58 protein-coding genes (2 of these 58 cut by a window edge) are annotated in these 56646 nt (G+C 69.3%); 12 read left to right on the top strand and 46 right to left on the bottom strand.

Annotated elements, in window-relative coordinates; all coding sequences use genetic code 11:
• On the top strand, positions 1-1818 hold the 3' portion of the coding sequence (locus RN607_RS06875) for a proline dehydrogenase family protein (RefSeq protein ID WP_313545253.1). The gene continues 1575 nt to the left of window position 1, outside the view; the window shows 1818 of its 3393 coding nt (coding positions 1576-3393); its start codon lies beyond the left edge, outside the window; the stop codon is at positions 1816-1818.
• 54 nt (positions 1819-1872) lie between these two features.
• Here RN607_RS06875 and RN607_RS06870 read toward each other — a convergent pair whose 3' ends face one another.
• The gene (locus RN607_RS06870) at positions 1873-2955 is read right to left on the bottom strand and encodes a flavin-containing monooxygenase (protein WP_313545251.1); all 1083 of its coding nucleotides are present in this window, start codon (positions 2953-2955) and stop codon (positions 1873-1875) included.
• 3 nt (positions 2956-2958) lie between these two features.
• The gene (locus tag RN607_RS06865) at positions 2959-3417 is read right to left on the bottom strand and encodes a MarR family winged helix-turn-helix transcriptional regulator (protein WP_313501356.1); all 459 of its coding nucleotides are present in this window, start codon (positions 3415-3417) and stop codon (positions 2959-2961) included.
• 65 nt (positions 3418-3482) lie between these two features.
• On the opposite strand from RN607_RS06865, the gene RN607_RS06860 reads away from it, so the two are divergent.
• The 9 genes from RN607_RS06860 (at position 3483) to RN607_RS06820 (ending at position 11600) form a co-directional block, all read left to right on the top strand.
• Positions 3483-4139, top strand: coding sequence for a class I SAM-dependent methyltransferase (locus RN607_RS06860; RefSeq protein WP_313545249.1), 657 nt, complete (start codon positions 3483-3485; stop codon positions 4137-4139).
• Between the two features lie 89 nt (positions 4140-4228).
• The gene (locus RN607_RS06855) at positions 4229-4378 is read left to right on the top strand and encodes a hypothetical protein (RefSeq protein ID WP_313501351.1); all 150 of its coding nucleotides are present in this window, start codon (positions 4229-4231) and stop codon (positions 4376-4378) included.
• A gap of 36 nt (positions 4379-4414) precedes the next feature.
• On the top strand, positions 4415-5002 hold the full coding sequence (locus tag RN607_RS06850; protein ID WP_313545247.1) for a CDP-alcohol phosphatidyltransferase family protein: 588 nt from the start codon (positions 4415-4417) through the stop codon (positions 5000-5002).
• A gap of 33 nt (positions 5003-5035) precedes the next feature.
• Complete coding sequence (locus RN607_RS06845; protein WP_376784251.1) at positions 5036-5461, top strand: FHA domain-containing protein; 426 nt, start codon at positions 5036-5038, stop codon at positions 5459-5461.
• A 7-nt stretch (positions 5462-5468) separates the two neighbouring features.
• A complete protein-coding gene (ftsR, locus tag RN607_RS06840) occupies positions 5469-6215 on the top strand; it encodes a transcriptional regulator FtsR (RefSeq protein WP_313545245.1) in 747 nt (248 codons plus the stop codon).
• A gap of 127 nt (positions 6216-6342) precedes the next feature.
• Entirely contained in the window at positions 6343-6921 is a 579-nt protein-coding gene (locus RN607_RS06835; protein WP_313501342.1) for a MerR family transcriptional regulator, read from the top strand.
• Positions 6922-7049: 128 nt separating this feature from the next.
• Complete coding sequence (locus RN607_RS06830; RefSeq protein ID WP_313545243.1) at positions 7050-10508, top strand: pyruvate carboxylase; 3459 nt, start codon at positions 7050-7052, stop codon at positions 10506-10508.
• 94 nt (positions 10509-10602) lie between these two features.
• A complete protein-coding gene (locus tag RN607_RS06825; protein ID WP_313501336.1) occupies positions 10603-11100 on the top strand; it encodes a flavodoxin domain-containing protein in 498 nt (165 codons plus the stop codon).
• Positions 11101-11228: 128 nt separating this feature from the next.
• On the top strand, positions 11229-11600 hold the full coding sequence (locus RN607_RS06820) for a hypothetical protein (protein ID WP_313545241.1): 372 nt from the start codon (positions 11229-11231) through the stop codon (positions 11598-11600).
• Positions 11601-11640: 40 nt separating this feature from the next.
• Here RN607_RS06820 and RN607_RS06815 read toward each other — a convergent pair whose 3' ends face one another.
• The gene (locus RN607_RS06815; protein ID WP_313545239.1) at positions 11641-12162 is read right to left on the bottom strand and encodes a MarR family winged helix-turn-helix transcriptional regulator; all 522 of its coding nucleotides are present in this window, start codon (positions 12160-12162) and stop codon (positions 11641-11643) included.
• Positions 12163-12248: 86 nt separating this feature from the next.
• Here RN607_RS06815 and RN607_RS06810 point away from each other — a divergent pair, with 86 nt between their 5' ends.
• Together RN607_RS06810 and RN607_RS06805 are read left to right on the top strand one after the other, a co-directional pair.
• Positions 12249-13283, top strand: coding sequence for an EamA family transporter (locus tag RN607_RS06810; protein ID WP_313545237.1), 1035 nt, complete (start codon positions 12249-12251; stop codon positions 13281-13283).
• 57 nt (positions 13284-13340) lie between these two features.
• Positions 13341-13676, top strand: a complete 336-nt coding sequence (locus RN607_RS06805; RefSeq protein ID WP_313501325.1) for an RNA polymerase-binding protein RbpA — start codon at positions 13341-13343, stop codon at positions 13674-13676.
• Between the two features lie 116 nt (positions 13677-13792).
• Here RN607_RS06805 and RN607_RS06800 read toward each other — a convergent pair whose 3' ends face one another.
• The 43 genes from RN607_RS06800 to RN607_RS06590 all read right to left on the bottom strand — a co-directional run.
• A complete protein-coding gene (locus tag RN607_RS06800; RefSeq protein WP_313545235.1) occupies positions 13793-14545 on the bottom strand; it encodes a polyprenol monophosphomannose synthase in 753 nt (250 codons plus the stop codon).
• A complete protein-coding gene (lnt, locus tag RN607_RS06795; protein WP_313545233.1) occupies positions 14539-16071 on the bottom strand; it encodes an apolipoprotein N-acyltransferase in 1533 nt (510 codons plus the stop codon). Before lnt ends, RN607_RS06800 begins: the two co-directional genes overlap by 7 nt.
• A 31-nt stretch (positions 16072-16102) precedes the next feature.
• The gene (locus RN607_RS06790; RefSeq protein WP_313545232.1) at positions 16103-18838 is read right to left on the bottom strand and encodes a DEAD/DEAH box helicase; all 2736 of its coding nucleotides are present in this window, start codon (positions 18836-18838) and stop codon (positions 16103-16105) included.
• Between the two features lie 9 nt (positions 18839-18847).
• Positions 18848-19783 (bottom strand): diacylglycerol/lipid kinase family protein, encoded by a 936-nt coding sequence (locus RN607_RS06785; RefSeq protein WP_313545230.1) that lies wholly within the window; start codon positions 19781-19783, stop codon positions 18848-18850.
• Positions 19780-20577, bottom strand: a complete 798-nt coding sequence (tatC, locus tag RN607_RS06780) for a twin-arginine translocase subunit TatC (RefSeq protein WP_313501315.1) — start codon at positions 20575-20577, stop codon at positions 19780-19782. Before tatC ends, RN607_RS06785 begins: the two co-directional genes overlap by 4 nt.
• Before the next feature lie 4 nt (positions 20578-20581).
• A complete protein-coding gene (tatA, locus tag RN607_RS06775; protein ID WP_313501313.1) occupies positions 20582-20794 on the bottom strand; it encodes a Sec-independent protein translocase subunit TatA in 213 nt (70 codons plus the stop codon).
• A gap of 42 nt (positions 20795-20836) precedes the next feature.
• The gene (locus tag RN607_RS06770) at positions 20837-21760 is read right to left on the bottom strand and encodes a helix-turn-helix transcriptional regulator (RefSeq protein WP_313545228.1); all 924 of its coding nucleotides are present in this window, start codon (positions 21758-21760) and stop codon (positions 20837-20839) included.
• Positions 21753-22718: a helix-turn-helix transcriptional regulator gene (locus RN607_RS06765; protein ID WP_313545226.1), complete on the bottom strand. Its 966-nt coding sequence runs from the start codon at positions 22716-22718 to the stop codon at positions 21753-21755. Before RN607_RS06765 ends, RN607_RS06770 begins: the two co-directional genes overlap by 8 nt.
• Positions 22719-23561: an ATP phosphoribosyltransferase gene (hisG, locus tag RN607_RS06760; RefSeq protein WP_313501304.1), complete on the bottom strand. Its 843-nt coding sequence runs from the start codon at positions 23559-23561 to the stop codon at positions 22719-22721. It abuts the gene before it with no gap.
• Between the two features lie 14 nt (positions 23562-23575).
• Positions 23576-23839 (bottom strand): phosphoribosyl-ATP diphosphatase, encoded by a 264-nt coding sequence (locus tag RN607_RS06755; protein ID WP_313501301.1) that lies wholly within the window; start codon positions 23837-23839, stop codon positions 23576-23578.
• Positions 23840-23917: 78 nt separating this feature from the next.
• On the bottom strand, positions 23918-24382 hold the full coding sequence (ribH, locus tag RN607_RS06750; RefSeq protein WP_313545224.1) for a 6,7-dimethyl-8-ribityllumazine synthase: 465 nt from the start codon (positions 24380-24382) through the stop codon (positions 23918-23920).
• The gene (ribB, locus tag RN607_RS06745) at positions 24379-25620 is read right to left on the bottom strand and encodes a 3,4-dihydroxy-2-butanone-4-phosphate synthase (protein ID WP_313501295.1); all 1242 of its coding nucleotides are present in this window, start codon (positions 25618-25620) and stop codon (positions 24379-24381) included. Before ribB ends, ribH begins: the two co-directional genes overlap by 4 nt.
• Positions 25617-26210 carry a riboflavin synthase gene (locus RN607_RS06740; RefSeq protein ID WP_313545222.1) on the bottom strand — a complete coding sequence of 198 codons (594 nt, stop codon included), beginning with the start codon at positions 26208-26210 and terminating at the stop codon, positions 25617-25619. Before RN607_RS06740 ends, ribB begins: the two co-directional genes overlap by 4 nt.
• Positions 26210-27232: a bifunctional diaminohydroxyphosphoribosylaminopyrimidine deaminase/5-amino-6-(5-phosphoribosylamino)uracil reductase RibD gene (ribD, locus tag RN607_RS06735; RefSeq protein ID WP_313501289.1), complete on the bottom strand. Its 1023-nt coding sequence runs from the start codon at positions 27230-27232 to the stop codon at positions 26210-26212. The genes RN607_RS06740 and ribD overlap by 1 nt, the downstream gene beginning before the upstream one ends.
• Positions 27229-27894 carry a ribulose-phosphate 3-epimerase gene (rpe, locus tag RN607_RS06730; RefSeq protein WP_313545220.1) on the bottom strand — a complete coding sequence of 222 codons (666 nt, stop codon included), beginning with the start codon at positions 27892-27894 and terminating at the stop codon, positions 27229-27231. Before rpe ends, ribD begins: the two co-directional genes overlap by 4 nt.
• A 30-nt stretch (positions 27895-27924) precedes the next feature.
• Positions 27925-29289: an RsmB/NOP family class I SAM-dependent RNA methyltransferase gene (locus RN607_RS06725; protein ID WP_313545218.1), complete on the bottom strand. Its 1365-nt coding sequence runs from the start codon at positions 29287-29289 to the stop codon at positions 27925-27927.
• Positions 29286-30221, bottom strand: a complete 936-nt coding sequence (gene fmt, locus RN607_RS06720; RefSeq protein WP_313545215.1) for a methionyl-tRNA formyltransferase — start codon at positions 30219-30221, stop codon at positions 29286-29288. Before fmt ends, RN607_RS06725 begins: the two co-directional genes overlap by 4 nt.
• 50 nt (positions 30222-30271) lie before the next feature.
• Entirely contained in the window at positions 30272-32269 is a 1998-nt protein-coding gene (locus tag RN607_RS06715; protein WP_313545213.1) for a primosomal protein N' family DNA-binding protein, read from the bottom strand.
• Positions 32270-32277: 8 nt separating this feature from the next.
• Positions 32278-33444 (bottom strand): methionine adenosyltransferase, encoded by a 1167-nt coding sequence (gene metK, locus RN607_RS06710; protein WP_313545211.1) that lies wholly within the window; start codon positions 33442-33444, stop codon positions 32278-32280.
• Between the two features lie 52 nt (positions 33445-33496).
• On the bottom strand, positions 33497-34732 hold the full coding sequence (gene coaBC, locus RN607_RS06705) for a bifunctional phosphopantothenoylcysteine decarboxylase/phosphopantothenate--cysteine ligase CoaBC (RefSeq protein WP_313545209.1): 1236 nt from the start codon (positions 34730-34732) through the stop codon (positions 33497-33499).
• A gap of 11 nt (positions 34733-34743) precedes the next feature.
• The gene (rpoZ, locus tag RN607_RS06700) at positions 34744-35010 is read right to left on the bottom strand and encodes a DNA-directed RNA polymerase subunit omega (RefSeq protein WP_313501269.1); all 267 of its coding nucleotides are present in this window, start codon (positions 35008-35010) and stop codon (positions 34744-34746) included.
• Positions 35011-35070: 60 nt separating this feature from the next.
• Entirely contained in the window at positions 35071-35625 is a 555-nt protein-coding gene (gene gmk, locus RN607_RS06695; RefSeq protein ID WP_313501266.1) for a guanylate kinase, read from the bottom strand.
• Positions 35622-35936, bottom strand: coding sequence for an integration host factor, actinobacterial type (gene mihF, locus RN607_RS06690; RefSeq protein WP_313501264.1), 315 nt, complete (start codon positions 35934-35936; stop codon positions 35622-35624). Before mihF ends, gmk begins: the two co-directional genes overlap by 4 nt.
• Before the next feature lie 19 nt (positions 35937-35955).
• Positions 35956-36813, bottom strand: a complete 858-nt coding sequence (gene pyrF, locus RN607_RS06685) for an orotidine-5'-phosphate decarboxylase (RefSeq protein WP_313501261.1) — start codon at positions 36811-36813, stop codon at positions 35956-35958.
• Positions 36814-36895: 82 nt separating this feature from the next.
• A complete protein-coding gene (carB, locus tag RN607_RS06680) occupies positions 36896-40189 on the bottom strand; it encodes a carbamoyl-phosphate synthase large subunit (RefSeq protein ID WP_313545207.1) in 3294 nt (1097 codons plus the stop codon).
• A gap of 2 nt (positions 40190-40191) precedes the next feature.
• Positions 40192-41313 (bottom strand): glutamine-hydrolyzing carbamoyl-phosphate synthase small subunit, encoded by a 1122-nt coding sequence (gene carA, locus RN607_RS06675; protein ID WP_313501255.1) that lies wholly within the window; start codon positions 41311-41313, stop codon positions 40192-40194.
• The gene (locus RN607_RS06670) at positions 41310-42653 is read right to left on the bottom strand and encodes a dihydroorotase (protein ID WP_376784250.1); all 1344 of its coding nucleotides are present in this window, start codon (positions 42651-42653) and stop codon (positions 41310-41312) included. Before RN607_RS06670 ends, carA begins: the two co-directional genes overlap by 4 nt.
• Positions 42650-43609: an aspartate carbamoyltransferase catalytic subunit gene (locus RN607_RS06665; protein ID WP_313545205.1), complete on the bottom strand. Its 960-nt coding sequence runs from the start codon at positions 43607-43609 to the stop codon at positions 42650-42652. Before RN607_RS06665 ends, RN607_RS06670 begins: the two co-directional genes overlap by 4 nt.
• The gene (pyrR, locus tag RN607_RS06660; RefSeq protein WP_313501250.1) at positions 43606-44163 is read right to left on the bottom strand and encodes a bifunctional pyr operon transcriptional regulator/uracil phosphoribosyltransferase PyrR; all 558 of its coding nucleotides are present in this window, start codon (positions 44161-44163) and stop codon (positions 43606-43608) included. Before pyrR ends, RN607_RS06665 begins: the two co-directional genes overlap by 4 nt.
• A 123-nt stretch (positions 44164-44286) precedes the next feature.
• Positions 44287-44754 (bottom strand): transcription antitermination factor NusB, encoded by a 468-nt coding sequence (gene nusB, locus RN607_RS06655; protein WP_313501247.1) that lies wholly within the window; start codon positions 44752-44754, stop codon positions 44287-44289.
• An 80-nt stretch (positions 44755-44834) separates the two neighbouring features.
• Entirely contained in the window at positions 44835-46487 is a 1653-nt protein-coding gene (locus tag RN607_RS06650; protein WP_313545203.1) for a glycosyltransferase family protein, read from the bottom strand.
• Between the two features lie 215 nt (positions 46488-46702).
• The gene (gene efp, locus RN607_RS06645; protein ID WP_313501241.1) at positions 46703-47266 is read right to left on the bottom strand and encodes an elongation factor P; all 564 of its coding nucleotides are present in this window, start codon (positions 47264-47266) and stop codon (positions 46703-46705) included.
• 66 nt (positions 47267-47332) lie between these two features.
• Positions 47333-47776, bottom strand: coding sequence for a type II 3-dehydroquinate dehydratase (locus tag RN607_RS06640; protein WP_313545202.1), 444 nt, complete (start codon positions 47774-47776; stop codon positions 47333-47335).
• 21 nt (positions 47777-47797) lie between these two features.
• Positions 47798-48886, bottom strand: a complete 1089-nt coding sequence (gene aroB, locus RN607_RS06635; protein WP_313545200.1) for a 3-dehydroquinate synthase — start codon at positions 48884-48886, stop codon at positions 47798-47800.
• Positions 48883-49407, bottom strand: a complete 525-nt coding sequence (locus RN607_RS06630) for a shikimate kinase (RefSeq protein ID WP_313545198.1) — start codon at positions 49405-49407, stop codon at positions 48883-48885. The genes aroB and RN607_RS06630 overlap by 4 nt, the downstream gene beginning before the upstream one ends.
• Entirely contained in the window at positions 49407-50591 is a 1185-nt protein-coding gene (aroC, locus tag RN607_RS06625; RefSeq protein ID WP_313545402.1) for a chorismate synthase, read from the bottom strand. The genes RN607_RS06630 and aroC overlap by 1 nt, the downstream gene beginning before the upstream one ends.
• A gap of 84 nt (positions 50592-50675) precedes the next feature.
• Positions 50676-51383 carry a hypothetical protein gene (locus tag RN607_RS06620; protein ID WP_313545196.1) on the bottom strand — a complete coding sequence of 236 codons (708 nt, stop codon included), beginning with the start codon at positions 51381-51383 and terminating at the stop codon, positions 50676-50678.
• 1 nt (position 51384) lies between these two features.
• A complete protein-coding gene (locus RN607_RS06615) occupies positions 51385-52143 on the bottom strand; it encodes a PilN family protein (protein WP_313545194.1) in 759 nt (252 codons plus the stop codon).
• Entirely contained in the window at positions 52140-53201 is a 1062-nt protein-coding gene (pilM, locus tag RN607_RS06610) for a type IV pilus assembly protein PilM (protein WP_313545192.1), read from the bottom strand. The genes RN607_RS06615 and pilM overlap by 4 nt, the downstream gene beginning before the upstream one ends.
• A gap of 112 nt (positions 53202-53313) precedes the next feature.
• A complete protein-coding gene (locus RN607_RS06605) occupies positions 53314-54081 on the bottom strand; it encodes a prepilin peptidase (RefSeq protein ID WP_313545400.1) in 768 nt (255 codons plus the stop codon).
• A gap of 9 nt (positions 54082-54090) precedes the next feature.
• Positions 54091-55728: a hypothetical protein gene (locus RN607_RS06600; RefSeq protein ID WP_313545190.1), complete on the bottom strand. Its 1638-nt coding sequence runs from the start codon at positions 55726-55728 to the stop codon at positions 54091-54093.
• Between the two features lie 22 nt (positions 55729-55750).
• Complete coding sequence (locus RN607_RS06595; RefSeq protein WP_313545188.1) at positions 55751-56395, bottom strand: PulJ/GspJ family protein; 645 nt, start codon at positions 56393-56395, stop codon at positions 55751-55753.
• 31 nt (positions 56396-56426) lie between these two features.
• Positions 56427-56646, bottom strand: partial view of a type IV pilus modification PilV family protein gene (locus tag RN607_RS06590; RefSeq protein WP_313545186.1) — the final stretch only. The gene runs 1739 nt beyond the window's last position; the window shows 220 of its 1959 coding nt (coding positions 1740-1959); the start codon falls outside the window, past its right edge; it ends in the stop codon at positions 56427-56429.

Genomic DNA, 56646 nt, shown 5'->3' with positions numbered 1-56646 from the left:
GCGCAGTCAGCCGCGACCGCCTGGGCGCAGATCGGCGCGCAGGCACGAGCAGCCGTGCTCGAGGCCGTGGCCGTCGAGCTCGAGGCACGGCGCGGCGACCTGGTCGAGGTCATGATGTCCGAGGCCGGGAAGACTGTCGACCAGGCGGACCCGGAGGTGTCGGAGGCGATCGACTTCGCACGGTACTACGCCGCGAGGGCCGTCGAGCTGGAGCAGTGGGAGGGCGCACGGCCCGTCCCGCGCAGTGTGACCGTCGTGACGCCGCCATGGAACTTCCCGGTCGCGATCCCCACGGGTTCGACGCTCGCCGCGCTCGCCACAGGAAGCGCGGCGATACTCAAGCCCGCCGAGCAGTCCCCGCGCTGCGGCGCGGTCATCGCGGAGATCCTCTGGGCCGCAGGCGTCCCGAAGGACGCCCTGCAGCTCATCGACATCGACCCGGAGGCGCTCGGCGAGCAGCTCGTCGGAGACCCGCGCGTCGACCAGGTGATCCTCACCGGTGGCTACGAGACCGCACGCCGCTTCCTGCAGATCCGCCCCGACCTCAAGCTGTTCGCCGAGACGAGCGGCAAGAACGCGATCGTCGTGACGCCATCCGCGGACCTCGACCTCGCGGTGAAGGACATCGTCGCATCCGCCTACGGTCACGCCGGCCAGAAGTGCTCTGCAGCGTCGCTCGTAATCGCCGTCGGCACGGTCGCCACCTCGCATCGGTTCCTCACCCAGCTCGAGGACGCGGTCCGGTCCCTCACCGCAGGGCCGGCCGACGAGCCCCGCACTCAGATGGGGCCGCTGATCGAGCCCGCCTCGGGCAAGCTGCGCCGCGCGCTCACGGCCCTCGAGCCGGGGGAGCGGTGGATCGTGGAGCCCACCCCCCTTGACGAGACGGGACGCGCCTGGACTCCGGCCCTGAAGGCAGGCACGCGGCCGGGCTCGTTCTTCCACATGACGGAGTGCTTCGGGCCCGTGCTCTCCGTGCTCGCGGTCGCCACGCTCGACGACGCGATCCATCTGCAGAACGCCGTGGACTACGGCCTCACCGCAGGCATCCACTCCCTGGACCCTGCAGAGGTGTCGCATTGGCTCGACCGCGTCGAGGCGGGCAACGCGTACGTGAACCGTGGCATCACCGGTGCGATCGTGCAGCGTCAGCCGTTCGGCGGCTGGAAGCGCTCCGTGGTCGGGCCGACGTTCAAGGCGGGCGGACCGCATTACCTGTCCGCGCTCGTCGACTGGGAGCGCACCGAGATCGAGGACGCCGAACCGACCTCGCCTCGACTCCGCGCCTTCCTCGACCGCGCGCAGGCGCCCGCGTGGGTGCGCAGCGCCGTCGCAGCGGACGAGCGTGCATGGGCTGAGCAGTACGGCACGGCGCTCGACCGTACCGCGCTCGCCTGCGAGATCGACGCGCTTCGGTACCGGCCTGCGGAGGTGGACATCCGGTGGGATGGGGAGGCATCGACCGACGAGCTCATCAGGGCGTGCGCCGCTCACTTCGTCACCGGCGGCGAGGGCGTGGTGTCGGCCCCGATCCCGTTGCCAGGGCCGCTCGCGCTCGCGCTCGACGAGCTCGACGTGGAGTTGAGGCTCGAGGACGACGCGATGTGCATCCTGCGGGCCTCGGCGCACCAGGGGACCCGTGTACGCGCGGTCGGTCGGCTCGTGGGGAACACCGTCGTCTCGGTGTTCGACCACACGGTGACGGCCTCGCCTCATCTGGAGCTCACCCCGTTCCTGCGCGAGCAGGCGGTGTCGATCACCGCTCACCGCTACGGCACGCACTTCGAGGCGGCGCGGCGGGTGGCCGACTCGCTCTGAACCGTGTCCCGCGCAGTGCCCGCACCTGCGCATGCCGTGCGACGACGAATCCTGTCAGACCGGCCAGTCGGTGGAACCCGCGAGGTAGGCACGTGCGAAGGCCGCCGTCGCTCGGGCAGCTCGTGATGCGGAGATGGTGGAGGCCTGTCCCGCGTAGCCGGCAAGCATGAGGCCCGGCATGCCCGCGACCCGGCCCTTGTCCACGCGGAGCCCACCCCCTGTGCCGGGTACGCCGAGCGGGCGCAGATGGTCCAGCGCGGGCTCGAACCCGATAGCCCAGATGATCGCGTCGGCCTCCCAGGTCGTGCCGTCGGCGCTGACGAGGCCGACGGGGGACAGGCGCACCGGCATCGGATGCGCATGCAGCAGACCTCGCGCGCGCAGCCTGCGTACGGGCGGGGTGAGAGGGATCCCCGTGGCGGACACGATCGACGGCAGGGGCAGGCCGGCCGACGCGGCGGCGTCCTGCGCTGCCACGGCGGCGCGCCCACGGGCGAGGCCCAGCTCCGACGAGGCGTCCTCGATGATCTGGGGCGGTCGACGCGTGTACCAGCGGATCTCGGACGCGGTACCTGCCAGCTCGTCCATGAACCCCAGCGCTGAGAGCCCACCACCGATGACGGCGACGCGCATCCCTGCGAACGCCCCAGCGCCGGGATACTCGGGGGTGGTGAGCTGTGAGCCCTGAAACATGTCGATGCCAGGGACGACAGGCTGACGAGGCCTGGTCCAGGTGCCTGTGGCGCTGACGACGACCCGTGACTCGAGCACCGGGACCTCACTGCCCGGCGCCGCCTCGAGCAAGAACACGCCCTGCGTCCTCGTCACCCGGGTGACGCGCACAGGTCTCGCGACGGGGAGCCCGTACGCACGCTCGTATTGCGCGAGCACCCCGGGGACGGCATCGCGAGCAGGGAGGCCGGAAGGCACGTCGTCGAACGAGAGGCCGAGCTCGCGCATCCCCGGCAGGTCTGCGAGCCGGTGGGTCCGTCCGAGCGTCAGGGACGGCCACCGATGCTGCCACGCACCGCCTGCCGTGGGGCCCGCGTCGAGCACGGCCAGCCGCGCGCCGAGGTCCCTCAGGTGGAAGGCGACTGCCAGCCCGGCCTGACCTGCGCCGATGACGGCGACGTCCACAGGTCAGGCGGTGGGATCGGTCGCCATGACGACCCGCATCATCGTCGCCGCGAACTGCGGCGCGATGTCAGGGGTCAGGCGCGAGGTGTAGGCCTCGCGCACCGCCCTCGCGAAGACGAGAAGGGCCGGCGCCAGCACCTCGGAGCCTTCCGAGGTGAGCCCCACCCACGTGCCGCGGAGGTCCTCCTCGCAGACCACGCGCTCGACCAGCCCCCGGCGCTCCATGCGGGAGACCTGATGCGAGATGCGGGACTTCTCCCACATGAGCATCTCGCCGAGCGCGCCTACGCGAACCCGATGCTGGTCCGCGGTCCAGAGCGCGTGAAGGATCTCGAAGTCGGCCGCCGAGATGCCCGCCTCCGCCTGCAGCCGCTGCTCGACACGGTTCCACAGTTGACGGGACATCAGGGCGAACGATCGCCACAGGGCCCATTCACGCTCGTCCAGCGGGTTCTCCGTCATGCGATAAGACTACCGAGCGGCACCCGGGACCGGGATTCGCGGCGCGCCGCGCCTATCCTGGGCCCGTGGAGCACGAATCGCCGTCGCACGCCTCGCCGCTGCCAGTCCCTCCAGACCTCGCGCGTCGCGCCTTCTGGCACGACCGCTACGCCGAAGGCAGCGCGTGGTCGGGGCACGTCAACCCGGCGCTCGCGGAGGTAGCGTCGACGCTCGAGCCCGGGACCGCGCTCGACCTCGGATGCGGTGAGGGCGGCGACGTGCTGTGGCTCGCCGAGCACGGATGGCATGCGACCGGTCTGGACGGTGCCGCACCGGCGCTCGACAGGGCCCGGCGCGAGGCGGGGCGGCGCGGCCTCACGGCAAGGTGCGACCTGATCGAGGCCGAGCTCGCGCGCTGGCAGCCCGACCGCGCCTGGGACCTGGTGGCGTGCCACTACCTGCACGAGGACGCGGTCCTGCGGGAACGAGTCCTGTCCGCGGCGATCGACGCGGTCGCGCCGGGAGGCACTCTGCTGTTCGTCGGCCATCACCCGGACGAGCCCGAGGAGCTGGCGGGTCCTCGGCGGCACACGAGGTTCCGCGCCGAGGAGCTCGCCGCCTCGTCCAGACTTGCTGAGGGGTGGCGCGTGCAGACTTCTACCAGGCCGCGCGTCTCCGTCAGGCAGGGCATCCCTGTCGACCGCCTCGACACCGTGCTGGTGGCCACGGCCCCGTCGCCGTGACGGAGACAGGTCGACGCACCCCCGCGCACCCTCGCGGCTAGGCTGGAGAGGCGGACGACGAGGTTCGCGCTCGACGAACGGAGACTCTCATGGACGGCAAGGCCACAGACACCCGTCGGTACACCTTCGAGCAGATCCGTGCCAAGGAGCTCGCGCGTGGCGCCACCGAGGACGAGGCCGCGCGGGTGGCTGCCGAGACGGTCGACAAGGTGATGGCCGAGAAGGGTCTCAAGGACTGACGTCGCTGGCAGCCATGCACGTCTAGACTCTGCGGGGTGGAGCCCTCGCGTGAAGTCTGGACGGTCCCGAACCTCATCAGCATGGTGCGGATCGGCCTGGTCTTCGCGTTCGGAGCGCTGCTCGTCACCCACCACGACGGCTGGGCGATCGCCGCGCTCGCAGCAGCAGGGGTGTCGGACTTCCTCGACGGATACCTGGCCCGCAGGTGGGGCCAGGTGACGGCGCTGGGCCGGATCCTCGATCCCACGGCCGACAGGCTGCTGACCATCGTCGTCGTCCTCGGCCTCGCGTTGCGCACGATCATCCCGTGGTGGCTGGTGGTGATACTCCTGCTCCGCGACGCCGCCGTCGGCGCGGCGCTGCTCGTCGGACGCTCGCGCGGGGTCGTCACACCTCAGGTCACGTTCATCGGGAAGGTCGCGACGGCGCTCCTCTACGTGTTCCTGCCGCTCGCCTATCTGGCTTTCGCGCGGTGGAACCCCGTGCACGCGCTTGCCGTCATCGGCGCGTGCGTCGCTGCGGTGCTGTACTGGTGGGCCGGGCTCGGATACGTGCGCGATGTGCTCGCCCGGGTCCGCGGAGCTGCGCGCGCCACCCCGGACCCTGACGAGCCCACTGCCTAGAATGATGATGTCCCCTCGACCGCTGGAGAGACCATGACCTACGACGAGAGCCCCGTGGAGCGCACCATGGCGCTCGGCGCGGGGATCCCCGCGACCGACGACACCGGCCCCTACCGTCTGTCCCCCCAGGACCAGGCCGCGGTCGACGCGCTCTCCGACGACCACGCCCTCCTGATCGTTCACCACGGCCCGAACGCGGGCGCGCGGTTCCTTCTCGACGTGGACGTGACGACCGCCGGCCGGTCGGTGTCCGGGGACATCTTCCTGGACGACGTGACCGTCAGCCGAGAGCACGCGCAGTTCGTTCGTGACGGAAGCACGTTCCTGGTACGGGACTCCGGCTCGCTGAACGGCACGTACGTGAACCGGGAGCTGGTGACCGAGGCACAGCTGCACGAGGGTGACGAGGTCCAGATCGGCAAGTACCGGCTGACCTTCTACCCCGGACGCCCGGCCTGATCTGCCGATGGCCCTTCCAGCCCGTTCCGCCGACGACGGCGTCCCGTCACCGAGCGCCGCCGTCCGCGGGAAGCCGGGAGAAGCGGGGCCCGCATGGCCGCATCAGCTGTCCCATGAGCCCCTGCTGCGCGTGTCGGATGTGCTGGCTCTCGTGCAGCCGGAGTTCCCCACGCTCACGCCGTCCAAGCTGAGGTTCCTCGACTCCCACGGACTGGTGTCCCCGGTCCGTACGAGCTCGGGCTACCGCCAATACTCGCCGGCGGACGTGGAGCGGGTCCGGTTCGTCCTGCGTCAACAGCGGGACCACTTCCGGCCCCTGGCGGTGATCGCCGACCGGCTCGCCGCACTCGATGCCGGCACCATGCATGAGGTCGTCACCCCGCGTGCCGCCGACGATGCCACGCCCGCGTACCTCGATCGTGCGCAGGTCGCCGACGCAGCCGGTGCCGAGCCGCAGCTCGTGGACGCATGCGTCGAGGCGGGCCTGCTGGGTGAGGAGACCACCGCTGGATTCGAGTCCGAGCGCGTCGAGGCCGTTGTCGCGGCGCGCGCCTATGTGGAGGCCGGCGGCGACGTGCGCACGCTGCGGGCGCTCACCCGCGCCGCAGACCGTGAGGGCGAGCTGGCTCGGTCGATCGCGGCACCCCGTCGCGCGCGAGGAGACGCGGACGGCGCGGACGCTGCGGCGACGGCGATGGCCGAGGCCGCGGTCGCATTCTTCGCGTCCTGCGTGCGCAGGGCTGCGCGAGGCTAGAGGCGAGGGTGCCGCGTGGCATCGACCGCGCCGGCGCGACACGCGGTACCGTGAAACGCGGATGTCGTTGGCTCTGGCAGCTGCAGGCCCTAACGTTGAAGTCAAGGTTGAAGCCGGGGGAGGAACGATGGCGAAGAACGACGAGCAGAGGTTTCCCGTCATCGTCGACCAGGGCGTGCTGTTCGCGGACGGCATCGCCGACCTCGACGAGAACGCCGGGTATCGCGGGCCCATAGCGTGCAAGGCGGCGGGCATCACCTACCGTCAGCTCGACTACTGGGCTCGCACTGGTCTGGTGGAGCCGACTGTCCGCACCGCGACCGGTTCGGGAACCCAGCGGCTGTACGGCTTCAGGGACATCCTCGTGCTCCGTGTGGTGAAGCGCCTTCTCGACTCCGGCGTCTCGCTGCAGCAGATTCGGCTCGCCGTGCAGCACCTGAGGGATCGTGGTGTCGAGGACCTCTCGCGCATCACCCTGATGTCGGATGGCGCCTCAGTCTACGAATGCACCTCCGATGACGAGGTGATCGACCTGGTGCAGGGCGGTCAAGGAGTGTTCGGCATCGCTCTCGGGAAGGTGTGGCGTGAGCTCGAGGGTTCGCTTTCCGCGCTTCCGACCGACCGAGGTGAGCCGGGCCCGCAGGCGGACCCTGACACGGTCGACGAGCTCGCTGCGAGGCGTGCGCGCCACACGCAGGTCGGTTGAACCTCTCGCGCCCGTCGCGACTCTTGCGGGGAGCACCTAGGCCCTGAGCCCCATGCGTTGACGACTTCGGTGTGCTTTGTCCTTCCCTGCAAACCTGGCAAGATAAAGACACCGTCGAAGGGAAGTCAATGTTCTCCAAGGTGCTCGTCGCCAACCGTGCCGAGATCGCAGTGCGGGCCTTCCGCGCCGCATATGAGCTCGGGGCCCAGTCCGTCGCCGTGTTCCCGCACGAGGACCGAATGTCGGAGCACCGGCTGAAGGCGGCGGAGGCCTACCAGATCGGTACGGTCGGGGAGCCGGTGAAGGCATATCTCGACATCGACGAGATGATCCGGGTCGCCAAGCACGCGGGCGCCGATGCGATCTACCCCGGCTACGGGTTCCTCTCGGAGAACGTCGAGTTCGCGCGCCGAGTCGCCGAGGCGGGCCTCATCTTCATCGGCCCACCGCCGGAGGTGTTGCAGCAGGCGGGTGACAAGGTCGCAGCGCTCAAGGCCGCACGTCAGGCGGGCGTGCCGGTGCTGCAGTCGTCGGAGCCTTCCAAGGACACCGAGTGGCTCATCGCCGAGGCGGACAAGATCGGCTTCCCCATCTTCGTGAAGGCGGTGGCGGGCGGCGGCGGACGCGGCATGCGTCGCGTGGAGTCCCGAGATCTGCTCCCCGAGGCCCTCGGCGCGGCGATGCGTGAGGCTCAGAACGCCTTCGGCGATCCGACTGTCTTCCTTGAGCAGGCGGTGCTCGGACCGCGCCACATCGAGGTGCAGATCCTCGCCGACGCCGAAGGCAACGTCGTCCACCTCTACGAGCGTGACTGCTCGGTTCAGCGACGTCACCAGAAGGTCGTCGAGATCGCCCCCGCGCCCAACCTCGACCCGGCGATCCGGGATGCGCTGTGCGCCGACGCCGTCAAGTTCGCGAAGTCGCTCGGGTATGTGAATGCCGGAACGGTCGAGTTCCTGGTCGCCACCGAAGGCGAGCGCGCCGGCCAGCACGTGTTCATCGAGATGAACCCACGCATCCAGGTGGAGCACACCATCACGGAGGAGGTCACCGACGTCGACCTCGTCGCGGCGCAGATGCGTATCGCCTCCGGGGAGACGCTCGAGGAGATCGGCATCCGACAGGAGGCGATCGAGGTCCGTGGCTTCGCCATCCAGACCAGGATCACCACCGAGGACCCCACCAACGGATTCCTGCCGGACACGGGGCGCATCATCGCATACCGCTCGCCAGGAGGTGCCGGCATCCGCCTCGACGGCGCGACCGGCCTCGCGGGCAACCGCATCCTCGGCCACTTCGACTCCATGCTCGTGAAGCTCATCTGCCGCGGGCACGACTTCGACACGGCGGCGCGCCGCGCCTCGCGCGCGCTCGCCGAGTTCCGCATCCGCGGCGTCACCAACAACATCCGTTTCCTGCGCGCCGTGCTCGAGGACCCCGACTTCCGCAAGGGCGGAGTCACCACCTCCTTCATCGACCAGCGGCCTTACCTGCTCGACGTGGGTGAGGACAAGGCGCGTTCCACCAAGGTCCTGCAATACCTGGGCCACGTGTCGGTCAACAGGCCGAACGGCGAGCACGGCGAGAAGGTGCTGCGGCCGGGGGAGAAGCTCCCTCCGGTCGACCTTGACGTTCCGGCGCCGGCGGGCACTCGTCAGCTCCTGCTGGAGAAGGGCCCCGAGGGCTTCGCGCGCCACCTGCGCGATCAGACTGCTCTGGCAGTGACCGAGACGACCATGCGCGATGCGCATCAGTCGCTGCTGGCCACACGGGTGCGCACCTTCGACCTGCTGGCGGCCGCAGGCCATACCGCGCGCCTCACGCCAGAGCTGTTCTCGGTCGAGTGCTGGGGTGGCGCGACCTACGACGTCGCGATGCGCTTCCTCTCGGAGGATCCGTGGCTGCGCCTGTCCCGTCTTCGCGAGGCGATGCCGAACATCGCGCTCCAGATGCTGCTGCGCGGTCGCAACACGGTCGGCTACACGCCTTACCCCGACGAGGTCGCGCACGCATTCGTCGAGGAGGCGACGGAGGTGGGCATCGACATCTTCCGCATCTTCGACGCCCTCAACGACGTCGACCAGATGCGTCCCGCCATCGAGGCGGTGCGTGGCACCGGTCAGGCGGTCGCCGAGGCGACTCTCTGCTACACGTCGAACATGATCGACCCCGGCGAGAAGCTGTACACGCTCGACTACTACCTCCGGCTGGCCGACCAGCTTGTCGAGGCAGGCGCGCACATCCTCGCGATCAAGGACATGGCAGGCCTGCTGCGCCCCGCAGCGGCATATACCCTGGTATCCGCCCTGAGGGAACGCTTCGACCTGCCTGTCCACCTTCATACTCACGACACGGCGGGCGGTCAGCTCGGCACGCTGCTCGCGGCGGCTGAGGCCGGCGTGGACGCTGTCGACGTCGCGAACGCCGCGATGGCGGGCACCACGTCGCAGCCTCCCATGTCGGCCTTGATCGCGGCGCTCGAGCACACGACTCGTGACACGGGGCTGTCGCTCGCGGCAGCGCAGGACCTGGAACCGTACTGGGAGGCCGTGCGCCACCTCTACGCTCCGTTCGAGTCGGGGCTGCCTGGACCGACCGGCCGTGTGTACCGTCATGAGATCCCGGGCGGGCAGCTGTCGAACCTGCGTCAGCAGGCGATCTCGCTCGGCCTCGCCGACCGGTTCGAGGCGATCGAGGACATGTACGCCGCGGCGGACCGGATCCTGGGACACCTCGTCAAGGTCACCCCGTCGTCGAAGGTCGTGGGGGATCTGGCGCTGCACCTCGTGGCCAACGATGCCGATCCCGCCGACTTCGCGGAGAACCCCGGCAAGTACGACGTTCCCGACTCGGTGATCGGCTTCCTGCGTGGCGATCTCGGTGACCCGCCCGGCGGATGGCCCGAGCCGTTCCGTACGAAGGCGCTCGAGGGCCGCAGCGAGGCGAAGCCCACGGCGGAGCTCACGGAGGACGACCGCACGATGCTGCGGTACTCCGGTGCGGACAGGCAGCGCAGGCTCAACCACCTGTTGTTCCCTGGGCCGGCGAAGGAGTTCGACGAGGCGATCGAGAAGTACGGAGACATCTCTGTCATCGACACCTACCACTACCTGTACGGGCTCACTGTGGGAAGCGGTGAGGAGGCGAATGTCGACGTGTCCGAGGGCGTGCGCATGATCGTCGCGCTCGAGGCGCTCGGCGAGCCTGACGAGCACGGTGAGCGCACTGCGATCTTCGCGTACAACGGGACGATGCGTCCGATCCAGATCCGCGACCTCGCCGTGAAGGTCGACGTCGTCTCCCGTGAGCGTGCCGACAAGAACAACCCCGGTCATGTGCCTGCGCCGTTCACCGGTGCCGTGACGGCCTCTGTCGAGGTGGGCGCGAAGGTCAAGGCCGGTCAGACCGTCGCCGTGATCGAGGCGATGAAGATGGAGTCCTCGATCACGACCTCGGTCGCGGGCACCGTCAGCCGCATCGCCATCGGCGGGACCGAGCAGCTGTCGGGCGGCGATCTGGTGGTCGTCGTCGAGCCTGGTGCGGGGCCCGAACCGGCGGACGAGGAGCCCACGGCGACGGGGGAGTAGGGGACTGGTCCTCGATCCTCCGGGACCCTCGTCCCGCGCGTTCGAAGGCCCTGCGGTGGACCATTGACCTACACCCCGGTAGAAGGAGGAGACGATGAAGATCCTGGTTGCGGTCGGTTCCAAGTACGGCGCCACTCGCGAGGTCGCGAAGCACATCGCCGACCAGATCGCGGAGCGCGGCTTCGACGTGGACTTCGCGGACGCCTGCGACGTGCAGGGCCTTCACTTCTATGACGCTGTCGTGCTCGGGTCGGCGGTGTATGGCGGCCTCTGGCGCCGGGACGCGTCGAACCTGCTGCGGCAGAACACCGAGGAGCTTCAGAAGAAGGACGTCTGGCTGTTCTCGGTCGGCATGGAGACCGTCATCAAGCCTGGCCAGCCCCTCGACGAGTCCGATGGCTTCAAGGAGCTCGTCGGGGCCCACGACCATGCACGGTTCCCCGGCGCGCTCGACTACGACCGGCTGAACGTGGGGGAGAAGGCGCTGATCACCGCGCTGAACCCGCCGCGCGGCGACTTCCGCGACTTCGAGGCAGTGCGCGACTGGACCTCCGAGATCGTGCAGCGGCTCGAGGAGCTCTCCTTCGCCTGACCGTGGCGGCGTAGCCCACATGAGTGCGATTGGCCACACGGTCGGGTGGTCCGTTGCGCGGAATCTGTCGATTCGCCGGTTTGCGACGCTATGCTCGGATCCTCCACTAGTGAGGGGATGTACCAGCCATGGTGATGACTGACGCGTCGTGGCGGCGGCTTGGTGGCCTGGTGGTGATCGGTGCCATCGCGGGTGCCGTGTGGTACTTCCTGCCTCGCGCTGACAGCACCACGGAGGTGCCGCTCACGACGGTGCACGGCAAGTCCTCGTCGAACGTCCTTCAGGTCAGCTTCGGCGACTGCAGCCGCGAAGCCGACGTTCATGTCGATGAGAGCGCCACGACGGTCACCGTCACCGTCCGTCTGGACTGGACCACGAAGCTTGACTGTCCTACCAACGAGGCGGTCGACAATCTGACGCTCGACCAGAACCTTGGTGACCGCTCAGTGATCGACGGCAGCACGGGTACAGCGGTCGAGGTGCTCGCTCCGGAGGAGTGATGCGGAACGCCCGCCTCAAGCCCATTTGTCATAATGTGCATTATCGGCGTAACACGGGTGTGCGTGGGAGCGCTGGTGCGTCCCTGAGCGCTGCGGCCAGGGCCACCAATCCTCGGGTCAGCGCGGCGACGTCTTCCGCGTCCATCGACGCGAGAATCCGGCGCTCGTTCTCCAGGTGCACCGGATATGCCTCGAGGCAAGCCTGACGACCGGCGTCGGTGAGCGTCACCCACACGACGCGCCGATCGTCATCGTCCTTGCGGCGCTCGACGAATCCGCGTTGCTCAAGGCGCCCGATCCGATGCGTGGTCGTTCCTGACGTGATCATCATCTGACGCTCCAGATCGCCGGCGGTCATCGCGTACGGCGCACCTTGGCGCGTCAGCGTCGCAAGCACGTCGAACTCCCATGACTGGAGCCCGAGCTCGTCGAACACTGCATCGATACGCGTCTGGACCAGGCCCGACAGCCGGTTCAGGCGGCCGATCGTCGCCATGGGCGTCACGTCGATCGATGGCGCCTCGGTCCGCCATTGCGTCAGGAAGTGCTCGACCGCGTCCATCAGTGCCTCGCTTTCAGCGCCGTAGAATTATCTTGACATCAAGGTATCACCCTATTTATCTTGACATCAAGACACTAGGGAGACCGATGAACCGCACCCGCATGCTCGTCGTCACAGCGATCGCGCCGGCACTCTGGGGCACCACCTACCTCGCCACCGCGACACTGCTGCCCGCCGACCGCCCGCTCACCGCCGCGGCCGTTCGAGCCCTGCCTGCAGGCGTGGCCCTGCTCGCCCTCTCCCCTGCCCTTCCGCACGGTCGTTGGTGGTGGCGCTCCGCCGTGCTCGGCGCGGCCAACATCGGGTTGTTCTTCGGGCTGCTCTTCGTGTCCGCCTACCGCCTGCCAGGCGGGGTGGCCTCGACCCTGAGCGCGACCCACCCCATCTCCGTAGCCGTCCTCGCGGCCGTGGTACTGCATGAGGCGTGGAGCCGACGACGCTTGTGGGGTGCGTTCCTCGGACTGGGCGGCGTGGCATTGCTCGTGCTCGGCCCTGACGCTCAGCTCGATCCCTGGGGAGCGCTGGCGGCGGTCGGCGCGGGCGCATCGAGTGCTGCCGGGGTCGTGCTGATCAAACGCTGGGGACGCCCCGTCGGGCTGCTCCCGTTCACCGCATGGCAGCTCATCTGGGGCGGCGTGATGCTCGCGCCGTGGGCGCTGGCCATCGAAGGTGCGCCCGCCGGCCTCACCGGGGCGAACCTGGCGGGCTACGCGTGGATCGGACTTGCAGGCACCGTCGTCGCGCAGCTGCTGTGGTTCCGCGGCATCCAGTCTCTGCCCGCCGGAGAGGTGAGCATCCTCGTCTTTTTGACCCCCCTCACCGCCGTGATGCTCGGCTGGGCGGTGCTCGGCGAGCGCCTCACGTGGGTGCAGCTCGTAGGCGCGGCCGTGATCGCGGGCTCCGTGACGCTGTCCTTCAGGGCGCGCGTGGGCGCGCGTCCAGCATCTTCGGACTCGGCACCCGGGCCAAGTGGACCCCTGACCCGCGCCATCTCCGGCGGCACAGCCGCAACGGCCGACGAGCACGGCTCGAGCCGCCCGGTCGCCGCGCCTCGGACCCCCGCTTCTGCCACCATGGGAGTGTGCCGAGCACCCGCGCGCAGATTGGAACAAAGGCCCTGACACGGACGTTGATGGGGTGAGCAGGCACCACCCCGCCTGCTGGAGAGGGAGGCTGACATGGCCGATCGAGCACTACGCGGCATGCGACTGGGAACCCAGTCGCTGGAGTCAATCGAGCATGCGGAGCTCGCGGCTCGTCGTGACGTCCACTACGACTGCCCCAACGGGCACATCCTGACGTTCCCCTTCTCCGTCGAGGCTGATGTGCCGCTCTCGTGGGAGTGCCATTGCGGCGCTCTCGCACTCCTCAGGGACGGCGATCAGCCCGAGGCCAAGGAGGAGAAGGCGGCGCGGACGCACTGGGACATGCTGCTCGAGCGTCGCACCATCCCTGAGCTCGAGGAGCTCCTGGAGGAGCGCCTGGAGTACCTGCGCAGCATGCGCGCGAGCTGACACCCGCGTCAAGGACGAGCGGCGTCGCCCCACGGGCGGTGCCGCTCGTCTCGTTTCACGGGTGACGCGTCTGCACGTCCGTGAGGCTCCTCATCTCTCGCGACTGTCGCGCCGGGTCACGCGCCCGACTGGCGCTCCCGTCGCTCCGCGCCGGTCACCTGGCGCCAGCGCCGCGTCACGCCCCACACGGTGGTCTTGAGCAGCGCCTCGCGGATGATGGCGCCACTCATCTTGGAGGCGCCTTGCACGCGCTCGACGAACTCGATCGGCACCTCCACCACCGTGCCGCCCGCGCGCAGCACGTGCCAGCACATGTCGATCTGGAAGCAGTATCCCTGGGACTCGACGGAGTCGAGATCCAAGGCGCGCAGCATGTCTGCCGTGTAGGCTCGGAAGCCCGCGGTCGCGTCCTTCACGTGGATTCCGAGCGCCAGGCGAACATAGGTGTTGGCGCCCGTGGACAGCAGCTTGCGATGGCGCGGCCAGTTCTTCACAGATCCGCCCGGCACCCAGCGCGAGCCGATCACCAGGTCGCCGTCACCTGCGCTCGCGAGCAGCCGCGGGAGGTCACGCGGCTGATGAGAACCATCGGCGTCCATCTCGACCAGGACCTCGTAGCCATGCTTCAGGCCCCAGGCGAAGCCCGCACGGTAGGCCACTCCCAGGCCTTGCTTGCCAGGACGATGCAGCACGTTGACGTGCGGGTCGGCGAGGGCTGCCTCGTCCGCCCACTCCCCCGTGCCATCCGGGGACGAGTCGTCCACGACGAGGATGTCGACGTCGGGCGCGTACGCGCGGACGCCGGAGATCTGCACCGGCAACGACTCACGCTCGTTGTAGGTGGGGATGATCACCAGCGTGCTCACCATTCGTACCTCTCCCTCAGTCGTCGTCCTACCGCGCTCACGGCGAGGACGCCCGTGCCGATCAGGACGCCCCATGCTATCCATCCGCCGAACCTGACGGCGGGCGTGAGATCGGTGCGCAGGCCCACGTCGGCGAGCATGTGGGCGGCGGTGAACAGCTCCGTCTCCTGCAGCACGCGCCCGTCGGGCGCGACGATCGCGGACACGCCGACGGTCGAGTCCTGGATCGCATAGCGCCCGGTCTCGATGGCCTTGATCCTCGTCATCTGCAGCTGTTGCGTGCTCTCGGCGGTGTGACCGAACGTCGCATTGTTCGTCTGCACGACCAGCAGCTCACCGCCGAGCGCGACGGCCTCGCGCACGATGTCGTCGACCGCCACCTCGAAGCAGATGACCGTCGCAAGCGTGACCGCCCGTTCCTGCGAGTCGATCGCAACCTGCATGACCGCCGGCTCGGTGCCGGCGAGCATGTCCACGCTCACCCGGTCCACGTCGGGCGAGAAGTGGCGTGCGAAGGTGCGCATGGGGATGTACTCGGCGAACGGCACGGGGCGCTGCTTGCTGTACGTGTCGAGCACCACACCTTCAGGCGACCACAGGAGCGATGTGTTGTAGCGCCCATTGACAGGCGTGTAGTCGACGGTGCCCAGCAGGAGGGGGGCGTCCGCCTCCTGGGCCGCGGTCGTGACCAGCTGATATGCCTGGTCGTCGACTCGGGGGTCCACGTCCGCGGCGTTCTCCGGCCAGATCATGAGGTCGATGGCACGGCCCTGCGCCTGTGCGTCGGACACGGCCACCGAGGACTCGGCGGCGTGGTTGCGCAGCACCTCGCGCGCCTGCGAGAACGAGTCCAGGCCACGGTCGGGCACGTTGCCCTGGATCACGGCGACGGAGAGCTCGCCATCGGTCGCCCGGGAGTCGAGCGGCACGAGCGCGCCTGAGAAGACGATCACCAGCGCGAGCGCCGGTGCCGCCGCGGCCTGCACGGGTCGACGCTGCACGCCTCGCTCGAACGCGAGTCCCAGGAAGGCTCCTGCGGTCGCGACCGCGAAACCGAGGAACGGTACTCCCCCCACCCAGGCAAGACCGGCGATCGGCGAGTCCGCCATCGCGAACGCCAGCCGACCCCACGGGAACCCCTCGAACGGCATGATCGACCGTAGCTGCTCCACACCGGCCCAGAGCAGGCCGAACGCCACCGGACCTGCGAGCAGTCCCTCACCCAGCATGCCCGAACGCCGCACGTGCGCCCAGATCACCCCGAGGAGGCCCCAGGCGAGTCCCTCGGCGACCGACAAGGCGGCCCATGGCGTGATCTCGGTCGCGACGTAGGCCCACCACACGTGAGGTGCGAAGAATGCGACGCCGTAGAGCCAGCCGAGCAGAAGACCGCCCCAGGCGCCGACGTCACGGAGCGCCCACCACAGTCCGGCGAGAGATACGAAGGCGAACGGCCACCAGCCGACGTCGGGGAACGCTGCCGCAAGCAGCAGCCCGGACGCGACGGCGACGAGGATGTTCCACTGCATTCTCACAAGCGCACAGCCTACGTAGGCCTGATCAGTACGCGACCACGCCTCGCCGCATCGCGGCGATGGCAGTGCGAGCCCTGGCTCTCAGCGTCTCGTTCGGCGCGACATCTGCGATCTGGTCCAACGCGTCGATCACCTGCTTGCTCCAGCGGACCATGTCGCCGGGCGCGATCTCGGACCCCGTGAGCACTGCGTCGAGGCTGCGGCCCTGCGCCCACCCGTGGATGGGGCCCACGATCCCCCACTCCGGAGCCGGAAGCTCACCGAGGCGGTGCTCCTCCTGCAGCTCGGATACGCGCGACCATGTGCGCACCGTCTCCTGCAGGGCGCGTCCGAGAGCGCCGTGAGGCCCGCCCGGCACCTGGGGCGAACGCAGCTCGTCATCCCGACGGCCGTTGTACACGAGGCTCGAGACGGCAGCAGCGAGCGCGGGCGCCTGCAGCTCGCTCCACACGCCCGTGCGGAGGCACTCCGCGATCACCAGGTCGTTCTCGCTGTACAGGGTGCGCATCATCTCGCCGGTCGGCGAGACCTCCCATTCGTCCCCTTCGCGGACCAGGTAGCCCAGCTCGCCGAGCACGTCGCAGCGATGGTCGAAGACGCGTGCGATGGAGCCGGTCGCACGCTGGATCTCGCCGACGACGCGGTCCTTGTCTCGCAGCGTGCGGAAGTAGCGCTCGGCCCAGCGGGCGTGGTCCTCTCGCTCGGGGCAGGCATGGCACGGGTGGCCCTGCATCCGCTGGCGCAGACGGGTGATCTCCGCGTCGGGTGTGTGCGGCGCTGCGCCGTGCCGACGCCGGCTGGGCGCCTCGAAGGAAGGCTTCGCGTCCTCGATCACCTGCGCGAGCTCGCGCCGCTGACGCGGGTTGCGGTGGTCGAAACGCTTGGGCACACGTATGGCGCCGACGACGTCGACGCCGTGCTGCAGCTCCGCGATCGCGAGCCGGAACTCGCGTCCCTCATCGGTGACCACCACCGGGCGCGGCGCATCGGCCCTGTCATCGGGAACCACGACCGCAGCGATGCCCGCGCGCCTGCCACCGCCGATGCGGACCACGTCGCCGCGCCGCAAGCCTGACAGGGTCTCGGTGGTCGCCTCGCGGCGTTGACGGCTCGCAGCCTTCGACTGGCCCTTCTGGAGACGATTGAGATCGTGTCGCATGCGCGCGTAGTCCATGAAGTCTCCGCGATCGCAGGCGACGGCCTCGCGATAGCCCTCGAGCGTCCGCTCCAGCTCCTGCGCGCGCCGTGCCTTGCCCACCACCGACTGATCGGCCTGGAACTGCGCGAAGGACATCTCGAGCACCTCACGAGCGCGGGCCACGCCCACGGTGTGCACGAGGTTCACCGCCATGTTGTACGAGGGCTGGAACGAGCTGATGAGCGGATAGGTGCGGCGGGATGCGAGGCGACCCAGCTGGCCGACGTCCAGGCCCGGATGCTCGACCACGACCGCATGGCCCTCGACGTCGATGCCACGCCTGCCTGCCCGTCCGGTGAGCTGCGTGTACTCGCCGGCGGTCAGGTCCTTGTGACCCTGACCGTCCCACTTCACGAGCTTCTCGAGGACCACCGAGCGTGCCGGCATGTTGATGCCGAGCGCGAGCGTCTCGGTCGCGTACACGACCTTGATCAGCCCACGCCGGAACAGCTCCTCCACGACCTCCTTGAACAGGGGGATCATGCCCGCGTGGTGAGCGGCGATCCCCGCCTCGAGATGGTCGCGCCAATGCAGATATCCGAGCGCGCCGAGATCCTCGGACGGCACTCCCGCGCAGCGCTCCTCGATCAGCGCGGCGATCTGGGTCCGTTCCTCGTCCGTCGTGAGGACCAGTCCCGAGGCGCGCACCTGATCCACCGCGTCCTCGCACCCCGCGCGGGAGAAGACGAACACGATCGCGGGCAGCAGGCCCTGCCGGTCCAGCACGTCGACCACGGCGAAGCGCGGAGGGCTGCGCCGTGCGCGCGGGCGGCGGCCGCCTGCGACGCGATGCCCCCTCCCCTGTGAGTCCACCTGCGCGTGCCGCTTCAGGATGGCCTCGACCTCCGGGTTGAGGCGCGGATTGGGCCCAGGCTCCTGAGCATTGACACCGGGCGCGTACAGATCGAACATGCCCTCACGGATCAGCACGTGCGGCCACAGCGGGACAGGACGATGCTCGCTCACCACCACCCGCGTGTCGCCTCGCACCTCGGAGAGCCATGCGCCGAACTCCTCCGCGTTCGACACCGTGGCCGACAGCGCGACGATCGAGGTCATCTGATCCAGATGGATGATGACCTCCTCCCAGACCGACCCGCGGAACCGGTCGGCCAGGTAGTGCACCTCATCGAGCACCACGACGCCCAGCCGTTCCAGCGTGGTGGATCCCGAGTAGATCATGTTCCGAACGACCTCGGTGGTCATCACGACGATGTCCGCGTTCGGGTTGACGGAGGTGTCACCCGTGAGCAGCCCCACGGCGGAGTCGCCGTAGACGGCGCGAAGGTCCTGGTACTTCTGGTTCGACAGCGCCTTGATCGGAGTCGTGTAGAACGCTTTGAGGCCCTGATTGTGGGCATGGCGGATCGCGTACTCGCCGACGACGGTCTTGCCTGCTCCGGTGGGGGCCGCGACCAGGACAGAGCGACCTTCCGCGACCGCCTCGCACGCCTCGCGCTGGAACTGGTCCAACGGGAACGACAGGGACTCCTCGAACTCGACGAGGTCGCCGTGACGATTCCTGCGTCGCGAGGCGGCATAGCGTTCCGCCGGTGTGCTCATACTCTCAGGCTACCGAGGCGAGGCACCGAGAACGCGCAGACCGCGCGGCACCACCGAGACAGTGAGGGGGCCCGCGCCGACCAGCTCACCGTCTGCGAATGCGGGTGGTAGCGGCCGGCCGACCGAGGGGTCGTGCCGCACCGACACCTCGCGCACCTGCATGACGCGCACGCGCGGGTCCTCGAGGTGTCTGCCCTTCGTGAGGGCGGCGAACAGCGGGACGATCTGAGTCGGCGCGAGCCCGTCGGCGAGGACCAACTCGAGAAGTCCGTCTGTCAACGACGAGTGGGGTGACAGGGGCAGTCCCCCGCCGATCAGTGGGCCGTTCGCCACTGCGACCAGGGTGCACGTCTGCGACACGCTTTCGCCGTCGATCTCGACCGTGACGCCGTAGGGAGTGAACCGAGGCAGCTCCTGCGCGATCGCCAGCCTGTACTTGAGCGGTCCGCGTGGCCGTCGCATCGTCCTGGCGCGCGCGGACACCGCGGCATCGATGCCGGCGGAGACGATCGCCAGCGCATACCGGGGCTGGGCGGGATGCTCCACCGCGGGCCCGACCACCGCAGCGACGTCGACCTCCGCAGAGCTGTCGGTGCGCAGCGCCAGGTCGATCCGAGCGACAGCAGCGTCGACGTCCCGCACCGGCAGGTCCAGCGCCGTGGCGCTGTCGTTCCCGGAGCCTGCAGCGACGATGCCGAGCGGAAGGCGATGCGCGGCGCACGCCTGCACGCCCAGGTGGACCATGCCGTCGCCGCCGACCACCACGAGCGCGTCGAGGTCGTCACGATGCGCGATGGCTGACTCGAGAGATGCGGCCCAGGATCCCGCCGACAGGTCACGCAGCCGGTGCCCGCGCGCGGCGAGCGCGGCCAGTGCCTCAGCTCCCCACCGGGCTCCTCTGCCCGACCCTGAGGTGGGGTTCGTCACGACCCCGAGCGTGCTCACGCCTCCGCCTCGAGCCCTTCCTCCGCGTCCGCGGGATCCTGGGGTCTGCGCGACACGGCGCGCTCCCGGAGCACCGCCACGCCGATCGCCGCGAAGTACAGCACCGTCATCGGCGTCTGCAGTATCAGCATGGTGATGGCGTCCGGCGTCGGGGTGAGCACAGCGGCGGCGACCGCGATGATGACCACCGCCCACCGCCATCCGCGAAGCCAGACGCGCGCGGGCACGATCCTGGCCCATGACAGGGCCACCATCAGCACGGGGAACACGAAGGCCAGGCCGAACGCGAGCAGCAGCCGCATCGCGAAGGTGAGGTACATCTGGGCATCGAGCACGTTCGCGGCGCCGTCCGGCGTGAATCCGACCAGGATTCCCACGGCCTGCGGCAGGATCCACCACGCGAAGGCGATCCCGGCGAAGAACAACGGGATGGCTGCCGACATGAAGCCGATCGTGTAGCGGCGCTCGACCTTGCGCATGCCGGGCGCGACGAACGCCCACAGCTGGTAGAGCCACCACGGTGAGGACAGGATGACGCCGAGGATCGCTGCGACCTTCAACTGGAGGTCGAGCGCGGTGGCGAGGCCGCTGAAGTTGACCGTGACGAGCGCGTCGTCACGCGCGGCGAGGTCGAGCACCGGCCTCTGTACGGCCTCGTACACGGGCGTGTACAGGAACCAGCCGACGACCATCGCGAGGACGATTCCGATGGCAGAGAGGAACAGACGCTTGCGCAGCTCCACCAGGTGGGCGCGCACAGGCATGCGCGCGTCGGGATTGGACTTCCGGCGCACGCGCCTACTTGTCACTGGCCTCGCCGTCGCCGGCTTCGGTGCCCTTGCTCGACTTGCCCTCGGACGAGTCGTCCGAGGTGAGCGACTTGGTCTCCTCCTTGAGGATGCGCATCGACTTTCCCAGCGAGCGCGCGAACTCAGGAAGCTTCGGAGCCCCGAACAGGATCAGGACGATCACCGCGATGATGATCCACTCTCTCGCACCGAAACTGCCCATGAGATCTCCCTTGTCTTGTGCCGCTCAAGTGTAGCCGCCCGATCAGGCGGCACCGTCCTGTGCTTCGAGCACGCGCAGGGCGCGTCGTGCCACCGCGTCGGCGAGGAGCGCCGGGCCGATCGTTCGGAGCGCCGGACCGACTGCGAGCAGCCTGCCAGCCGCCCACTCCACGTCCGCGACGGGGAAGGTCGCCGTGACCGCGTCGCCCTCGTCGGAGATGACGACGTCCTGCATCGACTCGAGCAGCCACCGCGCGCTCACGTGGGCCGTGACCTGGGCCGCGAACCTGGGCTCGAGACTGAACCCGCGTTGCTCCATCGGGGCTGTCGTGACCGGGGAGTCCGTGGGCGTCGCGCTGACGATGCGGTCGAGCCTGAGCGTCCGATAGTCCTGAGCCCTGCGGCACCAGCACTCGACATACCCGATTCCGTCGATCGCCACCAGCCGATGCGGCTCCACCACCCGGACCGTGCGTCTATCCGAGGCGTCGACGTAGGTGAGCTCCACGGCGAGCCCCCGTGCGAGGCCGTCGGTCAGAGGGGACATCCGTGCGCGGTCCACCGCCTCGTCGGCGACGACCTCGATCGGATTCGAATCGATCGCCGCTCGGAGCTTCGCGAGGGCCGTCTCCGCGGCCTGAGGCGCGACTCCGGCAGCCACGAGGGTCCCGAGCGAGCCGATCAGCGCCACCGCCTCGCGCGCGCTGAGCTTCACCTGGGTGAGGCCCTGTGCGTCGCGCAGCCGCGCGATGCCCTCGTCGAGCGCATCCGGGTCGAAGTCCACGTAGTCGTCCGGCATCCCGCCCGGCTTGCCTGTCGTGAACAGCAGGAACACGTCCTGCTCGATCTGACGTGCGCTGACGCCGAAGCGTTCTCCGAGCTCGGCGAACGTCGCCTCCTCCTGATGCTGCAGCACCGACAGGATGCTGAGCAGCCGCGTGACACGTGCGAGCGCCTTCTCAGCCACCGGCGACCTCCAGCGCGTTGCGGGCATAGTCGCTGACCTGCGTGGCGATCTCCATCGGCTCGACGACCCGTGCGGCGCCGCCGAGCGCGAGCACCTCGTCGCGCAGCGCATCGGCGTGGCGGAAGTCGACCCTCACGAGGTCCCAGCCCTCGCGATGTGCGATGGTCTCACCCCGAGAACGCAGCGAGTGCCCCGCCTCAGGCCGCACTGCCACGACCGCGATGCCCCCCTGCGAGGGCGAGAACGCGGGCGGCAGGTCGTGGGGGATGTCGTACGCGCCGGGTTCCCCCGTGGCGCCGACGCGGCCCTGGATCCGTGACAGTCGGAAGGTGCGGGCGGCAGCGCGGTCGACGTCGAACGCCTGCAGGTACAGCGCGCCGCCGCGGGTAAGCAGGCGCCACGGCTGCACGGAACGTCGCTGCACGCCCGAGTTGGACGACGAGTAGTCGAACCGCACCGCGCGGCGCTCCTGGCGCGCCTCGAGCAGCGCGGACACGGTGCCTTCCGCAGTCTGCGACCGCCCACCGGCAAGCACCGCCTCGGCGGGTCGCTCAGACGTGGACGCCGCGACCTTGGTCAACGCCTGGCGCGCATCCGCCTCGAGCGTCGCATCGCTCCAGTACGCTCCCGCGACGGAGAGCGCGGCGAGCTCGGCCGAGGTGAGGTCGAGCACGGGGAGCGCCGCGCGAGCGCTGTCGATCCGATAGCCGATGTCGTCACCGTGGACAGCGTCCTGAATGGTCTGCAAGGGAATCCCGAGCCGCCGCAGGTCGTCCTTGTCGCGCTCGAACATGCGCTCGAACGCGACGTCCGACCTCTTGAGCTCGGAGGGCGACGCGCCTGTCGGCACGGGTTCGTAGCCCTCGACGGTGGCGCGGATCGTCTCACGCGTCATCCGTCGCCGGGTGTCGGAGAGCGCGACGATGAGGTTCAGCAGCCGCGCCGTCGCGTCGGCCATCTAGACGCGCACCGCCAGCAGCTCCGTGGTGAGGATCGCACGAGCGCCCACCGCATACAGCTGATCCATGATGTGGTTCATCTCGATGCGCGGCACCATGACGCGCACCGCCGACCAGCTGGAGCCGTGCAGCGGTGCGACGGTGGGACCTTCGAAGCCCGGGGTGACGGCCAGCGCCTCCTCGAGCTTGTCGGCCGGGACGTCGTAGTCCACCAGCACGTACTGGCGCGCCATGAGCACGCCACGCAGGCGGCCCACGAGCACGGCGATCTCGTCGTCCGTGGTGTCCGGGCCCTTGATGAGGATCGCCTCGGACTTGAGGATCGGCTCTCCGAAGATCTCCAGGCCGGCCGCCTTGAGCGTGGTGCCTGTGGAGACCACGTCCGCCACCACGTCGGCGACTCCCAGGCGGACCGACGACTCCACCGCGCCGTCGAGCCTCACCACGTCGGCCTCCACACCGAAGGACTTCAGGTGGTGCTTGACGAGGCGCGGGTACGAGGTCGCGACGCGCTTGCCGTGCACGTCCTCCACCGCGGAGGCCACGCCGGGGGCGGCCGCGTAGCGGAAGGTGGAGCCACCGAAGCCGAGCTCCAGGTGCTCCGTCGCGGGCGCGCCCGAGTCGAGCAGCAGGTCCCGGCCGGTGATGCCGGCCTGCACCGTGCCTGAGCCTACGTAGACAGCCACATCGCGCGGCCGCAGGAAGAAGAACTCGACGTCGTTGCGCGTGTCGACGAGCACCAGCTCACGAGGGTCGTGGCGCTGCTTGTAGCCGGCCTCCCTCAGGAGCTGCGTGGCGGGCTCGGACAGGGAGCCCTTGTTGGGAACTGCGATGCGAAGCACTGTGCCTCCGTGGCTTACAGGTAGCGGTACACGTCCTGGAGCGTCAGCCCCTTGGCGATCATCATCACCTGCGCGTGATAGAGCAGCTGCGAGATCTCCTCGGCGGCCTCGTCGTCCGACTGGAACTCGGCCGCCATCCAAGACTCGGCGGCCTCCTCGACGAGCTTCTTGCCGATGGCATGGACGCCCTTGTCCAGCAAGGCGACGGTTCCCGACCCCTCCGGACGCTCGGCGGCACGGGCGCTCAGCTCAGCGAAAAGCTCTTCGAAAGTCTTCACGCGACCACCCTAGCGGGGCCGTGCCTGCACCTGCGACACCGCGTGCGGTGTTCGCGCCGTGCGCGCGGCTCCCCGATCTCAGAGCGACCGGAGCGTCAGCGCGGTCTGAAGCGCCGCCTCGACAGCCTCAGCGCCCTTGTCCTCGTCCGAGCCCGGCAGGCCGGCCCGGTTGAGCGCCTGCTCCTCGGTGTCGACGGTGAGCACTCCGAAGCCCACGGGCACGCAGTGCTCCCGGGAGACGTCGGTGAGTCCCTGGGTGACGGACTGGCACACGTACTCGAAATGGGGCGTACCGCCTCGGATGACAACGCCCAGGCATGCGATCGCGTCGGCGCCGCGGCGGGCGAGCGCCTCCGCGACGACCGTGAGCTCGACCGCACCAGCGACGCGGGTGACCCGGTGCTGGGCGCCCGCGGCCTCGGCGGCACGGATCGCTCCTGCTACCAGGCCGTCCATGACCTCGGTGTGCCACGACGAGGCGACGATCTCCACGGTCAGGCCGGCGGCCTCGACGGTGATCTGGGGTGCTCCCGCTCCGCTCATGATTCCTCTCCCAGCAGGTGGCCCATGCGCTCCACCTTGGTAAGGCGATAGAACTCGTTCTCCGGATGCGCGCCGACGTGATGCGGCACGCGCTCCACACAGGTGATGCCCGAAGCGCGCAGACCCTCGACCTTGGCCGGGTTGTTCGTCAGCAGCCGCACCTCGGTCAGGCCCAGGTCGGCAAGGATCGCCGCGGCCGCACCGTACTCGCGGCGGTCGACGGGCAGACCGAGCTCGGTGTTCGCGTCCACGGTGTCGAGCCCCTGATCCTGCAGCCCGTAGGCCTTGATCTTGGCGAGGATCCCGATCCCGCGACCCTCGTGACCCGTGAGATAGATGACTGCGCCGCCCTCCTCGACCACTCGCGAGATCGCCGCGTCGAGCTGGGGTCCGCAGTCGCACCGCAGCGACCCGAACGCGTCGCCCGTCAGGCACTCCGAATGCACGCGCACGATCGGGACGATGCCCTCCTTGGGCGGCACCGTCAGCGCGACGTGCTCGTCGCCGGTGCGTGCGTCACGGTAGCCGCGCACGGTGACCTCGCCGTGCACGGTGGGAAGCCGTGCCTCGCCCTCGAACAGCACCCGATGCGGCTGCGGCGTGGCGGGCTCAGGAAGGTCGTCGATCAGCCTGCGGTACGCGATCAGGTCGGCGATCGTGAGGAAGACCAGCCCGTCCTTGTCCGCCAGCGCCGACGAGTCGCCCTGACGCATCATCGTGCCGTCGTCGTTGACCAGCTCGGCGATGACAGCCACCGCCGAGACTCCCGCCAGACGGCACAGGTCCACCGCGGCCTCGGTGTGACCTGCGCGGTGCAGGACACCACCGGCGACCGCACGCAGCGGCAGCACGTGACCGGGCCGGATGAACGCCTCCGCTCCCGCGGTCGGATCCGCGAGCAGCTGGAGCGTGTGATGACGGTCAGCGGCGGAGATCCCCGTGCTGACGCCCGAGGCCGCGTCCACCGACACGGTGTAGGCCGTGCGGCGCGGGTCCTGGCTCGCGGGCACCATGAGCGGCAGGTTCAGCGCGTCGGCACGGTCCCCGGTCATCGGCGCGCAGAGGTAGCCGGACGAGTGCCGGATGCCCCACGCGACCCACTCGACGGTCGCCCGCTCGGCGGACATGATGAAGTCCGCCTCGTCCTCGCGGTCATGCGAGTCGGCCACCAGCACCGGCTTGCCCGCGCGGATGTCGTCCAACGCGCGCTCCACCAGGGCCACCAGATCGGCGCTCACGAGCGGGCCTCCAGCATCTTCTCGACGTACTTTCCGATCACGTCGACCTCCACATTGGCACGAGCCCCCACCGCCATCTCGCCGAATCCGGTCTCGGTCAGGGTCGTCGGGATCAGCGACACCGTCGCGAGGTCGCCCTCGAGCGCCGCGACCGTGAGCGACACGCCGTTCAGCGCGATGGATCCCTTCACCACCACGTACCGCTCCAGGTCGGCCGGGATCCGGAACGTCAGGTCCGTCCAGTCTGGCTGCGAGTCACGGGACACGAGCTCGGCCACGCCGTCCACGTGCCCCTGCATCATGTGACCGCCCAGGCGGCCGTCCGGGCGCATCGCGCGCTCCAGGTTGACGCGCTGACCGACGTGCAGGTCCGCGAGCGTGGTGGTCTCGCGGGTGACGCGCATGACGTCCGCGATCCAGGTGTCGCCCGAGTGCTTCGCGACCGTGAGGCAGACGCCGTCCACGGCGATCGACTCACCGTGGACGAAGTCGTCGCCGAACCCCGGAGAGGAGATCGCGATCTGAGACTGGGCGCCGCTGTCGGTGACGGCCGTGATCGTGCCGACCGACTCGACGATGCCGGTGAACATCAAGGTCCTTTCGTGAACGCTGCTGTGACCAGGGTATCGGCGCCGAGCTGCGTCGTGGTCACGTCCGAGCCTCTCAACACGTCGGTCATGGTGTGGATTCCCAGGTCGGAGACGACGGTGGTGCCTGCACCCAGCAACGCCGGAGCGATGTAGGCGTGCACCTCGTCGACGAGCCCGCTCCGGAAGAAGGCCGACGTGACGACGGAACCGCCCTCCACGACCAGCGTGCGCACGTCCCGCCGCCACAGCATGTCGAGCACCTCGCGTGGATCGTGCGTCCTGATCGCCACGGCGTTGCCGTCGCGCCAGACGCGCGCGCCGCTCGTGTCGCCCATGCCCATCACGACGCGCAGAGGCTGGTGGGGGTCGGCGACGTGCGGTGGGCGGGCGCTGAGGGAGGGATCGTCGGCGCGCACGGTCCCGGTGCCCACCAGGATCGCGTCGACCTCCGCGCGGGTGCCGTGGGTGTGGGCTCGCGCCTCCTCACCGGTGATCCAGAAGCTCGTGCCGTCCGCCGCCGCGGTGCGGCCGTCCAACGTCTGCGCCCACTTGGCGATCACGTACGGCCTGCCGAGCTCCATGGCCCGCAGCCAGCGGGAGTTGAGGGCCCGAGCTGCTGCGTCGGGCACGAACTCGGCCTCGATCCCTCGCCCTCTGAGCACCTCTCCCCCGCCGGCTGCCTGCGGGTTGGGATCCTCGACTGCGTAGATCACTCGGCCGATGCCGGCGACAGTGAGCGCATCCGCGCACGGACCGGTGCGTCCTGTGTGGGTACAGGGCTCGAGCGTGACATACGCCGTCGCGCCCGCCACGTCGACGCCTGCTTCCGCGGCCGTGGCGAGCGCGTGCGCCTCGGCATGAGCGGTTCCTGCACCACGGTGCCAGCCCTCCACCAGCACCTCGCCGGTCGGTGCGGTGATGACGCAGCCGACGCGAGGATTGGGCCCCCACGCGGGCCCCCGCGCCGCCAGGGACACGGCTCGCGCCATGGCCTCGGGCGCGCCCAGGACCTCGCCGGTCATCCGACAGCCGCCTGACTGGCGATGCGGCGCAGCTCGGCTATCGCCGCAGCCCTGTCGTCAGCGCTGTAGATCGCGGAGCCCGCGACGAGCATGTCCGCTCCGGCCTGCACGACGGCCTGCACCGTGTCGCGGGCTATGCCGCCGTCTACCTCGATGCGCAGCGGGTGACCTGCAGCCCGGGCGGCGTCCCGCAGCGCGCGCACCTTCGGCATCGTCTCCGGCATGAAGGCCTGGCCGCCGAAGCCAGGCTCGACGGTCATCACGAGCACCATGTCGAACTCGACGAGCACGTCGATCACGTGCTCCACCGGGGTGCCGGGCTTGAGAGCGACGGACGAGCGCGCTCCCAGGGCGCGCAGATCGCGCGCGATGCGCACGGGGTCCGCGGCGGCCTCGAGATGGAAGGTCACCGACGTCGCGCCCGCCTCCGCGTACCGTGGCGCCCAACGGTCGGGGTCCTCGATCATCAGGTGGGCGTCGACAGGGAGCGGCGACACCTCGGCCAGCCGTTCGAGCACGGGCAGCCCGAGCGTCAGGTTCGGGACGAAGTGGCCGTCCATCACGTCGACGTGCAGCCAGTCCGCGTCCGACACGGCGACGATGTCCCGCTCGAGGTTGGCGAAGTCGGCTGACAGGATGGACGGGGCGATCTGGATACCCATGGGATCAACCTAACGCCCTCGTGGAGGCGGTCAGGTCCCATCCCGACGCAGCAGCGCGAGGAACATGCTGTCGGTGCCGTGCGCGTGCGTCCACAGCTGCACATGCGGGCCTCGCCCCCACCCGTCGACGTCGGTGCCGGTGACCGTCGCGACCGCCTCGCGCGCGTCGAGGACGGTGGCGCCGCGAGCCGTGGAGACGATGTCCCGCGTCTCGCCGAGCAGCGGCGAGCACGTGATGTAGGCGACCAGACCTCCCGGCCGCACGAGCGCGAGAGCCCGATCGAGGAGCTGCGCCTGCAGCTGCTGCAGGGCGGGCACGTCGCTCGGGTCCTTGCGCCACCGTGCCTCGGGACGGCGGCGCAGAGCACCCAGGCCCGTGCACGGCGCGTCGAGCAGCACCCGATCGTAGGAGCCGGGTTCGCCCCATACGGTGCCGTCACCCACCGACACGGAGACCGTGCCCTGCGGGATCGCCTTGACGGAGTCCTCCACCAGGCGTGCACGATGCGGATGAAGCTCGAGCGCATCGACAGTGGCGCCTCCGAGGGCGGCGTGGGCGCCCAGCAGCGCGGCCTTGCCGCCCGGACCGGCGCACAGATCGATCCAACGCTCGCCTGAGGCCATCGGGGCGGCGGCGACGAGCGCAGCCGCCACCACCTGGCTCCCCTCGTCCTGCACCGCGGCGCGGCGGTCCCGCACCTCTGCGAGCGATCCCGGATCGCCTCCTTCAGCGAGGACGACGGCGGTCGGCGCCAGGGTGCCAGGGACCGCCCCAGGCGCCGATGCGACGAGGGCCTCACGATCGACGAGACCAGGGCGCGCCACGAGCGCGACGCGTGCGGGCTCGTTGTCGGATACGAGGAGCGATTCCAGCTGACCGGCGCGTCCGTCGGCGGACAGCGCACGGTCCAGCTCCGCGGCGACCCACGCAGGATGCGACTGCTGCAGCGCCACAGCGTCGCGGCCCGAACCCGGAGCGACCCTCGCGATCCACGCGTCACGAGACACCTCTGAGACGCGCCTGAGGACGGCGTTGACGAACTTCGACGGCCCGACCCCGACGCGTGCGCGCGCCAGCGACACCGTCTCGCTGACGGCCGCGTGGGTCGCGACCCGCATCCCGAGCAGCTGGTGCACGCCGAGCCACAGGACGCGCCGCACCTCGGGATCGACCTTGCCTATCGGACGGCCTGCGGCCGAGCCGATCACCGCGTCGTACAGGCCATGCATGCGAAGAGCCCCGTACGCCAGCTCGGTGGCGAAGGCCGCATCGCGCCCGGAGAGGCGGTGCGCCGCCAGGATCCGAGGCATCACCAGGTTCGCGTAGCCGCCCTCGGCGTCGACTGCATCGATGCACTCGAGCGCGGCCTCACGCGCGGGGTCGCGGCGGCTCATGCCTCTCCCAACGCCGAGCCCTCAGGAAGGCGCGCACCCCGCCACCAGTCCACGGCAGACATCGACCTGCGCCCGGCGGGTGCGATCCAGGTCAGGGCCACCGGGTGCGTCCCCGTGCCCACCAGCACCTCGCCGTCCTCGCCGCGCAACTGTCCCGGCACGGTTCCCGCAGCATGGGGACGCGGCGACACGGGACCGAGCTTCGCCACCTGACCGTCGGGGAGCGTGGTCCATGCACCCGGTGAGGGCGTGCACCCACGGATCTGCCGATCCACCGTGTGCGCCGGAAGCTCCCACCGCACGTAGGCGTCCTCTCGTGTGAGCTTGGGCGCGTACGAGACGCCCTCCGTGCTCTGCGGCTCCGGCACGAGCGCACCCGCCTCCATCGCCGTGAGGGTCTGCACCAGCAGGGGCGCACCTGCATGCGCGAGCCGGTCCAGCAGGTCGCCCGCCGTGTCGTTCGGCCGGATCGTCTCGGTGAGCACGCCGAGCACGGGACCGGTGTCCATCCCCTTGTCCAGCAGGAAGGTGGTGGCGCCGGTCACGTCGTCACCGCCCATCAGCGCGCGCTGCACCGGCGCGGCGCCGCGCCAGGCGGGCAGCACCGAGAAGTGCAGGTTCACCCAGCCGAGCCTCGTGGCTGCGAGCAGTCGGGGTCGAAGGATCTGCCCGTAGGCCACGACAGCGGCGGCATCGGCCTCGCACGCCTCGATCTGCGCGATGAAGTTGGGCGCGGAGGCGCGCTCGGGCGTCAGGACGTCCAGGCCGCGGGCCAGCGCGAACTCCTTCACCGGGGACGGATGGAGCGTGCGACCGCGGCGACCGCGCGCGTCGGGCTGGGTGATCACGGCGACCACCTCGTGGTCGGAGGCGAGCAACGCCTCAAGGCTCGGGACGGCCACCTCGGGGGTGCCGGCGAAGAGGAGACGCATGCCCCCATCGTAGGTGGACTGCTCGCGCCGCCGTGGCGATCGCTCGCCCGTCAGGCCAGGCGCAGCGGCCCATCCACACGGACCCGGATGGGAGCGGCCCCGGCCTTCGACTGCTCGCTGCAGACCTCGCGCAACGCGTCCACGCAGGCCTGTGCGGAGGCGCGCGTCAGCAGGAGCGACGCGCCCTGGTGGTCGGGCGCCACGACTGCACCGCCGCGGTCGGCTCCGACGCGTACGAGCGCGGCGTGCACCGGCTGTGGCTCACCGTCGATCCGAATGTGCCTGGTCGCCGGCGGAAGCCCCAGCGCGAGCCGCTCCTCGTATGCCTCCTGTGCCGCATCGGCGGCCCGCCACGAGCTGAGCGCGCGGGCGGTCAAGGCGGGCAGCTCACCCACCACCGAGACACCTCCGTGAGCTGCGCGCGACCTCGCGTGCGCCGCGGCGACGAGCCAGTGCCTGAGCGCGACGATCTCTCCGCCGAGGCCGCCCGCGGGCGCTGCGGCGTCGAGCACCACCACGTGGGCATAGCCGCCCTCGATGGCCGGTATCGCGCCAGGGGTGGCGACGACGATGCCTGACGCAGCCGCGCCGTCGTCGAGCACGCCGGTCGCGCCTGACGAGACAGCCACGGCCGTTCCTGACGCCATCGCCTCGAGCTGCTCCGCGACCCGCTGCACGCCCTGTCGTCGGTGTGCGAGCCGACGGCTGTGACAGTCAGGACAATGCCAATCGACCTGCACCGTTCCGCAGGCCACGCACGACGGGTCCCCCTGCCGTCCGGGGAGGCTCAGGGAGCCGCCGCACTCTCGGCACTGCGCCCACGTGTCGCAACCCGCGCAGGCGGTAGCCGCCACGTATCCGGCACGTGGCACCACGACGGCGACCGGTCCATGCTCGAGCGCGGCGCGGACCCTCCTCCACACCCCCGGCGGCATCCAATGACGGCCCGCCGGGCCCTCGGCTGCACGCCGGGAGTCGTCCCAGAGGTCGATCACCGGCGTGGCGGCGCGGATCTGTGCCACCGAGGGACGCTCGAGCGTGCACCACCCATGTTGGGCGAGCGCGACCGCCTCGATCGAGGGGGCGTACGCCGCCATGATCAGATCGCAGTCCTCACGTTCCGCGCGGACGCTCGCGACTGTTCGCGCGTGCAGATACGGCGCGTGGGGGTCCTCGTAGGCGGAATGCCCGTCGTCCCACAGGAGCAGCAGCCCGAGTCGGGGCACGGGTTGCAGCGCCGCGGGTCTGGTGCCGACGACGAGGCGCACCTCGCCTCGCAGCGCCGCCAGGTACTGGCCGTACCGCACGTTCGGCCCGTCGTCTGCGTCGAGGGCGACGAAGTCTCCGCCCCCACGCGGCGTCCACCGCTCCAACCCGGCCGCGCGCCAGGCGCGCGCGACCGCCGCTGCGGCCCTGGCGTCCGGCACGACGACGATCACCGAGCCGCGGCCCTCACCCGCAGCCTCGGCGGCCTCCTTCGCGAGCGACCGGGCCGGTGTCGCGCTGGGGCTGTCGTCGTCGGGAAGCATCTGTCTCACGGTGCGCATCGGCCTCCGTTGACCCGCCGCGAGCGTGGTCCGTGCCTGAGCCACGGCGCCGCTGCTTGCTCCGGTCGCGTGCGTGCCGCGGGCGTCGCCAAGGGCGCGCGCGGCGTCGACAAGGCGTCGCAGGTCGACCTCGCCCTCGGGCGGGCGCTTCTCGACAGCGGCGACACGAGGCGGCGCCATGAGTCGCAGCACGTCCCACGTCGATCCGCACGCACGCCGCGCAAGCGCGTGCGCCAGCGCCAGGGACTCGGGCGTGTACGAGGCAGCATGCGCCGCGGACCGCACCTCACGCAGACTTCCGGAGAACTCGCTCTGCCGGACGACGTCCATCACGACGCCGCTTACGAGCCGCCCGGCGAACGGCACCCGCACCCTGTACCCGGACTCGACCCGCGCGAGCCGCTCCGGCAGCAGGTAGTCGAAGGGACGATCGAGGTGCGGCAGCGGCGAGTCGATGACGACGCGCGCCACGCGATTCGCGGGCTTGTCGCTCTCAGGCACCGTGGCTGTCAGATCGCGGCGCGCAGATCGCCGACGCGGTCCGTCCGCTCCCACGTGAAGTCGGGAAGCTCCCGGCCGAAGTGACCGTAGGCGGCCGTCTGCCGGTAGATCGGCCGGCGCAGATCGAGCGCCTCGATGATCGCTGCCGGACGCAGATCGAACACCTCGCGGACCGCGGCGGCGATCCGCTCTGGCGCCACCTGCTCGGTGCCGAACGTCTCCACGTACAGTCCGACGGGATGCGCCGTGCCGATCGCGTAGGCCACCTGAACCTCGCAGCGGTCGGCGAGCTCGGCAGCGACCACGTTCTTGGCCACCCATCGCATCGCGTACGCCGCCGAGCGATCCACCTTGGACGGGTCCTTGCCAGAGAAGGCTCCGCCGCCGTGCCGTGCCATGCCGCCGTACGTGTCGACGATGATCTTGCGACCCGTGAGCCCGGCATCGCCCTTGGGCCCGCCGATCTCGAACCTGCCGGTCGGATTGATCAGGCTGCGATGCCCCGAGTAGTCGAGCGCGAACTCCTCGAGCACGGGCTCGATCACCGCTGACTCGAGCGCCTCCCGAAGCTCGGCCATGTCGATGCCCTCGTCGTGCTGGCTTGACATGACGACCGTGTCGACCGTCTTTGCGGCCTCGCCCTCGTAGCCGATGGTGACCTGGCTCTTGCCGTCAGGCCTGAGGCCCGCGACCGCACCGGAGCGACGCACCGCCGCGAGCTGCTGGGTCATGCGGTGCGCGATGGCGATGGGCAACGGCATCAGCGACTCGGTGTCGTTGCACGCGTAGCCGAACATCAGGCCCTGGTCCCCCGCACCGAGGTCCTCGCCGTCGACGTCCGTCGCGTGTCCGACGCCCATCCAGATGTCGGCGCTCTGCTCGCCGATCGAGACCGACACGCCGCACGAGTCGCCGTCGAACCCGATCTTGGAGGAGGTGTAGCCGATCGACTTGACCACCTCGCGGATGACGCCTGGGATGTCCACATAGGCCTCGGTCGTGACCTCGCCCGCCACGTGCACCAGGCCGGTCGTGACCATCGTCTCGACGGCGACGCGCGAGGAGGGATCCTGCCGGAGCATCTCGTCCAGGATGGCGTCGGACACCTGGTCGCACACCTTGTCGGGGTGGCCCTCGGTCACGGACTCGGACGTGAACAGCCTCAGGTCGGTCATGGCGACCATCGTACGACCCGCGACTGACGTGGCCTTCACGGAGCGGCGAGCGTCACACCTGGTGCCTCAGCCGCACGACCTGGTCGAGGATGCGGTGCGCGACCTCGATCTTGGAACCCGCAGCATGCGCGACCTCGGCACCGTCGGAGGCGAGCATCCGTACCTCGTTCGGACGATCGCCGAACCCTCTGTCGACGCCCACCTCGTTGACGCACAGGAGGTCCGCACCCTTGCGGCGTGCCTTGGCGGCCCCGTGCTCGAGGACTGTCGCACCCGAGTCGCCGGTCTCGGCTGCGAAGCCGATGACGGTCTGGCCTGGCCTGCGCGAACGCACCAGGCCGGCGAGGACATCCTCCGTGGGCAACAACGTCAGCGTCAGCGTGCCGTCGCCGTCCTTCTTGATCTTGTGGTCCGCGACCTTCGCCGGGCGGAAGTCCGCGACCGCTGCGGCCATGATGACGACGTCCGCGGTCTCGGCGGCCGCTCGCATGGCCACGCCCAGCGACTCGGTGGACGACACCTCGACGCGCCGTATCCCCTCGCCGAGCGGAAGCGCCACGTGCGCCGCCACGACCGTCACCTGGGCACCCCGTTCTCGGGCCGCCTCGGCGATCGCGAAGCCCTGGCGCCCAGATGATCGGTTGCCGAGGAACCTGACCGAGTCGAGCGGCTCGCGCGTGCCTCCGGCGCTGACCACGACGTTCAACCCCTCAAGATCCCCCCACGCGTCGGCGTCCGCGTTCGGTGCCGTGGTGAGCCCGGTCCCACGCACGACGCCGTAGAGCGCGTCGACGATCTGGGCGGGATCCGGCAGCCGTCCGGGCCCCGAGTCGGGTCCGGTGAGTCGGCCGATGGCGGGCTCGATGACGTGGACGCCCCGGTCGCGAAGCGTCTGCACGTTGGCGCGGGTGGCGGGGTTCTGCCACATCTCCGTGTGCATCGCGGGTGCGACCACCACAGGCGCGGCGGTTGCGAGCAGCGCGTTGCCCAGGAGGTCACGGGCCTCTCCGCGCGCCATGGAGGCGAGGAAGTCGGCGGTGGCGGGGGCCACCAGCACCACGTCCGCCCGCTGACCGAGCCGTACATGCTGCACCGACGGCACGTCCTCGAACGTATCCGTCGGCGCAGGGTGTCCGGACAGCGCCTCCCAGGTGGCGCGTCCCACGAACTGGAGCGATGCCGCCGTGGGGATCACCCTGACGGAGTGGCCGTCCTCGGTGAGCCGACGCAGCACGAGTGCGACCTTGTATGCGGCGATGCCGCCGGTCACCCCCAGGAGGACGCGCATGCGTCGCGGGACTACTCGGCGGAGTCGCCGAGCTCCAGCAGGCCGCCCGCGTTGATCTCGCGCAGGGCCACGGACAGCGGCTTGTCGGTCTGGTCGGCCTCGACGAGCGGGCCCACGTTGTCGAAGTGACCCTCGCCGAGCACCTCGTAGTACGAGTTGATCTGGCGTGCACGCTTCGAGCTGTAGATCACCAGCGCGTACTTCGAGTCCACCTTCTCCAGCAGCTCGTCGATGGGCGGGTTGGTGATGCCCTGGGGATCGGCCACAGTTCCAGCCACGTCATGCTCCTTGCTTAGCGTTTCCATGCGGGGGCGCTCGCCCCGCAAACCCGCATCAGTCTACCGTGCGGCGTCGACCAGGGCTGCGAGGCCCGCCACGGTGGTCTCCAGATCGTCATTGACGAGCTCCTCGTCGAACTCCGAGACGGCTGCAAGCTCATCGCGGGCCGTCTGCAGGCGACGCTCCCGCTCCTCCTCCGACTCGGTGCCGCGACCCACGAGCCGACGCACCAGCTCGTCCCACGAGGGTGGAGCGAGGAAGACGAACAGCGCCTCCGGCATCGTCGCGCGCACCTGGCGCGCGCCCTGAAGGTCGATCTCGAGCACGCAGGGCACGTCGTCCGCCAGACGCTCCTCGACCGGCCGACGCGGCGTGCCGTACCGGTGCGCGCCGTGGACCACAGCCCATTCGAGCAGCTCGCCGTCGGCGATCATCCGGTCGAACTCCTCGTCCGACACGAAGAAGTAGTGGACGCCGTCGATCTCGCCCGGACGCGGCGTGCGCGTCGTCGCCGAGACCGACACCCAGATCTCTGGGCGCGCCTCGCTCAACGCGCGCACGACCGTGCCCTTGCCGACGGCCGTAGGGCCCGCCAGCACGACGAGTCGACTCACTGGCGCTCGCGCGCGAGCAGCGCCTCCACCTGATGGGTGCCGAGTCCGCGGATGCGTCGCGCATGCGAGATGCCGATGTCGTCCATCACGACGATCGCCCGCTTGGGACCGATGCCCGGCAGGCACTGCAGAAGATCCTTGACTCGGATCCCGGCGAGCGCCTCGTCCGCCTTGGCCTGCGCGATCGCCTTCTCAAGCGTCATGCCGCCGCGTGCAAGATCCTCCTTGAACACGCGTCGGGCCGAACGGACGGCGGTGGCCTTCACCAGCGCCTCGGCACGCTGCTCCTGGGACAGCTCCGGAGTGGCCATGGACCTTCCCTCCTCGTCGCTAGTCCTGCACGTCGAACGACTGCAGGGTGTACTGCGCCGCGCCGGCCGCAGCCTGGATCGCGCCGCGCAGCTTCTCCACGAAGGGGCCCGCGTTGAGCACCCCTCGCGACTGGTTGACAAGCACACGCCCGCGGGCGTTGCCGAATACCTGCAGCAGCTGCTGAGGTCCCGCACCCTGCGCGCCCACTCCGGGCGCGAGGATCGGTCCGTTGAACGACCCGAGATCGATCCCCAGGTCCTTGACGGCGTCGCCCACGGTCGCGCCGACCACCAGGCCGACGTCACCCATGCGCTCCGCGCCTTCGTTGAGGGCGTTGGCCTGGCGCACGATCGCGCCAGCCACGGACTCGCCGTCGGGGGTGCGCGCGTGCTGCACCTCCGCACCCTCGGGATTCGAGGTGAGCGCGAGCACGAAGACACCCTTGCCGGTGTGCTTCGCAAGGTCGAAGGCCGGCTGAAGCGAGCCGAAGCCGAGGTACGGGGACACGGTGATCGCGTCGGCCTCGAGGGGCACGCCCTCCGACAGGTACGCGTCCGCGTAGCCCTCCATGGTGGAGCCGATGTCACCGCGCTTCGCGTCCAGGATGGTCAGGATCTCCAGCTCGCGGGCCCTGCCGAGGATGTGCTCGAGCGCGGCCACGCCCCGTGCGCCGTGACGCTCGAAGAACGCTGCGTTCGGCTTCACGGCCGCCGCGGAACGCACACAGGCCTCGAGCACCGTCTCACCGAAGGCCGCGAGGCTCTCCGCCGAATCGTTCAGCCCCCAGCGCGCCAGAAGCTCAGGGTGCGGGTCGATGCCCACGCAGAGCGGACCGGCCTCGTCCATCGCCGCGGCCAGCCGTTCACCGAATGCCATGCTGCTCCTCCTGATCGGCGGACCCGTCGCCCGCCGTCGCGATCTCCCTCATCGTACCCATGTCACAGCCACCTTGCAGGGACTATGCGTGCGCCTCCTGCAGGCTGAGCACCTCGAAGCGCCCGTTCTGGAGCGCCTCGATCGCCTGCACCGCCGCCGAGAGCTGCTGGGTGGTGGTCACGATCGCGGCATCGGAGGCGGTCGCCGCCGCGCGGATCTCGTAGCCGTCGGCGCGGGCGCCCTGGCCGGACGGCGTGTTGACGACCAGGTGTACCTCTCCCGCCTGGATCAGGTCGACGATGGTCGGCTCGCCTTCGGGGCCGCGCCCCTGGTGATACTTGCGCACCACCTCCGCCGGGATGCCATTGCGTGCCAGCACCTGCGCGGTGCCCTGGGTCGCGAGGATGCGGAAGCCCAGCTGGTGCAGGCGCGCGACCGGGAAGGTCATGGACCGCTTGTCGCGGTCCGCGACCGAGATGAACACGGTGCCGGCGGTCGGAAGACCTCCGAAGGCACCTGCCTGAGACTTGGCGAACGCCATGGGGAAGGTCTCGTCGAAGCCCATCACCTCGCCGGTGGACCGCATCTCGGGGCCGAGCACGGTGTCGACGGAGAGGCCCTCGTGGGTGCGGAACCGACGGAAGGGCAGCACGGCCTCCTTGACCGCGATGCGCTGACGCATGTCGATCACCGCCGCATCGGTCGGGGGCAGGATGCCGTCCCGGCGCAGATCTGCGATGGAGGCGCCGGCCATGAGCAGCGAGGCCGCGGTGGCCAGCGGCACGCCCGTCGCCTTCGCGACGAACGGCACCGTGCGCGACGCACGAGGGTTCGCCTCGAGCACGTAGAGCACGTCGCTCACGAGCGCGAACTGCACGTTCATGAGGCCGCGCACGCCGATGCCCTTGGCCAGGGCCTCGGTGGAGCGACGGATCCGCACGAGCTCGGTCGCGGACAGCGTCACCGGCGGAAGCACGCACGCGGAGTCACCGGAGTGGATGCCGGCCTCCTCGATGTGCTCCATGACACCACCCAGGTAGAGCTCCTCGCCGTCGTACAGCGCGTCGACGTCGATCTCGATCGCGTCATCCAGGAAGCGGTCCACCAGCAGCGGCGCGTCGGTCGCGTGATCGCCCACGGAGTCCATCCGGGTGCCGTAGTCCTCGAGCTGCGCGCGGTCGTACACGATCTCCATGCCGCGTCCGCCGAGCACGTAGGACGGACGGACCAGCACGGGGAAGCCGATGCTCTCGGCGATCTCGATCGCCTCGTCGATGCCTCGCGCGGTGCCATAGGCGGGAGCGGGGAGGCCTGCGGACTCGAGCACCTTGCCGAACGCCTCACGGTCCTCGGCGTTGTCGATCGCCCGAGGCGAGGTGCCCAGGATCGGGACGCCCGCGTCGGCCAGTCGCTGGGCCAGGCTGAGCGGGGTCTGTCCGCCGAGCTGGACGAACATCCCCTTGATGGGGCCCGCCGCCTTCTCGGCCTCGTAGACCTCCATGACGTCCTCGAACGTCAGGGGCTCGAAGTAGAGGCGGTTGGCCGTGTCGTAGTCGGTGGAGACGGTCTCAGGGTTGCAGTTGACCATGACGGTCTCGTAGCGGTCCTTGAGGCTGAGCGCGGCGTGCACGCACGAGTAGTCGAACTCGATGCCCTGGCCGATGCGGTTGGGGCCGGAGCCGAGGATCAGGATCGCCTCACGCTCACGGGGCGCGACCTCGTTCTCTGCGTCGTACGAGCTGTAGTGGTACGGCGTGCGCGCCTCGAACTCGGCGGCGCAGGTGTCCACGGTCTTGAACACCGGGACGACTCCCAGCGCCTGGCGTGCCTCGCGCACCTCGGCGACGTCGAGACCGCGCAGGGAGGCGACCTGCTCGTCGGACAGGCCATGGCGCTTGGCGTCGCGCAGCACCGGCTCCGTGAGCTCGGGTGCCTTCGCGACGGAGTCCGCGACCTCGTTCATGAGCAGCATCTGGTCCAGGAACCACGGGTCGATGCGGCATGCCTCGTAGACGCGGTCCATGGAGAGGTCGCCTGCGTGCACCGCACGCAGCAGCTGCTGCACCTGGATGAAGCGGCCCTCGGTGGGCGTGACGATCGCCTCGAGGAGCTCCTCGATCTCACCGTCCACCGGGGCGTCGCCGCGCCAGTGGAAGTTCGCGTTCTTCTTGTCGATGGACCGCAGCGCCTTGCCGAGCGCCTCCGTGAAGGAGCGGCCGATGCTCATCGCCTCGCCCACGGACTTCATGGTCGTGGTGAGCACCGGGTCGGCCGCCGGGAACTTCTCGAACGCGAACCGCGGCACCTTCACGACGACGTAGTCGAGCGTCGGCTCGAAGGAGGCCGGCGTCGAGCCGGTGATGTCGTTGGGGATCTCGTCGAGCGTGTAGCCGAGCGCAAGGCGGGCCGCGATCTTGGCGATCGGGAAGCCGGTGGCCTTGGATGCGAGGGCCGACGAGCGCGACACGCGGGGGTTCATCTCGATGACGATCAAGCGACCCGTCTCGGGCTCTACCGCGAACTGCACGTTGCAGCCGCCGGTGTCGACGCCCACCTCCCGGATGATCGCGATCCCGACGTCGCGCATGCGCTGGTACTCGCGGTCGGTGAGGGTCATGGCCGGGGCGACGGTGACCGAGTCCCCGGTGTGCACGCCCACGGGGTCCACGTTCTCGATGGAGCAGACCACCACGACGTTGTCGTTGCGGTCGCGCATGAGCTCGAGCTCGAACTCCTTCCACCCGAGGATCGACTCCTCGAGCAGCACTTCGGTGGTCGGCGAGTAGTGGAGGCCCTGGCCGCCGATGCGGCGCAGGTCCTCCTCGTTCCATGCGAAGCCGGAGCCGAGGCCGCCCATGGTGAAGGAGGGGCGCACCACGACGGGGTATTTGAGGTCCTCAGCCGCGGCGAGCAGCTCGTCCATCGTGTGGCAGATCGCGGAGCGCGCCGAGTCCGCGCCGCAGCGCTCCACGACACCCTTGAACAGCTCGCGGTTCTCGCCCAGGTTGATCGCCTCGAGGTTGGCGCCGATCAGCTCCACGCCGTGCTTGTCGAGGATCCCTGCCTCGGCCACGGCGATCGCGGCGTTGAGCGCGGTCTGGCCACCGAGCGTCGGGAGCAGCGCGTCGGGCTTCTCCTTCTCGATGATCCGTTCGATGACCTCGACGGTGATCGGCTCGACGTAGGTGGCGTCGGCGAACTCGGGGTCGGTCATGATCGTGGCCGGGTTCGAGTTCACGAGGATGACGCGTACGCCCTCGGACTTGAGGACGCGGCATGCCTGCGTGCCGGAGTAGTCGAACTCGCAGGCCTGTCCGATGACGATGGGGCCGGAGCCGATCACCAGCACGGACTTGATGTCGTCGCGCTTGGGCATCGTCAGCGCTCCCCCTTCATGAGGTCGATGAACCGGTCGAACAGGTAGGCGGCGTCGTGGGGACCCGCGGCCGCTTCCGGGTGGTACTGGACCGAGAAGGCGGGGATGTCGAGGCACTCGAGGCCCTCGACGACGTCGTCGTTGAGGCACACGTGGCTCACCTTCACCCGGCCGTAGCCGGCGGGTGCGTCGCTCTCTCCGTCCAGAGGTGCGTCGACGGCGAAGCCGTGGTTGTGCGCCGTGATCTCCACCTTGTTGGTGGTGCGATCCATGACGGGCTGGTTGATGCCGCGGTGGCCGAACGGCAGCTTGTACGTGCCGTATCCGAGCGCGCGGCCCAGGAGCTGGTTGCCGAAGCAGATGCCGAAGAAGGGCACCTTCTGGTCGAGCACCTTGCGCAGGTCGCCGACGGAACGGTCCGCTGCGGCAGGGTCACCAGGGCCGTTGGAGAAGAACACGCCGTCGGGCTGCATGGCGAGGATCTGCTCGCCGGTGGTGGACGACGGTACGACTGTGACGCGCAGCCCGCGCTCGGCCATCCGCTCGGGCGTCATGGCCTTGATGCCGAGGTCGACGGCGACGACGTGGAGTCCGAGGTCCTCGCCCTTGGGCGCGATCTCGTAGGGCTCGGCGACCGAGACGGCGTCGGCCAGGTGGGCGCCGGCCATCTCCTCCCCTGCCTTGACGCGGGCGACGAGCTCGGGCACGTCTGCCAGCGCGTCACCGGAGAAGATGCCTGCACGCATCACGCCCTCGCGCAGGATGCGGGTCAGCTGACGCGTGTCGATGCCGGAGATGCCGACGATGCCCTGGCTCTCGAGCATGTCGTCCAGGCTGCGCGTCGCGCGCCAGCTCGACGGGACGCGCGCAGGGTCCCGCACCACGTAGCCCGCGACCCAGATCTGGGTCGACTCGTCGTCCTCGTCGTTGACGCCGGTGTTGCCGATGTGCGGTGCCGTCATCACGACGATCTGGCGGTGGTAGCTGGGGTCGGTCAGGGTCTCCTGGTAGCCGGTCATGCCGGTGTTGAAGACGATCTCGCCGAGCGTCTGCCCGGCCGCGCCGTAGCGCTTGCCCTGGAAGACCTGTCCGTCCTCGAGGACGAGCAGTGCCGTGTCGGTCACGCGGGGACTCCTTCGAAGGTCTGGTCGAAGCGCGGGTCCAGATACGTGGGGACGCCGCGCAGGAACGTGCCGACCGCTCTTCCGGGCAGCTCGCGCCCCGCGAACGGGGTGTTGCGGGAGCGGCTCGCCTGCGTCGCGGGGTCGACGGTGTGCTTGGCCTGGGGATCGACGAGCACGAGGTTCGCCGGCTCGCCCACGGCGATGGGGCGACCGTGGAGGTGGTCGACCCGCCCGATCCGGGCGGGCACCTCGGACATCACTCGCGCGACATCCCTCCAGGTCATGAGTCCAGTGTCCACCATCGCCGCCTGCACGGCGCCCACCGCGGTCTCCAGCCCGGTCATCCCGAACGAGGCCGCCGCCCACTCGCAGTCCTTGTTCTCGGATGCATGGGGGGCGTGGTCGGTGGCGATGATGTCGATCGTGCCGTCGGCGAGCCCCTCACGGAGCGCCTGCACGTCCTCCTGGGTGCGCAACGGCGGGTTCACCTTGAAGCGCGGGTCGTACGAACGCGCCTCCTCATGGGTGAGGTTCAGGTGGTGCGGCGTGGCCTCCGCGGTGACGTCGTAGCCCTTGGCCTTGGCCCACCGGACGATGTCGACGGCGCCTGCGGTGGACAGGTGCTGGATGTGCACCCGCGAGCCGACGTGGCCGGCGAGAAGCGCGTCGCGCACCACGATCGACTCCTCGGCGACCGCGGGCCACCCTGCCAAGCCGAGCTCGGCGGAGACGTCGCCCTCATGCATCTGCGAGCCCTCGGTGAGGCGCAGGTCCTGGGCGTGCTGGATGATCACACCGTCGAACGTCTTCACGTACTCGAGCGCCCGCCGCATGATCACCGGGTCGTAGACGCAGACGCCGTCGTCGGAGAAGGCACGCACGCGGGCCTTCGAGTGGGCCATCGCGCCCATCTCCGACAGGTGCTCGCCCTTGAGGCCCACGGTGACCGCGCCCACCGGGAACACATCCACCAGGCCGATCTCGCGTCCGCGTGACCAGACCTGCTCCACCACGCCCGCCGTGTCGGACACGGGGTTGGTGTTCGCCATGGCGTGCACGGCGGTCCAGCCGCCCCTGGCCGCGGCGCGCGAGCCTGTCTCGATCGTCTCGGCGTCCTCGCGTCCGGGCTCGCGCAGATGCGTGTGCAGGTCCACGAGGCCGGGAAGCAGGACGCAGCCGGAGGCGTCGACTCGGACCGCGTCGGCGGGTGCCTCGGCAGGGTCCACGATCAGGCCGTCCACGACGGCGATCTCACGCACCTCCTCGCCGTAGACGGACGCACCCGTGATGACGAAGGGCATGGACTCGCTCGGGGCGACGTACGGGATTGTGGCGCTCACTCGGCGCTCTCCTCTCCAGCCAGCAGCAGGTACAGCACGGCCATCCGCACCGCCACACCGTTGGCGACCTGTTCGACGATGACGGAGCGGGGCGAGTCGGCAGCCTCCGCAGAGATCTCCAGGCCCCTGTTCATGGGTCCGGGATGCATGATGATGGCGTGCTCGGGCAGACGGCCCATGCGGTCCGCGTCCAGTCCGAAGAGGCGCGTGTACTCCTCGGGGCTCGGGAAGAACGCGGAGCCGCCGCCGGTCATGCGCTCGCGCTGCACGCGGAGCATCATCAGCGCATCCAGGTCGTGCGCCTCGATCGCCTCGTCCAGGGCGTGGTGCACGGTCACGGGCCAGCCCTCGATGCCCACCGGCACCAGCGTCGGCGGCGCGACGAACACGACCTCTGCACCGAGCGTCGTCAGCAGCGAGACGTTGGAGCGCGCCACGCGTGAGTGGAGGATGTCCCCGACGATGCCGATCTTCAGCCCGTCGAGTCCCTTGCCGTCGGGGTCGGCGACCAGGTGACGTCGGGCGGTGAACGCGTCCAGCAGCGCCTGCGTGGGGTGCTGATGGGTGCCGTCACCGGCGTTCACCACGTGGCCGTGCATCCAGCCGGCCTCGGCGAGCTGCTGCGCGGCCCCGGAGGCCCAGTGGCGGATGACCACCGCGTCGGCGCCCATGGCCTGCAGAGTGAGGGCCGTGTCCTTCAGGCTCTCGCCCTTGGAGACGCTGGAGCCCTTGGCCGCGAAGTTGATCACGTCGGCGCTGAGGCGCTTCGCCGCCGCCTCGAAGGAGATGCGGGTGCGGGTCGAGTCCTCGAAGAACAGGTTCACCACGGTCTTGCCACGCAGGGTGGGGAGCTTGCGGATCTCACGCTCCTGCGTGGCGGCCATCTGCGCCGCGGTGTCGAGGATCTGGATGGCCTCGTCGCGGCTCAGCTGCGGGGTGCCCAGAAGGTGCCTCATGCGTCGTCCCCTCCCCTGCCTCCGGCCAGGATGACGGCGTCCTCGCCGTCGATCTCCGTCAGGTGCACGTCCACGCGCTCGCTGCGCGAAGTCGGGATGTTCTTGCCGACGAAGTCGGCGCGGATCGGGAGCTCGCGGTGGCCGCGGTCCACCAGGACTGCGAGCTGCACCGCGCGGGGCCTTCCCAGATCCTTGATCGCGTCGAGCGCGGCACGGATGGTGCGGCCGGTGTGGAGCACGTCGTCCACGAGGACGACGACCTGGTCGTCGATCCCGGCCGACGGCACCCTGGTGGTGCCGATGGTGCGGGTCGGCTGCCGGTGAAGGTCGTCCCGGTACATGGTGATGTCGAGGGCGCCGCAGCGAGCCTGCGTCTCGAAGCCTTCCTCGACCTCGGAGATGCGGCGGGCGATCCTCTCCGCCAGAGGGAGCCCGCGGGTCGGGATGCCGAGCAGGACCACGGATCCGGGCCCGTCGTTGCGCTCGAGGATCTCATGGGCGATTCGGGTGAGCGCGCGGCTGATATCAGGCGCGCCGAGCAAGGTGCCGGTCACGGCGACCTCCTTCTCCGCCTCACAGGACGGTGGTTAAAGGGTGTCGGGACAAGGGTAGCCGACGAGGCCGGGTGGTGCGGTCAGACGAGGCGCGCCGCGACACGTCGCGGCGCCGCACGGGGTTCAGTCGGCGGAAGGTGCGGCCTCGGCGTCGAGGTCGACCTCGGGGGCCACGTCCGACGGGAACGCAGGCGCCTCACGCGCGATGCGTCCGAGTACGCCGTTGATGAAACGCGGCGAGTCGTCCGTGGACAGGTCCGTCGCCAGCTCGAGCGCCTCGTCGATCGCCACCGCGGTGGGCACGGACGGGTTGAAGAGGATCTCCCACGTGGCCAGGCGCAGCAGCGCCCTGTCCACGGCAGGCATGCGGGTGAGCTCCCACTCGGGGGATGCCTCCTGCACCAGCGCGGAGATCTCGATCCACCGGGAGACCACTCCCCTGACGAGCTCCTCGGAATACGGCGGGAGCGGCGTCTCACGGCCCGAGTCCGCCAGGCGGGCCTCGAGCACCTCGGTGACGTTCGCACCGCGCTGGTCGGCCTCGAAGAGGATGTCGAGCGCGCGCTTGCGTGCCTTGGTGCGGGCGGCCATGGGCGGGTGTCCTCCTGGAGGTGAGAGATCTGCGAGCCGCCCTCGGGAGCGGCGGCGATGCGACTCACAAGGATACGCGGTCAGTCGGTGATCGGGTTGCCCGCGACCTCCTGAGCTGTGAGCAGATCTCCCGATCTCTCTAGCTCGTCGAAGACCCTGCCCGGCAGCACCCATGCGACCGTCACGCCCTGCGACAGCGGTGCGAAGACCTCGGCGCCTGCAGACTCCAGTGCAGGCGATACCCGACGCGAGAAGATGATGTCATAGCCGTGCAGAGGGTCAGACCCCACGTCCAAGAGGGCCACCGGTCGCGAACCAGCCTGGAAGTACAACATGTTGACCCGCTGCTGCAGCGCGGAATCGAAGGCCACCTGAGCGCCGTCGGGCAGCTGTTCGAAGGGGGTAGCCGCATCGGCGCTCTGCGTGCGAGCGAGGATGATGTCGATGTGCAGGGTGTCGTACCACAGCGAGAGCGCCGCGCCCCCGATCAACAGCATTGGCACGACCAGCCCCCGCCACCAGGCGGTGACCACGGTCAGGAAGGTCAGGCCAACCGTCCATGCCATGATCGATACCCACGGCTGTGGACGCCCTTCGAGGAAGTCGTCGATGCTCAACCACGGTGCCACGCCGAGCACATGCATCTCAGCCCACCGACCGGTCGCTCCCACCAACGGTGCAGTCACCCAAAGCATCAGACCGGACGTCGCCGCTGCGACGGCAACCGTGAGCACGGACACGAGAGGCCATCTCAACCTCACCGTAATGACGACGCCGAGTGTTGCGAGCACCGCCCACAGATTGTCGTTGTAGCGACCGTAGAACCATAGGTCGAAGCGAGGCGTCTCTGACCACGGGGCACTCTGCACGATCGACAGCGCGAGCGAGGCGACAACGGCGAGTCCGATGAGCCGCGCCAACGGAGACGCCCGCAGGTGCCGAGCCACCCACATTGCGCCGACGATGGAAGTCCCCGCCCACGCGAGAACGCTGTACCAGGTCTGACCGATCAGGACAGCGACCACAGAGTGGATTGTGGCGCCTGCGGTCTGCCCGAAGGTGCTCGACACTCTGGGATCGTCCTGAATGACCAGGGATGTCACCCACCGATACATCAAGAAGGCGCCGAACGAGAGCACCAGTGCCGTAGACGCTGCGATCACCGCATGCCACCGAGCGCGGCGCAACAAGGTGAGACACCAGATGCCGCCAGCGAGCGCGAGTCCCGCTCCGCGACCATGAGCAAGTACCGCACCTCCGACAGCAACTCCGAAGACAAGAGCTCTCGCGACGTCGGGTCGTTCCGCAAGTCGGGCGCCGGACAGGATGACGCACACGGTCATCAAGAAGTACAAGTGCTCCGCGAAGAGGAAGTCGCCGAACAGAGACCGTGCCGGGGCCACCGCAACGAGGCTTGCGACGATCACGGACAGATTCCGGCTCGCACCGAACCTGATCGCGATGCGCGACAACGGCCAGATCGCCAGCAGGCCCATGACTGCCGATACCCCGATCCCCATGCGATAGACCGTCACCGGGTCGTCCGTGAGCCACCACGCGGGTGCCATCAGCACCGCGAGCCCCGGCATGAATCCCGCCCCGATCAGGTGCCAGGTGGCCGGTAGTCCCGCGAGCACACGCGAGTTGCCGACCATGACGATCTCGTCCAAGGCGACGACCGGATACCGGGCGTTCCAGGCGACAAGAATGTAGGTGAGGATGGCGATCGCCACTGCGGCGACGGCCAGCTTCGGGCTCGGGTTCCAGTGGAAGTCTGGTCGGCGGCCCCACCACCTGGTTCGGGGCCGACGCGCGTGGTCCACGGGAGAGAGGACGGTCATGCACGGGACCGTATCAGCGGTGCGGTCCACCTCACGACGTCCACGCCGCGAACGACAGCACCCGCCCCTCGCGCGAGAGGAACGGGTGCGACGAAGTCAGAGGACGATCAGTCGTTGACGCGACCCAGGTACTCGCCGGTGCCGGTGTTGACCTTGACCTTGACGCCGGCCTCGAGGAAGAGCGGCACCTGGATCTCCTTGCCGGTCTCGAGCGTCGCGGGCTTGGTGCCACCCGAGGAACGGTCGCCCTGAAGGCCAGGCTCGGTGTAGGTGACCTCGAGCACCACCGAGGCAGGCAGCTCGAGGAAGATCGGGTTGCCGTTGTTCGAGCCGATCGTGGCGGTCTCGTTCTCCAGCAGGTAGTCGGTCGCGTCGCCCATGACCTCTGCGGTCACGTTGATCTGGTCGAAGGTGTCGGGGTCCATGAACACGTAGGACGTGCCGTCGAAGTAGAGGTACTGCATGGAACGGCGGTCGACCGTCTCGAACTCCACCTTGGCTCCGGCGTTGAACGTCTTGTCGACGACCTTGCCGGTGAGGACGTTCTTCATCTTGGTCCGGACGAAGGCGCCGCCCTTGCCCGGCTTGACGTGCTGGAACTCGATGACAGCCCACAGGTTGCCGTCGAGGTTGAGCACGGAGCCGTTCTTGATGTCGTTCGAGGTCGCCACTTGTCTGTCCTTCGGTATGAGCGTCTGATGATCGCGCTCCGAGGGCGCGACGGGCCGCCGACGATTCTAGCCCAGCCGCGTGGCGATCGCGCTGAGTGCCAGCCTGTAGGAGTCGACGCCGAACCCGGCGATGGTGCCTGTCGCCACCCCTGAGATCACCGAGGTGTGCCTGAAATCCTCTCGCGCATGCGGATTCGTGAGGTGCACCTCGACCAGCAGCAGGCCGGCTGCGGTGACCATCGCGCACGCATCGCGCAGCGCGTACGAGTAGTGCGTGAACGCTGCTGGGTTGAGCACCACCTGCACGCCCTCGTCGACCGCGGCGTGCATCCAGGCCACCAGCTCGGACTCGTCATCGGTCTGGCGCACGTCGACGTCCAGCGCGAGCTCGCCGCCCCACTCGTGCGCGAGGGTCACGAGCTCCGCGTATGCGGTGCTGCCGTACTTCTCGGGCTCCCGGGAGCCGAGCCGTCCGAGGTTGGGGCCGTTGGCGATGAGGACGCGCGTCATGCGCCCAGGCTAGCGGGGGTGTCAGCCGCTGACAGCGTCGTACGCGCCGAGCAGCAGCGCGGGATCGGGACCTTCGAGCCTCACCGGGTTGCCGATCCCCTGCAGGATCACGAAGCGAAGCAGGTCGCCGCGAGTCTTCTTGTCGCGCCGCATCGCGGTGAGCAACGCATCCCAGCGACCTGCAGGGTAGGTCACCGGCAGACCGAGCGATGTGAGGATCGAACGATGCCGATCGACAGCGGCGTCATCGAGCCTCCCGGCCAGACGTGCAAGCTCCGCGGCGAACACCATGCCGACGCTGACGGCCGAGCCATGCCGCCACCGGTAGCGCTCGGTGTATTCGATCGCGTGCCCGAAGGTGTGGCCGTAGTTGAGGATCTCCCGCAGGTGCGACTCCTTGAGATCTGCGGCGACCACCTCTGCCTTGACGCGCACCTTGCGGGTGATGAGCTCCTCGAGCACCTCGAGCGAGGCCGGCGTCAGCACATCCGCACGAAGGGCGTCGGCGTGCTGCTCCACCAGGTCCAGGATCACGCCGTCACGGATGAAGCCGCCCTTGACCACCTCGGCCAACCCCGCGACTCGGTCGTAGGCAGGCAGCGTCGCGAGCATGTCCACATCGCACCAGACCGCATGAGGCTCGTGGAAGGCGCCTACGAGGTTCTTGCCCTCGGCGGTGTTGATGCCGGTCTTGCCGCCCACAGCGGCATCGACCATCGCGAGCACCGTGGTGGGGATCTGCACCACAGCGATGCCGCGGGTCCACGTGGCGGCGACGAAGCCCGCCAGGTCGGTGACCGCTCCTCCGCCGAGCCCGATCACGACATCCGAGCGGGTGAAGTCGGAACGCCCAAGCACCTGCCAGCAGAACGCGGCGACCTCGGCGGTCTTGCCGGCCTCGGCGTCGGGCACCTCGGCCAGCACGGCCTCACGCCCGGTCGCCTCGATGCGTGCACGGAGGATGTCCGCCACCTGCCGCATGGGAGCGGAGTGCACCACCAGCGCCTTGCGGGACCCAGGAGGAAGGCTCGTGATGGCCCGCTCGAGCAGCCCGGAGCCCACGGTGACGTCGTACGGGGCGCCTGAGGCGACGTTCACCACGGTGCTCATGCGTCGGCCTCCAGGCCGGCGATCCACGCGGCGGCCTGCGCAGGCGTCAGTGCATCGGTGTCGATGCGTCTGCTCGCCACGCGCTCGTAGACGGGACGACGGGCGGCCATGAGCTCCTGCCAGCGCGCACGCGGATTGCCCGCGAGCAGGGGCCGGGCGGCGTTGAGACCTACGCGTGGGGCGGCCTTGGCCAGCGAGACGTCGAGGAAGACCACCTCGCCCCCCTGCGCGACGTACGTGGCCAGCAGCCCCTCGGTGCGTGGATCGAGCACCGCTCCCCCGCCCAACGAGAGGACTCCGTCGTGCTCGGCGAGCGCTACGGCCACGGCTTGTGCCTCGAGCTCGCGGAATCGGGGCTCGCCGTCCTCGAGGAAGATGTCGGGGATGGACTTGCCTGCCGTCGTGGCGATGTCGTCGTCCGTGTCGCGCCACGTCACCTCAAGGAGGGAGGCCAGACGCTTCCCGACCGAGGACTTGCCGCTTCCGGGGGGTCCGATGAGGACGACGCGGGGGGCGGCCATCACCGCAGGTGCTCAGGGATCGCGGCGACGTAGGACGCGATGTTGCGCCGCACCTCGTCGACCGAGTCTCCGCCGAACTTCTCCAGCACGGCGTCCGCGAGCGTGAGCGCGACCATCGCCTGCGCCACGACAGCGGCAGGAGCCACCGCGCAGACGTCGCTGCGCTGGTGGATCGCCTTGGCCGGCTCCCCCGTGGCGGTGTCGATCGTGTCGAGCGCGCGGGGAACGGTGCTGATCGGCTTCATCGCCGCGCGTACCCGCAGAGGCTCGCCGTTCGTCATGCCGCCTTCGAGACCGCCTGCGCGGTTCGTGCGCCGCGTGACGGCACCGTCACGGTACTCGATCTCGTCGTGCGCCTGCGAGCCGCGCCGCGCGGCGGTGCGGAAGCCGTCGCCGACCTCGACGCCCTTGATCGCCTGGATCCCCATCAACGCACCGGCGAGCCTCGCGTCGAGGCGACGATCGCCGTGGACATGGCTCCCAAGCCCGACGGGCACGCCGTACGCCACCACCTCGACCACGCCGCCGAGCGTGTCGCCGTCCTTCTGGCAGGCGTCGATCTCGGCGACCATGAGCGCGGACGTCTCTGCGTCGTAGCAGCGGATCGGATCGGCGTCGAGCTCCTCCGTCGCGTCGGCGGGCGGAAGGACCGCGTCGTCGGGGACCGCGATCGGGCCCACCTGCACCGTGTGCGCCACCAGCCGGATCCCTGCGGCCTGAGCGAGGAACCGCTCGGCCACCTCGCCCAGCGCGACCCGTGAGGCCGTCTCGCGGGCCGAGGCGCGCTCCAGCACAGGCCGGGCGTCGTCGAAGCCGTACTTGGTCATGCCGACCAGGTCGGCGTGTCCGGGACGCGGGCGCGTGAGCGCCGCCGCGCGAGCGCCGCCGAGCTCCTCCGGGTCCACCGGGTCGGCGCTCATGACGGTCTGCCACTTGGGCCACTCCGTGTTGCCCACCATGATCGCGACGGGACCGCCCTGGCTCATGCCGTGACGGACGCCGCCCAGGAACGTCACCTGGTCCTGCTCGAAGGCCATCCGCGCGCCGCGTCCATAGCCCAGGCGCCTGCGCGCGAGTGCCGACTGCACGTCAGCGGTGGTGACCTCGACACCGGAGGGGAGCCCCTCCAACGTGCCCACGAGGGCGGGTCCGTGCGATTCGCCTGCGGTGAGCCATCTCAGCATGGTGGTCATTCTTCCATGGTCAGGACGCGGCTCGGCCCCGGGGAGCGTGACTCCCCGGGGCCGACCACCGCATCCGAGCGGGTGCTACTCCGTGCCAGCCGTGCCGGTGAACGGGTTCGCCGACGACGGCGTCTCCGTGCTGTCCACGAGCGACTCAGGGAGCGTGGGGTCGACGTCAGCGGTCACGTAGGTGAAGACGTCCAACCCGAAGACGCCGTCGTACACCCCTGAGCCCACCTCAGTCTCAGTGATCTGCGATGTTGCCACGTAGACGAACCGGTGGTCGCCCAGCTGCAGGTCGGTCAGGGCGCCAAGGACCTTCGCGTAATCGCCTTCGACCGTGAGCTGCATGGGGGTCGCGACAAGCGACGTGAAGGTGAGCCCGTCAACCACCGACTCCTTCCCCACCGCCGCCGCGGCGTCAGCCAGCACCAGGTGCGAAGGATCGACGACAGCCGGCGCCGAAGCGCTCAGATCGACGACCGTGATCCCGTACGCGTTGGCGGTGTCATTGATCGTGCTGCGGACCGACTCCAGGTCCTCGCGGACCGGGAGGTCGACGCGCACCGCCGCGAGATCCGCATTGATCTCGTCGAGCCGCGCATAGTCGGCGAGCAGTCCGTCGAGTTGGGTCTGTAGAAGCTCGTTCTGATCGTTGGTCGCCGACGTTTGCTCGATGGCGAACGCGCGCGCGTCCAACGCCGGAGAGAAGATGAGGAACCACGCGCCGATGGCAAGCAAGAGCGCGATGAAGAGCGTGCCGATCGTAATGTCGGTGTTCGAGCGCCTCACGTCAACCCCTCATTCCCTGTGCTGCCTGAAGCAGACCTGTGTACTGGTCCGCCAGCCCCGGCGTGCTGTCGTCGCCGAACCAGGCGTCCGAGAACCGCTCACTGTAGACGTCGTAGGTCACCCGGATGGTTCCAGTGATGCGGTACCCGGTGGTGGGCTCGCCCTCCACCGCGGCACCCTCGACTGCCAGGTTCGTGGCTTCGGTGACACGCACCTGCGAGAACGCCGGATAGCCCGAAAGGCCCAACTGGATGTCGTTGGCAGTGACGAGGTCAGGGGTGATCGCCGTGAAGGTGATCTGGCCGACATCGGCGCGCGCGAACGCGTCGGTCGAGGCGCCGGCGGCGCTGTCGAACGTGGTGAGACCGAAGACCGCGTCCGTGAGGTACGACCCCTCGGGCATGGCGCCCATGAGGTCGCCGAGCACCTTCGCGCGGACCACGTCGGTCGCGCCGACGAACTGTCGTGCTTGGGTGACGTCGTTGAGCTCCGTCTTCAGGTCCGCGACGTACTGGTACTGCGCGATCTGGGTGTTGAGGTCCGACTGCTTCTGCTGCGCATCGGCAAGATCGCTCTCCGCGGACGCCTTCAGCATGTTGAGACCGACGGCGCCTGCCGCGAGCAGAAGAAGGAAGCCGATCACCAACGCGATGGCGGCGCGCATGGCACGCGCACGCTCACGCCGCTGACCTACCTCCGGTGGGATCAGGTTGACCTGAGGGAGCGTGGGCGCCTTCACTGACGCGGGAACCGGGTTCACGACTCGACCTCCATCATGCCCAGGCCCACCGCGACCGCCGCGAGCGTCTGCTGACCGTTGACCGTCTGCGCGAGCTTGCCGCCCACCGCGACCCTGGAGAAGCCGTCTCCGAAGCTCACCGGGAGCCGGCACGCGCTCGCGAGGTACTGGCCGAAGCCGGCCAGGTGTGAGCCGCCACCGGTGATGAGGATGCGCTGGATCGGGGCACCCGGGTTGTTGCCGGCGTAGTACACGAACGTGTTGCGGATGCCGTCCACCAACGTCCTGGTGGAGTTGCCGATCGCGTCCTTCGCAGGCTGAAGCTCCGGGGCGACCTCGTTGCCCATGCCGGTCGCACGCTTGATGCCCTCGGCGTCGGTAGCGGAGACCTTCATCGCGCTCATCACGGCATCGGTGGCCTCGGCGCCTCCGGACGGGATCACGCGGATGAAGCGAGGCATCCCGTTCTGCACCACCACCACCTCCGTGGTGCGTGCGCCGACGTCGACGAGCGCCACCACCTGCTGCGCCCACTCGCCGAACACGAGCGCGCGGATGAGCGCGAGCGACGTGAGATCCACTGCCACCGGCTGCAGGCCTGCAGCCTCGATGGCGGCCACGGTGTTCGCGACCGCGTTCTTGTTCGCCGCCACGAGGATACCCCGAAGCTGCTTGACACCGTCCTCTTCGACCTCCGCCGTCGGGTAGAAGTCCAGGAGAGCGTCGTCCACGGGCATCGGGAGCAGATCCGACACCTGGAACGGCAGCGAGGAACGGAGGTCCTTCATCGTCATCGCCGGCAGGTCGAGCTCACGCAGGACGGTCCGCTGATTGCCGAACCCCACGATGACCTTCTTCTCCGAGAACTTGGCGCCGGCCCAGAGGTTCTTGAGCACTGCCGCCAGAGCGCCTGCATCGAGCACCTCGCCGTCGCCGACCACGCCCGCAGGCAGCGGAGCCGACGCGAAGTTCACCAATGACGCGCGTCCGCCACCGCCGGGGCCCTTCCCGGACAGCTCGAGCTCGGCCACCCTCACCTGCGTCGTTCCGATATCGACGCCAATCGCACGTGTCGCCACGGTGCTCCTTCCCAAGAATTGCTACCAGAATATCGGCAGCAGCTTCGCCGCCCTCAAGTCTTGCGTGAGATTTCTCCCATTCACGGGACTCGCCCGTTTCCCCCTGTTTGTCTTACACGACCCCGAGCATTCCCAGATATGCATTCGAAATGGCTTCGCCAGCGAGGAATCCAATCCACGCTCCGGTGATGAGCATGGGTCCGTAAGGCACCGCGGTCTTTCTCCCCAGACGGCCCGAGAGCACGCCCACCGCGACGACGATCCCGCCCAGGAGCGGCCCCGCGATCGCGGCCACCGCCAGGACGGGCCACCCCAGGAATCCGGCTGCAAGGCCCAGCAGGCCCGCTGCCACGACATCGCCAAGGCCCATCCCTGCCGGATAGACCACCCAGAGAAGCCCGTAGAACCCACCGAGCACGCCCATGCCCGCGAGCGGCATCCACCAGGCCCCACCCTCCCCGAGCAGGAGCGCGATCGCGAGCAGGACGGCGACGACGCCGTAGCTGGGCAGCACGATCGAGAACGGCAGCCGTCGCACATCGAGGTCGATGAAGACCAGCGCCACCGAGATCACCGCCAGATATGCGAAGACCAGCGAGGTGACGGAGATGCCCCACATCAGGTAGACGGCGACCCAGAGAGCGGCGACGAGCGCCTCCACCAGGGGGTATCTGAGCGAGATTCGCTCCTTGCAGGAACGGCAGCGTCCGCGAAGCACCACGTAGGAGACGAGCGGGACGTTGTCGTACCACTTGATGTCAGCCCCGCAGCGAGGGCAGCGGCTCGTGTCGTTCGCCCACTTCATGCCCTGCGGCACACGTGCGATGAGCACGTTCGTGAAGGACCCCCACAGCAGTCCGAGGACCGCGACGATGAACATTCCCACGCGTCAGCGCATCTCGCGCTTGCTGGCGATCTGCACGTAGTAGCCGGACGACGCGGACGACTGATCGATCTGCAGCTCGACTCCCGGAAGATCCACGGCCTTGTAGATGAACTCCGTACCGGTCTGACCCACGGTCACCGTGCCGCCGTAGACTTGGCCGTAGCTGGTCGACTTGTTCTGGAACCCGATGGTGCATGGCGAGTACATGAAGATGGTGATCTCAGGAGCAACCGTGATCGCCGCGGAGCTCAGCGAGATGTTGCCCGGTGTGTATCCCGTCGACGAGCGAGTGGTGCACTCTGCGACGCCGTTGTTCTGGGTACCACCGTCGGCGACGATGATCGCGAACTGGTGCTCCTTCCCGTCGCCGGACTGGACCACGAGACCGTTGGTCACGTCCAAGGACTTGACGAAGAGCACCGTGTCGGCCCAGAGGTTCATGGTGAAGTATGTGTTACCCGAGTGGCTCTGGATCTTGAGCGCGCAGTCACGCATGTCGTAGACGGTCTTGGTGTTCGACTTGTTGCTCGGGAAGTTGACTATCGCGTCGGACATGTTCGCCGGGACCGTGCAATTACCCAGATCAGTCGCAAGGTTGGTGTTCTGCCACGACTTGGTGAACGTCGGGTACCAGGCGTTCTCCACCTGCGTCGCGAATCCGGCCTTGTTCGAGGGGGTCCAGCCCGTCCAGTCGACCGGGTAGTAGTCGATCTCAGGAAGCCCTACCGGGGTGTAGTACTCGAGGCCCGGGCACACGGTGGTGTTCGCAGAGCAGATGGTGCCGCTGATCGATGAGCCGGTCCACTGCACGGTACCGAGCGGCACGTTGCCGCCCACCGCCAGGTTGCCCTTGATGGTGATCGGGTTGTTGAGGATCAGGTTGCCGCTGAACGCGACAGCGTTGCCGCCGATGTGATAGCCGCCGTTGGCTGCCTTCACCTGGGCCTGGATGAACGTCTTCGCATACACGTTGCCGGTGACGTAGCAGCCCTGGCTCTGGAACGTCGCGCTGCCGTTGGGGACGAAGACGGAACCGTCGATGCTGGTGTTGTTCGGGTTGCAGAGCCAGTCGCCCGAGTCCTGCCAGACTGCCGCGGCCTCGGAGTCCGCCGCTGCGCTCACGTTGTAGCCGCCGCCCGGGTTGATCGTGCCGCCGCTGAACAGTGCGGCACCGGGGATCGAGGTCGCGATGGCCTGCAGGTTCACCGTCGCCTCGACGATTCGTTCGGGCTGGACGCCCACGCCCGGAGCAACAGGATCCGATGTAGCCGTGACAACCGCCTTCGTGGCGGCGACGGCGCCGGAAGCACCGGTGAGGGCACCATTGGTGCAGGTGAGCTCGGTCGTGTCGTCGTAGTACTTCAGGGTCACGTTGACCGTCGTCGCGGTGGTGCCCGCGCCGTACGTGTAAGTCTGTGAGCACACCGCGCCCGTGCGAAGCGACGCGAGCGTCGCGTCCACCGCGGCCTCAGCAGAGTGAACCTCGGTGGTACGCACACGATCGCGCTGGGAGTCGTTCGTCACGACCACCGCCTGGGTAACGACCACGGCCACAAGCATCATGCCGATGATCGCGACGCCCACGGCCGCGACGAGCGCGCTGCCGCGATCGACTGGGCCGTAGTGCTGGTGCTCTCTCATCGTCTGCTCCTGCTGCATCTCTCTAGGGCGCCGGGTAGGCCTGGCACTTGGACTCGGGATATCCGATCACGCTGTTGCGGCCGGTCACGACAGTTGACACCGAGACAGCTTTCGCGGACTCTCTGGCCGATGGATCCTTGAGCCGGAGAGTCACACGAACGAACTGCGCCGTCGTCGTACCGGTATTGCTGTCATCGACCCAGAACGGCGGCCACGTGGTCGGATCGGTCGGATCGATGTCCGCCGAGGACACCGGGTTGACATCCATCTCGACGAGATTGCGCGCGACTACGCCCCAGTCGGTGGCACCGCCGGTGTTCCCCGGCTCCCACGAACGGAACTGGAGGTCGCCGAACCCATCACCGTCGGCGTCGATGACGCGCCACTGGACGCACATGTCCTTGCCGTTTTCCTGCGTGTTGATTCGCATGGAGAAATACGCCTTCACGCCCGACGTGTTCTCGTCCTCGCTGGCAGGATCCAAGATGACGTTTCCCGAGCGGATTTGCCTGTCGATCTGTGACACGCCCAAGCGCGCCTCCTCGATGGCGCGTGTCTGCGCCAACGTGTCCTTGGAGAGATAGGTGATCGAGATGAGCACCGAGAAGACGATGCCCATGAGGATCCCGAAGATCAGCATTGACACGAGCAGCTCGGTCAGCGTCATGCCGGCGTCAACCGGGCCGGGTCTGCGGTATCTACGCATCGCTCGGCTCCAGGTAGGTCGCGGAGGCGCGCATCCCACCCAGGACGGTGGTGGATGTCACGTTGTAGGTCGTCACGCCATCGGTGATCGTGTAGGTCACGACGATGGAGATCGTGCCGCCATCGATGGTGCCGGTGCAAGCCTCGAGCACGCAGGTCGGGTCGGAACTCGTCCCGCTCGGGTGGGCCGCGCTGATAGTGAAGCCCCCGGTA

The sequence above is a fragment of the Demequina capsici genome (assembly GCF_032102965.1).
Taxonomy (GTDB): domain Bacteria; phylum Actinomycetota; class Actinomycetes; order Actinomycetales; family Demequinaceae; genus Demequina; species Demequina capsici.
Note: the sequence above shows the minus strand (reverse complement) of the source record. Positions and strands in the feature narration are given on the sequence as shown.

What these genes read in the sequence shown, in the direction of transcription:
- RN607_RS06805 (WP_313501325.1), top strand. Translation starts at nt 13,341, where the DNA reads ATGGCCGATCGAGCACTACGCGGCATGCGACTGGGAACCCAGTCGCTG.
- RN607_RS06725 (WP_313545218.1), bottom strand. Translation starts at nt 29,289, where the DNA reads ATGAGCCGCCGCGACCCCGCGCGTGAGGCCGCGCTCGAGTGCATCGAT.
- RN607_RS06640 (WP_313545202.1), bottom strand. Translation starts at nt 47,776, where the DNA reads ATGACGCGCGTCCTCATCGCCAACGGCCCCAACCTCGGACGGCTCGGC.
- metK (WP_313545211.1), bottom strand. Translation starts at nt 33,444, where the DNA reads ATGACCGACCTGAGGCTGTTCACGTCCGAGTCCGTGACCGAGGGCCAC.
- ftsR (WP_313545245.1), top strand. Translation starts at nt 5,469, where the DNA reads ATGGCCCTTCCAGCCCGTTCCGCCGACGACGGCGTCCCGTCACCGAGC.
- RN607_RS06855 (WP_313501351.1), top strand. Translation starts at nt 4,229, where the DNA reads ATGGACGGCAAGGCCACAGACACCCGTCGGTACACCTTCGAGCAGATC.
- aroC (WP_313545402.1), bottom strand. Translation starts at nt 50,591, where the DNA reads ATGCTGAGATGGCTCACCGCAGGCGAATCGCACGGACCCGCCCTCGTG.
- RN607_RS06865 (WP_313501356.1), bottom strand. Translation starts at nt 3,417, where the DNA reads ATGACGGAGAACCCGCTGGACGAGCGTGAATGGGCCCTGTGGCGATCG.
- pyrF (WP_313501261.1), bottom strand. Translation starts at nt 36,813, where the DNA reads ATGGCATTCGGTGAACGGCTGGCCGCGGCGATGGACGAGGCCGGTCCG.
- ribH (WP_313545224.1), bottom strand. Translation starts at nt 24,382, where the DNA reads ATGAGCGGAGCGGGAGCACCCCAGATCACCGTCGAGGCCGCCGGCCTG.
- RN607_RS06835 (WP_313501342.1), top strand. Translation starts at nt 6,343, where the DNA reads ATGGCGAAGAACGACGAGCAGAGGTTTCCCGTCATCGTCGACCAGGGC.
- tatA (WP_313501313.1), bottom strand. Translation starts at nt 20,794, where the DNA reads ATGGGCAGTTTCGGTGCGAGAGAGTGGATCATCATCGCGGTGATCGTC.
- RN607_RS06595 (WP_313545188.1), bottom strand. Translation starts at nt 56,395, where the DNA reads ATGACGCTGACCGAGCTGCTCGTGTCAATGCTGATCTTCGGGATCCTC.
- lnt (WP_313545233.1), bottom strand. Translation starts at nt 16,071, where the DNA reads ATGCAGTGGAACATCCTCGTCGCCGTCGCGTCCGGGCTGCTGCTTGCG.
- RN607_RS06830 (WP_313545243.1), top strand. Translation starts at nt 7,050, where the DNA reads ATGTTCTCCAAGGTGCTCGTCGCCAACCGTGCCGAGATCGCAGTGCGG.
- ribD (WP_313501289.1), bottom strand. Translation starts at nt 27,232, where the DNA reads ATGACCGGCGAGGTCCTGGGCGCGCCCGAGGCCATGGCGCGAGCCGTG.
- RN607_RS06765 (WP_313545226.1), bottom strand. Translation starts at nt 22,718, where the DNA reads ATGGCCGACGCGACGGCGCGGCTGCTGAACCTCATCGTCGCGCTCTCC.
- mihF (WP_313501264.1), bottom strand. Translation starts at nt 35,936, where the DNA reads ATGGCCACTCCGGAGCTGTCCCAGGAGCAGCGTGCCGAGGCGCTGGTG.
- RN607_RS06665 (WP_313545205.1), bottom strand. Translation starts at nt 43,609, where the DNA reads ATGAGGCACCTTCTGGGCACCCCGCAGCTGAGCCGCGACGAGGCCATC.
- rpe (WP_313545220.1), bottom strand. Translation starts at nt 27,894, where the DNA reads ATGGGTATCCAGATCGCCCCGTCCATCCTGTCAGCCGACTTCGCCAAC.
- RN607_RS06605 (WP_313545400.1), bottom strand. Translation starts at nt 54,081, where the DNA reads ATGTTCATCGTCGCGGTCCTCGGACTGCTGTGGGGGTCCTTCACGAAC.
- nusB (WP_313501247.1), bottom strand. Translation starts at nt 44,754, where the DNA reads ATGGCCGCCCGCACCAAGGCACGCAAGCGCGCGCTCGACATCCTCTTC.
- fmt (WP_313545215.1), bottom strand. Translation starts at nt 30,221, where the DNA reads ATGCGTCTCCTCTTCGCCGGCACCCCCGAGGTGGCCGTCCCGAGCCTT.
- RN607_RS06815 (WP_313545239.1), bottom strand. Translation starts at nt 12,162, where the DNA reads ATGGACGCGGTCGAGCACTTCCTGACGCAATGGCGGACCGAGGCGCCA.
- RN607_RS06800 (WP_313545235.1), bottom strand. Translation starts at nt 14,545, where the DNA reads ATGGTGAGCACGCTGGTGATCATCCCCACCTACAACGAGCGTGAGTCG.
- RN607_RS06790 (WP_313545232.1), bottom strand. Translation starts at nt 18,838, where the DNA reads ATGAGCACACCGGCGGAACGCTATGCCGCCTCGCGACGCAGGAATCGT.
- RN607_RS06845 (WP_376784251.1), top strand. Translation starts at nt 5,036, where the DNA reads ATGACCTACGACGAGAGCCCCGTGGAGCGCACCATGGCGCTCGGCGCG.
- coaBC (WP_313545209.1), bottom strand. Translation starts at nt 34,732, where the DNA reads ATGCGCGTCCTCCTGGGGGTGACCGGCGGCATCGCCGCATACAAGGTC.
- RN607_RS06600 (WP_313545190.1), bottom strand. Translation starts at nt 55,728, where the DNA reads ATGAGAGAGCACCAGCACTACGGCCCAGTCGATCGCGGCAGCGCGCTC.
- RN607_RS06630 (WP_313545198.1), bottom strand. Translation starts at nt 49,407, where the DNA reads ATGGCCGCCCCCCGCGTCGTCCTCATCGGACCCCCCGGAAGCGGCAAG.
- RN607_RS06740 (WP_313545222.1), bottom strand. Translation starts at nt 26,210, where the DNA reads ATGTTCACCGGCATCGTCGAGTCGGTCGGCACGATCACGGCCGTCACC.
- aroB (WP_313545200.1), bottom strand. Translation starts at nt 48,886, where the DNA reads ATGAGCACCGTGGTGAACGTCGCCTCAGGCGCCCCGTACGACGTCACC.
- carB (WP_313545207.1), bottom strand. Translation starts at nt 40,189, where the DNA reads ATGCCCAAGCGCGACGACATCAAGTCCGTGCTGGTGATCGGCTCCGGC.
- RN607_RS06820 (WP_313545241.1), top strand. Translation starts at nt 11,229, where the DNA reads ATGGTGATGACTGACGCGTCGTGGCGGCGGCTTGGTGGCCTGGTGGTG.
- RN607_RS06810 (WP_313545237.1), top strand. Translation starts at nt 12,249, where the DNA reads ATGAACCGCACCCGCATGCTCGTCGTCACAGCGATCGCGCCGGCACTC.
- RN607_RS06825 (WP_313501336.1), top strand. Translation starts at nt 10,603, where the DNA reads ATGAAGATCCTGGTTGCGGTCGGTTCCAAGTACGGCGCCACTCGCGAG.